Origin of the sequence: Paraburkholderia sp. BR13439, from assembly GCF_040948805.1 — a bacterium.
In the GTDB taxonomy this organism is placed as follows: Bacteria; Pseudomonadota; Gammaproteobacteria; order Burkholderiales; family Burkholderiaceae; genus Paraburkholderia; species Paraburkholderia youngii.
On sequence record NZ_JBFPKN010000001.1, the window covers coordinates 170,556 to 228,226 of the forward strand.

At 62.3% G+C, this 57,671-nt stretch carries 51 protein-coding genes (2 of these 51 cut by a window edge); 10 read left to right on the forward strand and 41 right to left on the reverse strand.

Translation table 11 applies throughout. From position 1 onward, the window contains the following. From AB3X96_RS00810 to hemE, 4 genes are all read right to left on the reverse strand, one after another. A protein-coding gene (locus AB3X96_RS00810; RefSeq protein WP_368588248.1) for a hypothetical protein crosses the window boundary here: on the reverse strand, positions 1–46 show its beginning. 128 nt of this gene lie to the left of the window's left edge; the window shows 46 of its 174 coding nt (coding positions 1–46); the start codon lies at positions 44–46; its stop codon lies off the left edge, out of view. A 68-nt stretch (positions 47–114) separates the two neighbouring features. Further along, a complete protein-coding gene (locus AB3X96_RS00815) occupies positions 115–1,545 on the reverse strand; it encodes a YeiH family protein (RefSeq protein ID WP_368588249.1) in 1,431 nt (476 codons plus the stop codon). A gap of 169 nt (positions 1,546–1,714) precedes the next feature. Continuing rightward, the gene (locus tag AB3X96_RS00820; RefSeq protein ID WP_368588250.1) at positions 1,715–3,961 is read right to left on the reverse strand and encodes a primosomal protein N'; all 2,247 of its coding nucleotides are present in this window, start codon (positions 3,959–3,961) and stop codon (positions 1,715–1,717) included. Between the two features lie 465 nt (positions 3,962–4,426). Further along, on the reverse strand, positions 4,427–5,527 hold the full coding sequence (gene hemE, locus AB3X96_RS00825; protein ID WP_368588251.1) for a uroporphyrinogen decarboxylase: 1,101 nt from the start codon (positions 5,525–5,527) through the stop codon (positions 4,427–4,429). Positions 5,528–5,820: 293 nt separating this feature from the next. Here hemE and AB3X96_RS00830 point away from each other — a divergent pair, with 293 nt between their 5' ends. Next, a complete protein-coding gene (locus AB3X96_RS00830) occupies positions 5,821–6,612 on the forward strand; it encodes a transporter substrate-binding domain-containing protein (protein WP_368588252.1) in 792 nt (263 codons plus the stop codon). An 818-nt stretch (positions 6,613–7,430) separates the two neighbouring features. On the opposite strand, the gene AB3X96_RS00835 is transcribed toward AB3X96_RS00830, so the two are convergent. The 26 genes from AB3X96_RS00835 to AB3X96_RS00960 form a co-directional block, all read right to left on the reverse strand. After that, on the reverse strand, positions 7,431–9,161 hold the full coding sequence (locus AB3X96_RS00835; RefSeq protein ID WP_368588253.1) for an AMP-binding protein: 1,731 nt from the start codon (positions 9,159–9,161) through the stop codon (positions 7,431–7,433). A gap of 221 nt (positions 9,162–9,382) precedes the next feature. Then, positions 9,383–9,808: a F0F1 ATP synthase subunit epsilon gene (locus AB3X96_RS00840; RefSeq protein ID WP_008917918.1), complete on the reverse strand. Its 426-nt coding sequence runs from the start codon at positions 9,806–9,808 to the stop codon at positions 9,383–9,385. Positions 9,809–9,966: 158 nt separating this feature from the next. Further along, positions 9,967–11,361 carry a F0F1 ATP synthase subunit beta gene (atpD, locus tag AB3X96_RS00845; protein WP_176109931.1) on the reverse strand — a complete coding sequence of 465 codons (1,395 nt, stop codon included), beginning with the start codon at positions 11,359–11,361 and terminating at the stop codon, positions 9,967–9,969. A gap of 101 nt (positions 11,362–11,462) precedes the next feature. Beyond that, positions 11,463–12,347, reverse strand: a complete 885-nt coding sequence (gene atpG, locus AB3X96_RS00850; RefSeq protein ID WP_368588254.1) for a F0F1 ATP synthase subunit gamma — start codon at positions 12,345–12,347, stop codon at positions 11,463–11,465. Positions 12,348–12,487: 140 nt separating this feature from the next. Continuing rightward, positions 12,488–14,029, reverse strand: a complete 1,542-nt coding sequence (gene atpA / locus AB3X96_RS00855) for a F0F1 ATP synthase subunit alpha (RefSeq protein WP_176109929.1) — start codon at positions 14,027–14,029, stop codon at positions 12,488–12,490. A 56-nt stretch (positions 14,030–14,085) separates the two neighbouring features. Continuing rightward, positions 14,086–14,625 (reverse strand): F0F1 ATP synthase subunit delta, encoded by a 540-nt coding sequence (locus tag AB3X96_RS00860; RefSeq protein WP_368588255.1) that lies wholly within the window; start codon positions 14,623–14,625, stop codon positions 14,086–14,088. Between the two features lie 2 nt (positions 14,626–14,627). Continuing rightward, positions 14,628–15,098: a F0F1 ATP synthase subunit B gene (locus tag AB3X96_RS00865; RefSeq protein ID WP_176109927.1), complete on the reverse strand. Its 471-nt coding sequence runs from the start codon at positions 15,096–15,098 to the stop codon at positions 14,628–14,630. A 136-nt stretch (positions 15,099–15,234) separates the two neighbouring features. Next, a complete protein-coding gene (gene atpE / locus AB3X96_RS00870) occupies positions 15,235–15,504 on the reverse strand; it encodes a F0F1 ATP synthase subunit C (protein WP_007180033.1) in 270 nt (89 codons plus the stop codon). A gap of 81 nt (positions 15,505–15,585) precedes the next feature. Beyond that, positions 15,586–16,437 (reverse strand): F0F1 ATP synthase subunit A, encoded by an 852-nt coding sequence (atpB, locus tag AB3X96_RS00875; RefSeq protein WP_013090956.1) that lies wholly within the window; start codon positions 16,435–16,437, stop codon positions 15,586–15,588. A 164-nt stretch (positions 16,438–16,601) separates the two neighbouring features. Further along, positions 16,602–17,147 carry an ATP synthase subunit I gene (locus AB3X96_RS00880; RefSeq protein WP_368588256.1) on the reverse strand — a complete coding sequence of 182 codons (546 nt, stop codon included), beginning with the start codon at positions 17,145–17,147 and terminating at the stop codon, positions 16,602–16,604. Positions 17,148–17,720: 573 nt separating this feature from the next. Continuing rightward, positions 17,721–18,608 (reverse strand): ParB/RepB/Spo0J family partition protein, encoded by an 888-nt coding sequence (locus tag AB3X96_RS00885; RefSeq protein ID WP_129956626.1) that lies wholly within the window; start codon positions 18,606–18,608, stop codon positions 17,721–17,723. Between the two features lie 18 nt (positions 18,609–18,626). Then, positions 18,627–19,418 (reverse strand): ParA family protein, encoded by a 792-nt coding sequence (locus AB3X96_RS00890; protein ID WP_368588257.1) that lies wholly within the window; start codon positions 19,416–19,418, stop codon positions 18,627–18,629. A gap of 70 nt (positions 19,419–19,488) precedes the next feature. After that, entirely contained in the window at positions 19,489–20,172 is a 684-nt protein-coding gene (gene rsmG / locus AB3X96_RS00895; protein WP_368588258.1) for a 16S rRNA (guanine(527)-N(7))-methyltransferase RsmG, read from the reverse strand. Then, a complete protein-coding gene (gene mnmG / locus AB3X96_RS00900) occupies positions 20,169–22,127 on the reverse strand; it encodes a tRNA uridine-5-carboxymethylaminomethyl(34) synthesis enzyme MnmG (protein ID WP_368588259.1) in 1,959 nt (652 codons plus the stop codon). The genes rsmG and mnmG overlap by 4 nt, the downstream gene beginning before the upstream one ends. A 176-nt stretch (positions 22,128–22,303) precedes the next feature. Next, positions 22,304–23,080, reverse strand: a complete 777-nt coding sequence (locus tag AB3X96_RS00905; protein ID WP_368588260.1) for an ABC transporter ATP-binding protein — start codon at positions 23,078–23,080, stop codon at positions 22,304–22,306. Beyond that, positions 23,080–24,864, reverse strand: a complete 1,785-nt coding sequence (locus tag AB3X96_RS00910) for an ATP-binding cassette domain-containing protein (RefSeq protein WP_368588261.1) — start codon at positions 24,862–24,864, stop codon at positions 23,080–23,082. Before AB3X96_RS00910 ends, AB3X96_RS00905 begins: the two co-directional genes overlap by 1 nt. Positions 24,865–24,868: 4 nt before the next feature. Continuing rightward, positions 24,869–25,924, reverse strand: coding sequence for a branched-chain amino acid ABC transporter permease (locus AB3X96_RS00915; protein ID WP_368588262.1), 1,056 nt, complete (start codon positions 25,922–25,924; stop codon positions 24,869–24,871). A 220-nt stretch (positions 25,925–26,144) separates the two neighbouring features. Next, positions 26,145–27,305, reverse strand: coding sequence for an ABC transporter substrate-binding protein (locus AB3X96_RS00920; RefSeq protein ID WP_176380012.1), 1,161 nt, complete (start codon positions 27,303–27,305; stop codon positions 26,145–26,147). A gap of 417 nt (positions 27,306–27,722) precedes the next feature. Then, complete coding sequence (locus AB3X96_RS00925; protein ID WP_368588263.1) at positions 27,723–28,889, reverse strand: ABC transporter substrate-binding protein; 1,167 nt, start codon at positions 28,887–28,889, stop codon at positions 27,723–27,725. Positions 28,890–29,449: 560 nt separating this feature from the next. Next, positions 29,450–30,421, reverse strand: coding sequence for a branched-chain amino acid ABC transporter permease (locus AB3X96_RS00930; protein WP_368588651.1), 972 nt, complete (start codon positions 30,419–30,421; stop codon positions 29,450–29,452). Continuing rightward, positions 30,421–31,305: a branched-chain amino acid ABC transporter permease gene (locus tag AB3X96_RS00935; protein WP_368588264.1), complete on the reverse strand. Its 885-nt coding sequence runs from the start codon at positions 31,303–31,305 to the stop codon at positions 30,421–30,423. The genes AB3X96_RS00930 and AB3X96_RS00935 overlap by 1 nt, the downstream gene beginning before the upstream one ends. Positions 31,306–31,495: 190 nt before the next feature. After that, positions 31,496–32,710, reverse strand: coding sequence for an ABC transporter substrate-binding protein (locus AB3X96_RS00940; RefSeq protein WP_368588265.1), 1,215 nt, complete (start codon positions 32,708–32,710; stop codon positions 31,496–31,498). A gap of 62 nt (positions 32,711–32,772) precedes the next feature. Beyond that, positions 32,773–33,531, reverse strand: a complete 759-nt coding sequence (locus tag AB3X96_RS00945) for an ABC transporter ATP-binding protein (RefSeq protein ID WP_176109915.1) — start codon at positions 33,529–33,531, stop codon at positions 32,773–32,775. Then, positions 33,528–34,307 (reverse strand): ABC transporter ATP-binding protein, encoded by a 780-nt coding sequence (locus tag AB3X96_RS00950; protein ID WP_018418872.1) that lies wholly within the window; start codon positions 34,305–34,307, stop codon positions 33,528–33,530. Before AB3X96_RS00950 ends, AB3X96_RS00945 begins: the two co-directional genes overlap by 4 nt. A 300-nt stretch (positions 34,308–34,607) precedes the next feature. Beyond that, a complete protein-coding gene (locus AB3X96_RS00955) occupies positions 34,608–36,323 on the reverse strand; it encodes a GMC family oxidoreductase (protein WP_368588266.1) in 1,716 nt (571 codons plus the stop codon). Between the two features lie 138 nt (positions 36,324–36,461). Further along, positions 36,462–38,015 (reverse strand): CoA-acylating methylmalonate-semialdehyde dehydrogenase, encoded by a 1,554-nt coding sequence (locus AB3X96_RS00960; RefSeq protein ID WP_368588267.1) that lies wholly within the window; start codon positions 38,013–38,015, stop codon positions 36,462–36,464. A gap of 147 nt (positions 38,016–38,162) precedes the next feature. On the opposite strand from AB3X96_RS00960, the gene AB3X96_RS00965 reads away from it, so the two are divergent. Further along, positions 38,163–39,062 (forward strand): LysR family transcriptional regulator, encoded by a 900-nt coding sequence (locus tag AB3X96_RS00965; RefSeq protein ID WP_176380007.1) that lies wholly within the window; start codon positions 38,163–38,165, stop codon positions 39,060–39,062. Positions 39,063–39,301: 239 nt separating this feature from the next. Further along, entirely contained in the window at positions 39,302–39,838 is a 537-nt protein-coding gene (locus AB3X96_RS00970; RefSeq protein ID WP_176380006.1) for a class IV adenylate cyclase, read from the forward strand. A gap of 88 nt (positions 39,839–39,926) precedes the next feature. Here AB3X96_RS00970 and AB3X96_RS00975 read toward each other — a convergent pair whose 3' ends face one another. Next, a complete protein-coding gene (locus AB3X96_RS00975) occupies positions 39,927–40,418 on the reverse strand; it encodes an Lrp/AsnC family transcriptional regulator (RefSeq protein ID WP_013090976.1) in 492 nt (163 codons plus the stop codon). A 146-nt stretch (positions 40,419–40,564) separates the two neighbouring features. Here AB3X96_RS00975 and phhA point away from each other — a divergent pair, with 146 nt between their 5' ends. Both phhA and AB3X96_RS00985 read left to right on the forward strand, forming a co-directional pair. Then, the gene (gene phhA, locus AB3X96_RS00980; protein WP_368588268.1) at positions 40,565–41,455 is read left to right on the forward strand and encodes a phenylalanine 4-monooxygenase; all 891 of its coding nucleotides are present in this window, start codon (positions 40,565–40,567) and stop codon (positions 41,453–41,455) included. Positions 41,456–41,547: 92 nt separating this feature from the next. Then, positions 41,548–41,862 carry a 4a-hydroxytetrahydrobiopterin dehydratase gene (locus AB3X96_RS00985; RefSeq protein WP_368588269.1) on the forward strand — a complete coding sequence of 105 codons (315 nt, stop codon included), beginning with the start codon at positions 41,548–41,550 and terminating at the stop codon, positions 41,860–41,862. Between the two features lie 104 nt (positions 41,863–41,966). Here AB3X96_RS00985 and AB3X96_RS00990 read toward each other — a convergent pair whose 3' ends face one another. Continuing rightward, positions 41,967–42,191, reverse strand: coding sequence for a DUF3717 domain-containing protein (locus tag AB3X96_RS00990; protein WP_176109909.1), 225 nt, complete (start codon positions 42,189–42,191; stop codon positions 41,967–41,969). A 149-nt stretch (positions 42,192–42,340) separates the two neighbouring features. Between AB3X96_RS00990 and AB3X96_RS00995 the strand changes: the two genes are divergently transcribed. Together AB3X96_RS00995 and AB3X96_RS01000 are read left to right on the forward strand one after the other, a co-directional pair. Then, positions 42,341–43,027, forward strand: a complete 687-nt coding sequence (locus AB3X96_RS00995) for a response regulator transcription factor (RefSeq protein ID WP_013090980.1) — start codon at positions 42,341–42,343, stop codon at positions 43,025–43,027. A 155-nt stretch (positions 43,028–43,182) separates the two neighbouring features. Then, positions 43,183–44,697, forward strand: coding sequence for a sensor histidine kinase (locus AB3X96_RS01000; protein ID WP_368588270.1), 1,515 nt, complete (start codon positions 43,183–43,185; stop codon positions 44,695–44,697). An 83-nt stretch (positions 44,698–44,780) separates the two neighbouring features. On the opposite strand, the gene AB3X96_RS01005 is transcribed toward AB3X96_RS01000, so the two are convergent. The 7 genes from AB3X96_RS01005 to mnmC form a co-directional block, all read right to left on the reverse strand. Next, on the reverse strand, positions 44,781–45,314 hold the full coding sequence (locus tag AB3X96_RS01005) for an SET domain-containing protein (protein ID WP_368588271.1): 534 nt from the start codon (positions 45,312–45,314) through the stop codon (positions 44,781–44,783). 212 nt (positions 45,315–45,526) lie between these two features. Then, entirely contained in the window at positions 45,527–46,639 is a 1,113-nt protein-coding gene (locus AB3X96_RS01010) for an NADH:flavin oxidoreductase/NADH oxidase (RefSeq protein ID WP_176368613.1), read from the reverse strand. A 109-nt stretch (positions 46,640–46,748) separates the two neighbouring features. Further along, positions 46,749–47,462 (reverse strand): glutamine amidotransferase, encoded by a 714-nt coding sequence (locus tag AB3X96_RS01015; RefSeq protein ID WP_368588272.1) that lies wholly within the window; start codon positions 47,460–47,462, stop codon positions 46,749–46,751. A 142-nt stretch (positions 47,463–47,604) separates the two neighbouring features. Beyond that, positions 47,605–48,243: a MarR family winged helix-turn-helix transcriptional regulator gene (locus AB3X96_RS01020; protein ID WP_176109905.1), complete on the reverse strand. Its 639-nt coding sequence runs from the start codon at positions 48,241–48,243 to the stop codon at positions 47,605–47,607. 570 nt (positions 48,244–48,813) lie between these two features. Beyond that, positions 48,814–49,929: a YbdK family carboxylate-amine ligase gene (locus AB3X96_RS01025; protein ID WP_368588273.1), complete on the reverse strand. Its 1,116-nt coding sequence runs from the start codon at positions 49,927–49,929 to the stop codon at positions 48,814–48,816. An 87-nt stretch (positions 49,930–50,016) separates the two neighbouring features. Next, a complete protein-coding gene (locus tag AB3X96_RS01030; protein ID WP_368588274.1) occupies positions 50,017–51,222 on the reverse strand; it encodes a cation:proton antiporter in 1,206 nt (401 codons plus the stop codon). Between the two features lie 975 nt (positions 51,223–52,197). Beyond that, positions 52,198–54,165 (reverse strand): bifunctional tRNA (5-methylaminomethyl-2-thiouridine)(34)-methyltransferase MnmD/FAD-dependent 5-carboxymethylaminomethyl-2-thiouridine(34) oxidoreductase MnmC, encoded by a 1,968-nt coding sequence (gene mnmC, locus AB3X96_RS01035; RefSeq protein WP_368588275.1) that lies wholly within the window; start codon positions 54,163–54,165, stop codon positions 52,198–52,200. Positions 54,166–54,395: 230 nt separating this feature from the next. Here mnmC and AB3X96_RS01040 point away from each other — a divergent pair, with 230 nt between their 5' ends. Next, positions 54,396–54,593, forward strand: coding sequence for a hypothetical protein (locus AB3X96_RS01040; protein WP_176109901.1), 198 nt, complete (start codon positions 54,396–54,398; stop codon positions 54,591–54,593). A gap of 18 nt (positions 54,594–54,611) precedes the next feature. Further along, a complete protein-coding gene (locus AB3X96_RS01045; protein WP_013090989.1) occupies positions 54,612–54,890 on the forward strand; it encodes an HU family DNA-binding protein in 279 nt (92 codons plus the stop codon). 100 nt (positions 54,891–54,990) lie between these two features. On the opposite strand, the gene AB3X96_RS01050 is transcribed toward AB3X96_RS01045, so the two are convergent. Both AB3X96_RS01050 and AB3X96_RS01055 read right to left on the reverse strand, forming a co-directional pair. After that, positions 54,991–56,352: a GTP-binding protein gene (locus tag AB3X96_RS01050; RefSeq protein WP_368588276.1), complete on the reverse strand. Its 1,362-nt coding sequence runs from the start codon at positions 56,350–56,352 to the stop codon at positions 54,991–54,993. A gap of 144 nt (positions 56,353–56,496) precedes the next feature. After that, the gene (locus AB3X96_RS01055) at positions 56,497–56,940 is read right to left on the reverse strand and encodes a lytic transglycosylase domain-containing protein (RefSeq protein WP_368588277.1); all 444 of its coding nucleotides are present in this window, start codon (positions 56,938–56,940) and stop codon (positions 56,497–56,499) included. A gap of 496 nt (positions 56,941–57,436) precedes the next feature. Between AB3X96_RS01055 and gspD the strand changes: the two genes are divergently transcribed. Further along, on the forward strand, positions 57,437–57,671 hold the beginning of the coding sequence (gspD, locus tag AB3X96_RS01060) for a type II secretion system secretin GspD (protein ID WP_368588278.1). Its footprint extends 2,195 nt past the window's final position; only the first 235 of its 2,430 coding nucleotides appear in the window; the start codon lies at positions 57,437–57,439; its stop codon lies off the right edge, out of view.

Here is a 57,671-nt window from a genome sequence, read left to right on the forward strand (position 1 = left end):
CGACAAGCCCTGGAATACGCTGCTCGAGCGCGTCCCGTTCACTCACGCGATGCCGGCATCCGGCGCAGCACGGCGTGTTTGCCGCGCCACGATCCTTGGAAACCTTCACGGGCATTATCCGAGGCTGTTCCAGTACGACGCGAACACGTGCGCGGACAGCGCATAGCCGATCGCGATATTGACCACCACGCCCGCCGTGAACGCGAGGAACGGCTTCAGACCGGTCGCCGCAAGCGAGCGGAAGCGCGTCGTCAGACCGATGCTCAGGAAGCAGAAGGTGAACGCCCACGTGCGCAGCACCGTGATCGGCGCGACGAACTCCGGCGTGACGACCTTGCGGTAGTCGGCGAGCGAATAATGGCTCGCGATCCACGTGACCAACGCCGACGCGATCACGAAACCGATCACGAACTTCGGGAAACGCGCCCAGATCTCACCGGCATTCGCGCGCGCGGTGACGCCGCTGCCCTGCGCTTCCCAGCGCGTCGTCGCGACGATTGCGAGCACGAACGCCCAAATGCCGATCCAGATGTCGCGGCCGACCACCTTCATCAGCGTGAACGCCTGCAACGACGCTTCCGGCGCGCCGGCGATCGCGCCGCCTGCGTGCCGCGCGAAATCGCCGTAGGCCTGAGCGGCGGCGATGCCCGCGGCGTCGGCGAATTCGGAGGTGCCGATCCAGGCGCCGGCGACGGCCGTCGACAGGCCGAGCGAGCGCGACACGAACGGCAGCACGAAGATCATCACGACCGCCCACAGGACGACCAGCGTGATCGCGACCGACGCCTGCTCGCGCTTCGCCCGTACCGCGCCGGCAATCGCGATCGCCGCCGAGACGCCGCACACTGCGCCACCGACACCGAGCACGGCGGCAAAGCGCCGATCGAGCCCGAACGCGCGCGCAACGAAGAAGATCACGAAGAACGTCACCAACGACACGATGCTCGCCTGCACGACCGCGACCGGCCCGGCCCACACGAGCAACGTGAACGGCAGCGTCGCGCCGAGCAGCACGATACCGACCTTGATGTAAAACTCGACGCGCAACCCCGCCCCGAGCCACTGCGGCTGCGTGAACAGGTTCGATACGAGCAGCCCGAGCGCGAGCGCAACCAGCGGCGGCTCGAGGTTGTACTTCGACGCGTCGACCCACGCGCCGAGCGTCAGGATCAGCGCGGAAGCGACGAATACGACGACGAACGCCGCGAGAAACGCGCCGACGCGCTGCCTGAGCAGAGCGACGCTCGCTCCGAACAGCACCGCGAATGTCGCGAATAGCGCGAGGTAGTTGGGTAGATGTTTGCCGATGTCCTGCGCGGCCTGCGCGACGCTCGACCATTTGGCCGGCGCGACCGCGAGCCACTTGATGCTGCTGCCCGACGCGAACAGCGCCCACGCAATCACGATCACGAGCAGGCCGACGCCAGCGGCGAGCCAGTCTTCGGTCAGCGAAAAGCCGCTGCCTCGTGCGGTTTGCGCGTCTTGTGTACCTTGCCGATGACCCGGTGCGGCGCCCGCCGGTGCGGGATGATGGGTGTCGCTCATTGCAGATGCCCCGAGAAAGTTGAGTGGCATCGGCGCGAAATTATTGTCGTTTAGCCGCAAAATGCGCCGATTTGGCGAATATAGGCGAGCGCTATCGCAAAGCGAAACGATCATTCGCTCTATGGATATGACTCAAAGAAGTAAGGCCGGCGTCACCTGGGCCGTGGCGTCAGATGTCGAGCGGATCGACTTCGAGATTCCAGCGCAGCACGCCCTTGAGCGCGCGCAACAGCGGCTGCCATGCGCGCAACGTGGCCTGCAGCGCGGCGCGCGACGCGCTTTCGATCAGCAGCTGCGCGCGATGAACGTGCATCACCTTGACGATCGTGAGCGGCACCGCGTCGTATACGGTGACACGCTCGGCGGCCGGAATCTGCGCAAGCTCGGCGGCGGCCTGCTGCAGGAACGCGAGCGCCGCTTCGAGCGTGCGGCCTTCGGCCCGCAGCAGCGCCTGATAGACGAACGGCGGCAGGTGCGCGTCGCGTCGCTCCGCGAGCGTCGAGTTGGCGAAACCGACGTAGTCGTGACGGCCCAGCGCGTGATACAGCGCGTGACGCGGATAGCGCGTCTGCACCAGCACTTCGCCCGGCAGACCGGCGCGGCCCGCGCGGCCGCTCACCTGCATCAGCTGTGCGAACAGCCGCTCGCTCGCGCGGAAATCATGTGAAAACAGCGCGGTATCGGCATTCAGCACGCCTACCAGCGACACGCGCTGGAAATCGTGTCCTTTCGCGATCATCTGTGTACCGACCAGAATATCGACCTCGCCCGCGTGCACGTCGGAGAACAACGCCTGCGCGCTGCCTTTGCGGCGAGTGCTATCGGCATCGATACGCAGCACGCGGGCGCCCGGAACCGCGCTGGCGAGCGTTTCCTCGACGCGCTGCGTGCCGCGCCCGAGCGGTGCGATGTCGACGTTGCCGCACTCCGGGCACGAACGCGGGATACGAGACTCCCAGCCGCAGTGATGGCAGCGCAGCGCGCGCTCGGGCTTGTGCAGCACGACGTAGGCGCTGCAGCGCGGACAACCGGCCACCCAGCCGCACGCGTCGCAGGCGAGTTGCGGCGCGTAGCCACGTCGGTTCAGGAACACGAGGCTCTGCTCGCCGCGTTCGAGCCGCGCCTTCATCGCGGCGATCAACGGACCCGACAAGCCTTCGATCGACGCCCGCCCGCGGCGGCGCTCGCCTTCGAGATCGATCAGGCGTACGGCCGGCAGCGCGGCGTCGGCGACGGCCCGGCGCGACAGCGTGAGCCGCTTGTAGCGGCCCTGATCGGCCTGCCACCAGCTCTCGAGCGATGGCGTCGCCGAGCCGAGCACGACCGGCACACCGAGCTGTTTCGCCCGATAAATCGCGAGATCGCGCGCCGAATAGCGCAAGCCCTCCTGCTGCTTGTAGGCCGGATCGTGCTCTTCGTCGACGACGATGATCGCCAGCCGCGGCAGCGACGCGAGTACCGCGAGCCGTGTGCCGAGCACGATGCGCGCACGGCCGGTGTGGGCGGCGAACCAGTTGCGGGCGCGCTCGCCTTCGGCGAGGCCGCTGTGCAGCGTGACGATCGCGCTGGCGTCGAGCGCGGCGAAGCGGGCACGGAACGCCGCCTCGAACTGCGGCGTCAGGTTGATTTCCGGCACCAGCACGAGCGCTTGCGCATCCGGCCTGGCGGCCAGAATCGCGGCGAGTGCGCGCAGGTACACCTCGGTTTTGCCGCTGCCCGTCACGCCGTGCAGCAGGAACGGCGCGAAGCCGTCGGCGGCGCGGATAGCTTCGACAGCGCTCGCCTGCTCGTCGGTGAGGGTCGGCAGGACCGGCGCGGGCGCGTCCGGCAGCGAAGCGGCGGCGGGCACCGCGGCGGCGTCGATCACGTCGAGCGCCACCCAGCCAGCGGCCTGCCAAGTGTCGAGTGTCGCCAGCGCTTTCGGATGCAGCGCGCGGGCGTCGACGGCGAGCAGGAAGTCGGCTTGCGCGAGTGCTTGCGCGAGCGCTCGAAGCGCCGTCGCGCGGGCCGGCAACGCGTCAGGCAATGCCGTGCGACCCTCGGGCGTCAACCGATAGCGCTCTTCCGGCGCGAACAGCCGCGACCAGCGCGACGCGTCGCGCAGCGCCTGCGGCAGCGCGGGCAGCGCCACTTCGCCGAGACCGCGTTGATAGTAGTCCGCGGCGAACGCGGCGAGCGCGAGCCAATGCGCCGACACCGGCGGACACGACGCGCAGACCTTATCCACATCCCGCAGGCGTTCGGCGGGCACCTCGCTGTGAGGGGCCACCTCGCAGATCAGCCCCACCACGTGCCGTTTGCCGAACGGAACGCTGACGAGCGCGCCCACGACAGCCGCCTCGGATGTGCCGCAGCGGTAGTCGAACAAGGTCGGCAGCGGATGATCGAGCGCGACGCGGACGAACACTTCGTTCACTCGGCGAGGCGCTGAGGACGAGCCGGCACGAGGCCAAATCGCGGCGCGCGGTGGCTCGCGCGGGAGGCGATACCGTCGAAGTTAAAGTAAAACCTTAATTTCACCGCTAACTTTTGGATTCGGCTGAACAATTCCGCTCGGCGCATGGCCCTGTGGATAACTTTGTTGAGAACTTCGCTTCGGCGGGCCGCAAATGCCGTAGCGACGGCCTTGTGTGGGATTCCGCACATTTCATCGCGCTCGCCGCAAAGCCTTGCCCGACAAGGCTCAGATCAAATGCGCCGGCTATGTGCAAGGGTCCGGCCACGATTAAAGCCTCTACTGCGCCGCAGCGTGCGAAGTGTGCATAAGTCAGCTCTTGACTTTCGTAAGACCACCATCTGACGGCCTCTTCGAGGAACTACGGTCCTTAGGCCCAGAGCCCAATTCGCTGCAACGCAACACGAAACGGTAACGATTACAGTCTCAGGAGGGCGTATGTGCACCACTACGAATCGCGCGGCTGTGACGATGCACTTCGTCGACCAGCTCGGCAACATGCTCTGGCGGCGTGAACTGCGAAATACCATGACCCAGGTTGAAAACGTGGCCGGGATGATTGCCGAAGCTGTCGAGCACCGCGCGCGCTTCCATGCGGATAGCGGCGGGCGGTGCAAACAGCACCGACGGATCGATGTTGCCCTGAAGCGCCACCTTGCCACCGACACGCTCGCGCGCCTTACCGAGGTTCACGGTCCAGTCGAGGCCCACCGCGTCGACACCGCTCGCGGCGATATCGGCGAGCCACAGGCCACCGCCCTTCGTGAAGGCGATCACGGGCACTTTTTCGCCGTCGTGCTCGCGCTTCAGCTGACTGACCACCTGCTCGATGTAGCTCAGCGAAAAGCGCTGATAGATGCCATCCGCGAGCGCTCCGCCCCATGTGTCGAAAATCATCACTGCTTGCGCGCCGGCTTCGATTTGCGCGTTCAGATATGGCGCGACCGAGCGCGCGTTGATCTCGAGAATCCGCTGCAGCAAATCGGGACGCGCGTACAGCATCGATTTGATCGTGCGGAAGTCCGCCGAGCCCCCGCCTTCTACCATGTAGCACGCGAGCGTCCACGGACTGCCCGAGAAGCCGATCAAAGGCACCCGCTGGCGGCCTTGCGCGTCCTTTAGCGCCGAGCGGATTTCACGCACGGCGTCGGTCACGTAGCGCAGTGTCGCGTCGATGTCCGGCACCGCGAGGCGCGCGACGTCGTCTTCGGTGCGCACCGGACGGGCAAATTTTGGCCCCTCGCCGTTGACGAAATCGAGGCCGAGGCCCATCGCGTCGGGCACGGTCAGGATGTCGGAGAACAGGATCGCGGCGTCGAGCGGATACCGATCGAGCGGCTGCAGCGTGACTTCCGTCGCGAAAGCCGGATTCTTCGCGAGACCGAGGAAACTGCCCGCGCGGCCGCGCGTGGCGTTGTATTCCGGCAAATAGCGGCCAGCTTGCCGCATCAGCCAGATCGGCGTGTAGTCGGTGGGCTGGCGCAGCAGCGCGCGCAGGAAAGTGTCGTTCAGGAGTTGATGGGCCACGTTGCGTGCGACTGTAGAGCTGAGGGCAAAAGAGCATTTTACCGGAGGCGGCCGCGGTCATCGCGCATCGCGGGGTAATCGACGTTGCGACGGCGCGTCGTGGGAAGCGGGCGAAGTGCAGCTCGGGCGCACCTCCGCCAGTTGCCGGCCGGCACTGCGTGTACGGCTTCGGGTCGCTGTCTTCTGCTGCCCCGGCCACCCTGGCTGAACGGCCGATGTTCAAGCCCGCGCTGCCAAGCTACTATCCGACAGCTTACCGATGAATTACACACTACACACCACCAGGAGACTCGATGAAGAAGGCAGCACTCGCAATGCTCGGCGCGCTCGCCGCCGTCCTGATGCATGTCGGCGTGGCCAACGCCCAAAGCGCCGCGGCCGCGCCGTCAAGGCTCGACGACATCATCAACCGCGGCACGATACGCGCCTGCACTACCGGCGACTACAAGCCGTACTCGTTCGACAAAGGCGATGGCCAGTTCGAGGGCATCGATATCGACATGGCTGAGTCGCTCGCGAAGTCGCTCGGCGTGAAGGTCGAGTTCGTCAAGACGTCGTGGTCGAACCTGATGAACGACTTCGTCGCGAAGTGCGACATCGGCATCGGCGGTGTGTCGCCGACGCTCGAGCGCCAGAAGCATGCGTTCTTCACTCAGGCTTACATGATCGACGGCAAGACGCCGATCGTCCGTTGCGACGACGTCAACAAATATCAGACGGTCGCGCAGATCGATCAACCGTCCACGCGAGTGATCGTCAACCCGGGTGGCACCAACGAGAAGTTCGCGAAGCAATACTTCACGCACGCGAACGTGACCGTTTATCCGGACAACGTGACGATCTTCAAACAGATTCTCGCGGGCAAGGCGGACGTGATGGTGACGGATGCGTCGGAGACCTTGCTACAGCAGAAGCTCAATCCCGGCCTATGCTCGGTGCATCCGGACAAGCCGTTCCAGTACGGCGAGAAGGCATGGCTGCTGCCGCGCGGCGACGTCGCGTTCCAGCAATACGTCGATCAGTGGCTGCACCTCGCCCGAGCGACCGGCGAGTATCAGACTATTTCGGACAAATGGTTGAAGTAAGCCGATCGTGTCCGTGCCGGGCCGTCAGCTGCTAAATAATTGCGGCAAGGGCGGTTTGCGCAGGCCTGAAGGCGTCGCGTCGGCGAGGATGTAACGAAGGGCGACGTCTTCGAGCTGTAATAATTGCCGGATCAGCTCTATAGGGAAGACATGCGCCCCTTTTTAACCCACAACGCACGCGGCTTCGTGTCGCTGCATTGCAGCGCAGATTTTCGCCAGTTTGCGAGTATTTGAAGGCATAGCCGCAGTGCTTGTTCCGCAGGAACTTCGTCGCTCAAAAGCTGCAAATGCAACCATTTCACGCTGATGAATGACCGAATTTATACTGCGATGTGCGTCATGACTGGCATCACTCATGCATCTTGAATTGCGTCGGAGGCATCGGTAAAAACTACGTTTGACGCGCTTTTATTTTGGCAATAAATCCCGCAACGCCTTATCTGGCGGGCGTTACAACCTGAAACACTTTGTTACCGCCTTCGTAGGTTAATTCGCCCACAATGCCCTCAACGGTTTCAACACGGATGTGGCTGTGTGCGTGGTGTGAGCGGATACGATGCACTTGCCGGTCGGCGATTGCCGAAGCCCTGTGAAGGGGCATCCCTGCTGGGGCCGTGATCGACGCAGGGTCGTCGGCATAACCGTCCCATCATTGGTCTCCTCGCGCTAACCCCGTAGCGTGTGGTTTTTAGCGGGCTCCAGGCCCGCTTTTTTTTCGTCTGCTCAAACGTTTGCGCGCGACGAATGTCCGCCGCGCAACTTCAGTTCTACTCCTCACCCATTGCTCATGTTTGGCTGCGGAGCCTGCCGCGGCAGCGTCATGCCGTCTTGTCCTCTCTGAGTTTCAATTCGCTGATCATGCTTTCGCGCATCACGAATTTTTGTACCTTGCCGGTCACGGTCATAGGTAGTTCGTCGACGAAGCGGATATATCGCGGCACCTTGTAGTGCGCAATCTGTCCGTGGCAGAACTGCTGGATCTCTTCTGCCGTTGCCTGTTCACCCGTCCGCAGCACGATCCACGCGCATACTTCTTCGCCGTACCTGGTATCGGGCACGCCGAAGACCTGCACGCTCTGGATCTTCGGATGGCGGAACAGAAACTCCTCGATCTCGCGCGGATAGATGTTTTCGCCGCCGCGAATCAGCATGTCCTTCAGCCGGCCGACGATGTTGCAATAGCCTTCGGCGTCGAGCGTCGCCAGGTCGCCCGTATGCATCCAGCCGTCGACGATGCTTTCGTGCGTCTTCGCTTCATCGCCCCAGTAACCGAGCATCACCGAGTAGCCACGCGTGCATAGCTCGCCGGTTTCGCCAACCGGGACGATATTGCCCAGTGGATCGACGATTTTCACTTCGAGATGCGGCTGGATGCGCCCGACAGTCGTCGTCCGCTTATCGAGCGGATCGGTCGTCGAGCTTTGAAACGAGACCGGGCTGGTTTCCGTCATGCCGTAGGCGATCGTGATCTCGCTCAGGTGCATCTTCGAGACGACCTTCTTCATCGTCTCGATCGGGCACGGCGAGCCAGCCATGATGCCGGTGCGCAGCCGCGAGAAGTCGTAAGACGCGAAGGTCGGATGGTCGAGTTCGGCGATGAACATCGTCGGCACGCCGTGCAGCGCGGTGCATTTTTCCTCGGCTGTCGCGGCGAGCGTCGCGGCGGGATCGAAGCCCTCGCCCGGGAACACCATGTTCGCCCCGACCGACACGCATGCGAGCACCGCCAGCACCATCCCGAAGCAGTGGTACAGCGGCACTGGAATGCACAGGCCGTCCTGCTCACTGAGCCGCATCGCCATCGCGATATAGCGCGCGTTGTTCACGACGTTGTGATGCGTCAGCGTCGCGCCCTTTGGATTGCCCGTTGTGCCGCTGGTGAACTGGATGTTGATTGGTTCACGGCACGACAGCGTCGCGCCGATCGCATCGAGCCGGGTGGCGTCGAACGACGCGCGCCCACGCTCGATCACATCGGAAAAGCTCAGCATGCCTGGCGTCTCCGTGTCGCACATGCGGATCACGTAGCGCAGCTCCGGCAGCCGCGCGGCATGCAGTTCGCCCGGCGGCTGCGTCGCGAGTTCGGGCGCAAGCTCCTGCAGCATCTCGAGGTACATCGACGTCTTGAAGCGCTCCGCGGTGATGATCGCCTTGCAACCGACCTTGTTCAGCGCATATTCGAGCTCCGCGAGCCGGTAGGCCGGATTGATATTGACGAGGATCGCGCCGATACGCGCGGTCGCGAACTGCGTCAGCAGCCACTCGACGCGGTTCGGCGACCAGATGCCTACGCGGTCGCCCTTGGCGATGCCGAGTGCAAGCAGCCCGGACGCAAGCACGTCCACTTCTTGCGCGAATTCGCTCCACGTCCAGCGAATGCGCTGCTCGCGAAACACCACGGCCGGTCGTTCGGGAAAGCGCGCCGCGGTGTCGCGCAGAAACTCGCCGACGGTCGCTTCGCTCAACGGATTTTCAGTCGACCCGCGCACGTACGACAGTCCATCTGCGGGTTCGATGAGCGCACCTTCGCCCGAGCTATGCGTTGCCATGGTGTTGTCTCCGTGAGCGCGAGCGCGCTCGATTGAAATGAATTTGAAATCCATTGTGCACCGGCGCGTACCGGGCCGGCATCAAGTCTTACCCGCACCGCATCGCGCCGACCGACGCCTATGTCTCCACCCTCATGGATTTTGCCGTCCTTTACGTAAACGTCAACCAGATATCAAAAAAAAGCAGCCGCGTGGGCTGCTTTCTTCTGCTACGTGCTGCTTTAGTGCTGGCCGCGCAACTTGCGCAAACGCTGGATTGCCGCGAGTTGTGCGGTCGCGTACGCGAGCTCCGCTTGTGCGGTCGCGTACTCGAGGTTCGAACCCGTGTTCTGCAGCGCCTCTTCCGCACGCTTGCGTGCGTCTTCGGCCTTGGCTTCGTCGAGATCCTTGCCACGAATCGCGGTGTCGGCGAGAACCGTCACTGCGCCCGGCTGGACTTCGAGGATGCCGCCGGCGACGAACACAAACTCTTCTTCGCCGTTTTCAACTTCGATGCGCACCGCACCCGGACGGATCCGTGTGATGAGCGGCGTGTGGCCCGGCAGAATGCCGAGTTCACCCGCTTCGCCTGGCAGCGCGACGAACTTCGCCTGGCCCGAGAAGATTTCCTCTTCCGCGCTGACCACGTCTACTTTAATGGTTGCCATATGTGTCGACTCCTGTCGACGAGAGTTAGCACTTTAGTGCTGACCCCCGTCCCATGCAAGGCGGGTTGAGCGTAATAAGAGACGCTGGCTTTGCTCAACACTACCGTTTTGGCAGTCGTGATGCGCGAGGCCCGCGCCCGCTTCGTTACACCCGACCTTTACTGGATCTTCTTGGCCTTTTCGAAGGCTTCGTCGATCGTGCCGACCATGTAGAACGCTTGCTCCGGCAGGTGATCGCACTCGCCTTCGACGATCATCTTGAAGCCACGGATCGTTTCCTTCAGCGGCACGTACTTGCCCGGCGAACCCGTGAACACTTCAGCGACGTGGAACGGCTGCGACAGGAAACGCTGGATCTTACGAGCACGCGCGACAGCGAGCTTGTCTTCCGGCGCGAGTTCGTCCATGCCCAGAATCGCGATGATGTCGCGCAGTTCCTTGTAGCGCTGCAGCGTTTGCTGCACGCCGCGCGTGATCGAGTAGTGCTCTTCGCCGATCACGTGCGGGTCGATCTGACGCGAGGTCGAATCGAGCGGATCCACCGCGGGGTAGATACCAAGCGAAGCGATGTCACGCGACAGCACGACGGTTGCGTCCAGGTGGCCGAAGGTCGTAGCCGGCGACGGGTCGGTCAGGTCGTCCGCAGGGACGTACACGGCCTGCACCGACGTAATCGAACCAGTCTTGGTCGACGTAATCCGCTCTTGCAGCTTACCCATTTCTTCAGCCAGCGTCGGCTGATAGCCCACTGCCGACGGCATACGGCCGAGCAGTGCCGACACTTCGGTACCGGCCAGCGTGAAACGGTAGATGTTGTCGACGAAGAACAGCACGTCGAGGCCTTCGTCACGGAAGTGCTCGGCCATCGTCAGACCGGTCAGCGCAACGCGCAGACGGTTGCCCGGCGGCTCGTTCATCTGGCCGTACACCAGCGCGACCTTGTCGAGAACGTTCGAGTCCTTCATTTCATGATAGAAGTCGTTCCCTTCGCGGGTACGCTCGCCCACACCGGCGAACACGGAATAGCCGCCGTGTTCCTTCGCGATGTTGTTGATCAGTTCCATCATGTTCACGGTCTTGCCCACACCGGCGCCACCGAACAGACCCACCTTACCGCCCTTTGCGAACGGGCAGATCAGGTCGATAACCTTGATGCCGGTTTCGAGCAGCTCGGTCGACGGCGACAGTTGGTCGAACGCCGGAGCCTTCTGGTGGATCGCACGCGTGGTTTCGCTCGAGATCGGGCCAGCTTCGTCGATCGGACGGCCCAGCACGTCCATGATACGGCCGAGGGTCGGCTTGCCGACCGGCACGCTGATCGGGTTGCCCGTGTTTTTCACGATCGTGCCACGGCGCAGACCGTCCGAAGCACCCAGACAGATGGTACGGACCACGCCGTCGCCCAGCTGCTGCTGGACTTCGAGCGTCAGCTCCGAACCTTCGAGAATGAGCGCGTCGTAGATCTTCGGCATGGATTCACGCGGAAATTCCACGTCGATCACCGCGCCGATGCACTGTACGATCTTGCCTTCTACCAAAGCAGTGGTACTCATCGCTTTTCCTTTAGATACTCAATTCTTCACTCGCGCAAAGGCGCAGTTTCTCCGATGGGTGCGCCGCTCGGGCGCACACGCAACGACCTGTCTGACCGAGGTCAGACGGCCGCCGCTCCACCGACGATTTCCGACAGTTCTTTTGTGATCGCGGCCTGACGGCTCTTGTTGTACACGAGCTGCAGATCGCTGATGACCGTCTTCGCGTTGTCCGAAGCGGCTTTCATTGCGACCATGCGGGCCGACTGCTCCGATGCCATGTTTTCCGCGACGGCCTGATAGACCAGCGCTTCGACATAACGCACCAGCAGTTCGTCCACCACTGCTTGCGCATCCGGCTCGTAGATGTAGTCCCACTGCGTGCTCGGCGTCGTACCGTCTTCTTCCGTGCGCTCGAACTGGTCCGCCGACAACGGCAGCAGTTGCTCGATCACCGGCTCCTGCTTCATCGTGTTGACGAAGCGCGTGTACGCGAGGTACACCGCCGAAATCTTGCCTTCAGAGAACAGGTCGAGTTGCACCTTCACGGCGCCGATCAGCTTTTCCAGATGCGGCGTATCGCCCAGTTGCACGACGTTCGACACGACCTTCGCCTGCAGACGGTTCAGGAAGCCCAGACCCTTGCTGCCGATCGCGGTTGCATCGATCGTCTTGCCCTGACCTTCAAGTTCCTTGAACCTCTGCAGCGACGCGCGCAGCACGTTGGTGTTCATCCCGCCGCAAAGACCTTTATCAGTCGTGACGAGGATGATACCGGCCGCCTTCGCGCCTTCGTTCGACACCATGAACGGGTGACGATACTCCGGGTTCGCACGGCTCATGTGCGCGGCGATGTCGCGGACCTTGTCGGCATACGGGCGAGCAGCGCGCATGCGCTCTTGAGCGCGGCGCATCTTTGATGCGGCCACCATCTCCATCGCTTTCGTGATCTTGCGCGTGTTTTGTACGCTCTTGATCTTGCCGCGAATTTCCTTCATTCCAGCCATTGCTTGCTCCTTTGTCGGCCCGGGTTAGCGCTTCAGCGCTTACCCGGGTCCCATGCAAAGCGGCCGAAGCAGCGCGGGAGCATTCGCATGCGGCCCGCGCCGCTTCAAGGTCCGTTTATGCCTTGCGGATCACTCGCGGATCAATAAGCGCCGGACTTCTTGAAGTCTTTGACGGCCGCGTGCAGCAGGCCTTCGTCGTCCTTCGAGAGTTCCTTGGTATCTTCGATACGCTTGACCAGGTCAGCATGGCTCGACTTCAGGTGATCGCGCAGGCCCTTCTCGAACGGCAGGACTTGGGCAACTTCGAGGTCGTCGAGATAGCCGTTGTTCGCTGCGAACAGCGACACAGCCAGTTCCCACACCTGCAGCGGCTGATACTGCGGCTGCTTCAGCAGTTCCGTCACGCGGCGGCCGCGCTCGAGCTGCTTGCGGGTCGCTTCGTCGAGGTCCGATGCGAACTGCGCGAACGCAGCGAGTTCACGGTACTGCGCGAGGTCGGTACGGATACCGCCCGACAGCTTCTTCACGACCTTCGTCTGAGCCGCACCACCCACACGCGACACCGACACGCCAGCGTTAATTGCCGGGCGGATACCTGCGTTGAAGAGGTCGGTTTCAAGGAAGATCTGGCCGTCGGTAATCGAGATCACGTTCGTCGGAACGAATGCGGTCACGTCGCCTGCCTGCGTTTCGATGACCGGCAGTGCCGTCAGCGAACCGCTCTTGCCCTTCACTTCACCGTTGGTGAACTTCTCGACGTACTCTTCCGAGACGCGAGCAGCACGCTCGAGCAGACGCGAGTGCAGATAGAACACGTCACCCGGGTAAGCTTCACGGCCCGGCGGGCGGCGCAGCAGCAGGGAGATCTGACGGTATGCCCAAGCCTGCTTGGTCAAGTCGTCATAAACGATCAGCGCGTCCTGGCCGCGATCGCGGAAGTATTCGCCCATCGTGCAACCGGCGTACGGCGCGAGGTATTGCATCGCGGCCGAATCCGAAGCCGAAGCGGCCACGACGATCGTGTATTCCAGCGCGCCCGATTCTTCGAGCTTACGCACTACGTTCATGATCGACGAAGCCTTCTGGCCAATCGCGACGTAAATACAAACGAGGTTCTTGCCCTTCTGGTTGATGATCGCGTCCACGGCGACTGCGGTCTTGCCGCACTGGCGGTCGCCGATGATCAGCTCACGCTGGCCACGGCCAATCGGCACCATCGAGTCGATTGACTTCAGACCGGTTTGGACCGGTTCCGAAACCGACTTACGCCAGATCACGCCCGGTGCAATCTTTTCGATTGCGTCGGTCATCTTCGCATTGAGCGGGCCCTTGCCATCGATCGGGTTGCCGAGCGCGTCGACCACACGGCCGAGCAGTTCCGGACCAACCGGCACTTCGAGAATGCGGCCCGTCGTCTTGACGATGTCGCCTTCCGAAATGTGTTCGTATTCACCCAGAATCACGGCGCCGACCGAGTCACGCTCGAGGTTCAGCGCCAGACCGAAGGTGTTGCCCGGGAATTCGAGCATTTCGCCCTGCATCACTTCCGACAGACCGTGGATACGCACGATACCGTCGGTCACGGAGATCACGGTGCCCTGGTTGCGAACGTCTGCGCTCGCTTCAAGGCCCTGGATCCGGCTCTTGATCAGCTCGCTGATCTCAGAGGGATTGAGTTGCATTATTCGCTCCTGATAGTCAATTCTGTTGCGTGCCAGCCGCTAAAGCGCGAAGCGCTTCAGGCCGTCAGGGCCGTTTGCATCCTGGCGAGCCGCGCGCGGACCGAGGTATCGAGCACTTCGTCGCCAACCGTCACGCGTACGCCGCCGATCAGCGACTGATCGATTTCGACCGTCGGCTTCAGCTTGCGCTTGAACTTGCGTTCGAGGCTTGCGACGAGTTCGTTCAACTGCGCACCTTCGAGCGGGAATGCGCTGACGACCAGCACATCTGCCGCGCCTTCGCGGGCGTTCTTCAACTCTTCGAACTGCGAGGCGATTTCAGGCAGCAGCTGCAGGCGATGGTTGTCCACCAGCATCTGCACCAGATTCTTCGCTTGCGCGTTGTCCTTGAGCGGCGACTTGACCGCAGCCAGCAGCAGATCGCTAACCTGGGCGCGGCTCACTTTCGGGCTCGAGGCGATCGACAGCACTTCGGGCAGACGCGCAACCTGTGCCAGCTCCTGCACGAGCGTGGACCAGGCGGCGATGTCACCAGCTTCGGCCACGCCAAACAGCGCTTCCGCGTACGGACGGGCGATGGTTGCAAGTTCGGCCATGATCAGAGCTCGGCTTTCAGTTGATTCAGCAGGTCAGCGTGAGCTGCCTGGTCGACTTCGCGCTTCAGGATCTGTTCAGCGCCCTTCACAGCGAGTGCAGCGACTTCGCCACGCAGCGCTTCGCGCGCCTTCACGACTTGCTGCTCCGCGTCGGCCTTCGCCTGCGCGATGATGCGGGCGGCTTCCGCCTGCGCCTGAGCCTTGATTTCGTCGGCGACTGCGACAGCGCGCTTTTCAGCGTCGGCGATGCGTTGCTGGCCATCGTTGCGAGCCTGAGCCAGTTCCTGGTCGACGCGCTTATGAGCGGCTTCGAGTTCCTGCTTGCCCTTTTCCGCGGCGGACAGACCGTCGGCGATCTTCTTCGCGCGCTCGTCGAGGGCGTTGATCAGCGGCGGCCACACGAATTTCATCGTGAACCACGCGAGGATCAGGAACACGACCATTTGCGCAAACAGGGTTGCGTTGAGATTCACGGTGTTTCCTTAAACGTTGCTTGTTCGGAAAGTGAAACGGCAAGGCGCTCATCGATTCTGCTCGATCAGCGCCCCAGTACCCGTTCCGCCCTGCGCCTTTACCTGTTATAGCTCAGGCGCAAACCTCCGAGGAACCTCAGCCTGCCAGCTTCGAGAGCAGCGGGTTCGCGAACGCAAACAGCATTGCCACACCAACGCCAATCAGGAACGCCGCATCGATCAGACCAGCCAGCAGGAACATCTTGGTTTGCAGCGGGTTCATCAGTTCCGGCTGACGGGCACATGCTTCGATGTACTTGCCGCCCATCAGACCGATACCGATACAGGCGCCGATAGCACCCAGGCCGATGATGATGCCGATACCGATGGCGGTCAGACCCTGGATGTTGGCGATGAAAGCTTGCATGATCACTCCTTTGTGAAAAGTCTTTTAGAACTGGTTGGAACTGGGATTTGAAAAACTACGATTCTTTGCCGACAACGCGGGTTAGTGCGCGTCGTGTGCCTGGCCGATGTACACCAGCGTCAGCATCATGAAAATGAACGCCTGCAGCAGAACGATCAGGATGTGGAAGATTGACCACACTGTGCCGGCGACCACGTGGCCGATGAAGCCAAGCACCGTCGTGTCCGCGCCGAAGCTCCAGATGCTGCCGAGCAGGGCAATCAGCAGGAACAACAGTTCGCCCGCGTACATGTTGCCGAATAGCCGCATGCCGAGCGAGACCGTCTTCGCGACGAACTCGATGATGTTCAGTGCCAGGTTCGGGATCCACAGCAGCGGATGCGCGCCGAACGGAGCGGACAGCAGTTCATGCACGAAGCCGCCAGCGCCCTTGATCTTGAAGTTGTAGTAAATCATCAGCACGAACACGCCGAGTGCGATGCCGATCGTGCCGTTCAGGTCGGCGGTGGGCACGAGGCGGTGGTGCGGAATGACTTCGGAGAGGCCCAGCCAGCCGATCAAGCGGCCCGGCAGGTCGACGGGGATAAAGTCGAGCGAGTTCATCAGCGCGACCCAGACGAACACCGTCAGCGCGAGCGGCGCGATGAAGGTGCGCGAGCCGTGAATCATGGCCTTCGATTGATCCTCGACCATTTCGACCAGCATTTCGATCGCGCATTGGAAGCGGCCCGGGACGCCGGACGTCGCCTTGCGGGCTGCCAGATGCAGCACGAGGATCGTGACGAGGCCGCACACGATCGACCAGAAAAGGGTGTCGAGATTCCACACATGGATGTCGAAAATCGACGTCTGGTGTGCGGTGGAAAAGTTCTGCAAGTGGTGCGCAATGTACTCGGACGGATCCATTGCGCGCGTGCCTTCGCTAGCTGCCATATCGTTAAAGCCACCCAAATTGTCGAAAATCGTTCTAGGCCGTTCCCACCGAAATACCGTATGCGGGAACGCGCCCGGTGCGGGCCCTGTCTCGTCCGCACACCCGTGCCGGCGCTCCGCGCCGGCCTTAAATTCTTTTTGCTGCTATTTTTTGTGCTGCTACCTTAGCGCCACGCCAAGGCGATCCAGTAAGTCTTCAGCGCGATGAGGTAGGTCACCAGCAGCGGAATCCAACGTACGTCGTGATACCAGAAGGCGATTGCGACAAACATCGCAATCGTTGTCCCCATCTTTAATGCTTCGCCGATCATCCAACTCATCACGGTCTCGGCGCCGCCCAGCTTTTCCAGTCGCGCCGCGAACAACGCACCCGGCACCCAGCAGATCGCCCCCCCCAGGAACGCTGACAGCGCAGCAGCGCCCGGCGGCTTGTAGAACAGCCACCACAACAGCGTTGCAACCAGGGACAAAACCATTTGCGCTGCGACGACCCTGAACGGCGTCACGCGCGATGGACGACCCACGCCGGGACCAAACAGCTTTTCCGCCTCGGCCCGCGTGAGCGGAACGATATTGTTATCTTCCTGCGCGTCATCCCACGCTTCGGCCGGATCGAACTGCCGACTGGCGGACGTCTCGGGTGCGGAGCGTTCAGCGCGGTGTCTGTCGTCACCATTTTCCGGCGACAGATTCGACGTTTTAACCGCCATCCCAATGTTCCGAAAGTCTCGTTCAGCCCGCGAGTTTACGCAGCGCTTACGGGGTTGCCGTGCAATTAAATCCGGGCGATTGTAAGCGATAGTTGCAGGCAATTCAAGACTTTAGGCCAACCTATAACGGCGTGAAACGTGCCTTCACGATGCGGTAAAACATATGCTAACGACGCGAATCACGTCGAATGTAAGGTGGACGGGGGGCGGCAAAATCCGTGGGGGTAGTCGCGTGGATCGAAGCTCTTTGGCAGGCCGTTTCGACGCTGCGACGGACGTCTCGAAAATGCAACAAACGCCGCTTTTTTAAGGGCTAAACGGGACGGATCTTCAATTAACCTGAGCCATAATCGCCGCGATTTTCATGATGATCGAGCCGCTTTGCGATAGCGGCTCGTAAGGATGATTACCGCGTCGATGTCGAAGGCTTGAAACTAGGATTCCTGATTATTTTTGCATCGTTTGTTTGGAATCCACGATAGTTGCTCGCACTGAGGTAAACCAACTCGCGGCAGTACTCATGCACAGGCCGCCAGCCGTTCACCCCCTTCCGTGCTAAGCGCCATTCTGCGCTCAGACGTTCGCGTTCCCGCGCAAGCGGACAAGAATGCCTTCCAACGCGTCGAGATCGCCAAAGTCCACCAGCACCTGGCCGCGACCGCGTCGACCGAGCTTGATTTTCACCGTCGCCGACAACAGGTCCGACAGTTCCTCTTCTAGCCGTCGCGTGTCGCGGCCGCCATCCGGGTTCGCGCGCGCCTTGACCGCCGGCGTCACTTTCGTGGTCATCGCGACCAGCTTTTCGGTCTCGCGCACAGACAGGCGCTTATTGACGACCTGGTTGGCCAGCGTGATCTGCGTCGCGGCATCGACCGCGAGTAGCGCGCGAGCGTGACCCATGTCGAGATCGCCGGCGAGCAACATCGTCTGTACCGGTGTCGCGAGATTCAGCAGCCGCAGGAGGTTCGACACCGCGCTGCGCGAACGGCCCACCGACTCTGCCGCCTGCTCATGCGTGAAATTGAATTCATCCAGCAGGCGCTGGATGCCCTGAGCCTCTTCGAGCGGATTCAGATCCTCGCGCTGGATGTTCTCAATCAGCGCCATCGCCGCGGCGGCCTGATCGGGCACGTCCTTCACGAGCACCGGCACCTCATCGAGGCCCGCCAGTCGCGCTGCGCGAAAACGCCGCTCGCCCGCGATGATCTCGTAGCGATCCGCCGCGATCGGACGCACGAGAATCGGCTGCATCAGCCCTTGCGCGCGGATGCTTGCCGCGAGTTCCTGCAGCGCACCTTCGTCCATGCGCGTACGCGGCTGGTATTTGCCAGCCTGCATCTTGCCGAGCGGCAGCACGTTCGGCGCACCGTCGATCACCGCTGCTTCGGTGATATCCGCGGTGCCGCCGAGCAATGCCTCCAGACCGCGGCCCAGTCCCTTCTTTCTTGCTACTGCGTTCATCGTGCTTCCTCGATCCGCTTAGGATGCCTGGGGCGCGTCATTCAGCGCGCGCACCCGCTCAATCATTTCGACGCCGAACTGCACGTACGCCTGCGCGCCTCGCGACGCCCTGTCGAACACAACACCGGGCAGCCCGTAGCTGGGTGCCTCGGCCAATCGCACGTTGCGTGGAATCACCGCGTCGAACACCTTGTCGCCGAAGTGCTCTTTCAATTGATCCGAGACTTGCTGTTGCAACGTGATGCGCGGATCGAACATCACGCGCAGCAGACCGATCACCTTGAGGTCGCGATTCAGGTTCGCGTGCACCTGCTTGATCGTATTGACGAGGTCGGACAACCCTTCGAGCGCGAAGTATTCGCACTGCATCGGAATGACGACGCCGTGCGCGGCGCATAGTCCGTTGAGCGTCAGCAGCGACAGAGCCGGCGGGCAATCGATCAGCACGAAATCGTACTCGCCCTCGACCGCAGCGAGCGCCGTCCTAAGTTGACGCTCGCGATTCTGCATGCTGACGAGCTCGACCTCGGCGCCCGCAAGCTCACGGTTCGCGGGCACCACGTCGTATCCGATCGCCTCGGGCCGCACGCGCGCATCGGCCACCGACACGCTGTCAACGAGCACCTCGTAGACCGTGTTCGTACATTCGGCTTTGTCGATACCGCTGCCCATCGTGGCGTTGCCTTGCGGGTCCAGATCGATGAGAAGGACTCGCTGTCCCTGCGCTGCCAGGCTCGCGGCCAGATTGACTGCGGTGGTCGTCTTGCCGACACCGCCCTTCTGGTTCGCAACGCAGAAGATTTTTGCCATCGTTGGTGTGTCCCTTTTGCTGCTTGGATGAAGTGAAAATCGTTGGGGGTGCCTAGAGGCCGCGTGGCCGTTAGCTTTCGCTGTCCACTCGCACCTCAATCAGGTGCCGTTCGGCGTCGAGCGACGGCACGTTCAGCCGGATGATCTGTTCCACGTGGGCACCCGCCGGTAGACGCGCGATTTCGGCATCCGGCCGCACACCCTTCATCGCCCAGATCGCGCCCTGCTCCGCGACCAGATGACGGGCCAGTGTAACGAAATCCGCGAGTTCTGCGAATGCGCGCGAGACGATTACGTCGAACTTTGCCGATACTTCGGCGCCAGGCTGCAGCGTCTCCACCCGGCCGGTCACGACCGACAGGTTCGCGAGACCCAGTTCGGCCTTCGCCTGCGATTGAAATGCCGTCTTCTTATGGACGATGTCGTTCGTCGTGACGGTCCACTCGGGCAGCACAATCGCGAGCACGATGCCCGGCATGCCACCGCCCGAGCCCACGTCGAGCACCGACGACGGTCCGCGCGGCGCCAAGTGCGGCACGATCGACAGCGAATCGAGGATGTGCTGAATCAGCATCTGCCGCGGATCGCGGATTGCCGTCAGGTTGTAGACGCTGTTCCACTTCGCGAGCAGCGCGACGTAATCGAGCAGCTTGCGCTGCTGCACGTCGCTGAGTTCCAGGCCAAGTTCACGGACGCCGTCCGCCAGCAATGATGCCAACGCCTGCTGGTCGCTTCCCCTTTGCACTGCCGTCATTGCACCACCGGCGAGCTGTCGGCGCCGGGCTCGGCAGGTTTCGACGGGCGACGCCCGAGGCCACGCTTCAGATGGACCATCAGCAGCGAGATCGCGGCAGGCGTGATGCCCGAAATACGCGACGCCTGGCCGATCGTTTCCGGCCGGAACTGCATCAGCTTCTGGCGGGCTTCGAACGACAGTCCACGCACCTCGGTGTAGTCCAGCCCTTCGGGCAGACGGGTATTCTCTTGCGCCTCGTTGCGTTCGATCTCACCGGCCTGGCGGTCGATATAGCCTTGATATTTGACGCCGATTTCGACCTGCTCCTTAATCTGCGCGAGCAGCACGGGGTCGTCCGCTAGCGCTTCAGGCGCGCCACAAGTGCCATCGCGCAGCGCGCAGACGCCGTCGTAGCTGACACCCGGACGACGCAGCAGGTCCGCGAGACTGTATTCGTGGTCGATCGGCTTGCCGAGCAATGCGGTGGCTTGTTCCGGGGATAAGGTCTTAGGATTGACCCACGTTGAACGCAAGCGCTGTGTTTCACGTGAAACAGCGTCACGCTTGCGACCGAAGGCGTCCCAGCGGACGTCATCGACCACACCGAGCTCGCGCCCGATCTCCGTCAACCGCATGTCGGCATTGTCCTCCCGCAAGCTCAGACGGTACTCCGCACGGCTCGTGAACATCCGGTACGGCTCGGACACCCCGCGCGTGACCAGATCGTCGACGAGGACGCCGAGATAAGCCTGGTCGCGCCGCGGGCACCATGCTTCCTTGCCTTGCACGAACAGGCCGGCGTTGATGCCGGCCAGAACGCCCTGCGCTGCCGCCTCTTCATAGCCAGTCGTACCGTTGATCTGGCCCGCGAAGAACAGCCCACCGATCACCTTGGTTTCCAGCGATGCCTTCAGCCCACGCGGATCGAAATAATCGTACTCGATCGCATAGCCGGGCCGCAGGATATGGGCATGCTCCAGACCGCGCATCGATCGCACCAGCTCGAGCTGCACGTCGAACGGCAGGCTCGTCGAGATACCGTTCGGATAGAACTCATTAGTGGTCAGACCTTCCGGCTCGAGATAGATCTGATGCGATTCCTTCGACGCAAACCGGTGAATCTTGTCCTCGATCGACGGGCAATAGCGTGGCCCCACCCCCTCGATCACGCCCGTGTACATCGGTGAACGGTCGAGACCGCCGCGAATGATGTCGTGTGTCCGTTGATTCGTATGCGTAACCCAGCACGGCACTTGGCGCGGGTGCTGCTCGACGCGCCCGAGGAACGAGAACACCGGCACCGGGTCCAGATCGCCCGGCTGCTCTTCGAGTTGCGAATAGTCGATCGTGCGACCGTCGATCCGCGGGGGTGTCCCTGTCTTCAGCCGGCCCTGCGGCAGCTTCAGCTCTTTCAGCCGCGCCGACAGCGAGACCGCGGCGGGGTCACCCGCGCGGCCGCCGGTGTAGTTGTTCAAGCCCACATGGATCTTGCCGTCGAGGAACGTGCCAGCCGTCAGCACCACCGCGCGAGACCGGAAACGAATACCCACTTGCGTGACGGCGCCTACCACGCGGTCGCCCTCGACCATTAGATCGTCGACGGCCTGCTGAAACAGCCATAGATTCGGCTGGTTCTCCAGACGATGGCGGATCGCCGCCTTGTACAGCACGCGGTCGGCCTGAGCGCGCGTCGCGCGGACCGCCGGTCCTTTCGACGAATTGAGGATGCGGAACTGGATGCCGCTTTCGTCGGTGGCAGCCGCCATGGCGCCGCCGAGCGCATCGACCTCCTTGACCAGATGGCCTTTGCCGATGCCGCCAATCGACGGATTGCAGCTCATCTGACCAAGGGTTTCGATGTTATGGGTCAAAAGCAGCGTTCTATTGCCCATGCGCGCCGACGCCAAAGCGGCTTCGGTGCCGGCATGACCGCCGCCGACGACGATTACGTCAAATTCTGTGGGAAAAAGCATCGCGGGATCTCACGCCAGATCGTCGCGTGAGCCTTCAAAGGAAAATGTATGGGCGAATTATAACGGGTTAAGTTTCGGCCCGAATTTCGTCGGAATGGTGAAACAATAAAAAAACGGTGTGTTTCACGTGAAACACACCGCCTTCAAACACAGCGATCGCCGAAAAAAGTGCCCGTTTATGCGACCTTTTTAGCCAGGCCGAGATAGGTTTCGATCACCCGAGGATTCTGCGCGAGGTCGGTCGCTGGTCCCTCCAGCGCCAGCTCACCGGTTTCCAGCACATAGCCGTAGTCCGAGATTTGCAATGCGGCGCGCGCATTCTGCTCGATCAGTAGCGTCGCGACGCCCGTCTGCCGCAACGCGCTGATGATGTGGAAGATTTCCTTCACGATCAGCGGCGCGAGACCGAGGCTCGGCTCGTCCAGCATTAGCAGATCGGGCTTGCCCATCAGCGCGCGGCCGACCGCGAGCATCTGCCGTTCGCCGCCCGAAAGCGTGCCTGCCGCCTGCTTGCGCCGCTCCTTCAGCCGTGGGAACAGTTCGAACACCGGCTCCAGCTGATCGAGAAAGTTGCGCTCTCCTGCCCGCTTGCGTCGGTAAGCTCCAAGCAGCAGATTGTCCTCGACGGTCATCGAAGCGAAAAGCTCGCGCTTCTCCGGCACCAGACACATACCCAGCGCGACCCGCTTTTCCACCGGCATCGAGCTGACGTCCTCTCCCTGATACGAAACCGCGCCTTTCGCATGACCAGACGGCGGCAACGCGCCCATGATCGCATTCAGCAGGGTCGACTTCCCCGCGCCGTTCGGACCGATCACGGAGACGATCTGCCCCGCCCGCACCTTGATCGCCGAATTGTGCAGCGCCTCGACCTTGCCGTACCGGACCGACAGATGGTCCACCTCGAGAATCGGTCCGGCGGCCGCCACGCCGGTCGTTGTCATGTTGTCCATCATTCCACCCCACCCAGATACGCTTCGAGCACCGCCGGATCCTGCTGCACTTCCTGCGGCAGACCTTCAGCGATTCGCGTGCCGAACTCCATCACCACGAGCCGGTCCGTCAGATTCATCACAAAATCCATGTCGTGCTCGACGAGCAGCACACTCATCCCTTCCGCCTTTAGCTTGCGCAGCAGATCGGCGAGCTGCAGCTTTTCCTGATAGCGCAGACCAGCTGCCGGTTCGTCGAGCAATAGCAGAGTCGGATCGCAGCATAACGCGCGCGCAATTTCGAGAATCCGCTGTTGACCGAGCGCCAGGCTGCCCGCTTCGTCATACATATGCTGTTCGAGGCCGACGCGGCGAATCTGCCGAGCGGCTTCGGCCATCAGCCGCGCCTCTTCCGAGCTGTTCAGCCGCACGACACTGCGCCACACACCTGCATGGCCTCGCAGATGCGCGCCGATCGCGACGTTCTCGAGCACGGTCATGCCCGGTAGCAGCTTTACGTGCTGGAAGGTCCGGCCGATGCCACGCTTGACGATTTCCCGTGAACTCAGGGCATCGATGCGCTCGCCGCGGAACGTGATCTCGCCGCTCGTCGCCTGCAGCACGCCGGTCACCAGATTAAACGTGGTCGACTTACCCGCGCCATTGGGTCCGATTAGCCCGATGATCTGCCCCGCTTTGACTTCGAAGCTGACATCGTTCACGGCGACGAGACCGCCGAACTGCTTGCGCGCCTTGTTCACCGTCAGCAGGTCTTCGCCGGCCTGCGGCTTGTTGCGCTGCGGCAGAGGGACCGCGTGGTCTGCGAGATGCGCCCGCGGGCCACGCGGAAAAAAGCGTGCGACGAACGGCCACACGCCCTGCCGCGCATACTGCAGCAGCAGCACCATGATGATGCCGAACACAATCACTTCGAAGTTGCCGTTCTCGCCGAGCAGTTTCGGCAGCAGCGTCTGTAGATAATCCTGCAGCACCGTGAGGATTGCCGCGCCAAGCACCGCACCCCAGACGTGCGAGACACCGCCCACCACTGCCATGAACAGAAACTCGATGCCGTGATTCAGCCCGAACGGCGTCGGATTCACCGCGCGCTGCAAGTGCGCGTACAGAAAGCCCGATACCGACGCAAGCACCGCCGCATAGACGAAGATCACGACGCGCATCCAGCCGGTATTGACACCCATTGCCTCGGCCATCAGACCACCGCCGCGCAGCGCGCGAATTGCGCGACCCGGACGACTATTAAGCAGATTCTGAACAGAAACGACCGAACCGAGCACGACCACCCAGATCAGGTAATAGATATGGCGGCCGGACTCGAGGTTGATCCCAAAAACATTCAGCACCGGGATGCCGTTGATGCCGTCGTACTTGCCGAGCATCTCCAGATTGCCGAACAGGTAGAACAGCGCGAGCCCCCACGCTATCGTGCCGAGCGGCAGGAAGTGGCCGGACAGGCGCATCGTCACGAGACCGAGCATCAGCGCGACCAGCGCAGTCACGATCACGCCCGCGATCAGTGCAAGCCACGGCGACACACCGAAGTTAGTCGTCAGGTACGCAGTTGCATAAGCGCCGATGCCCACGAACGCGGCCTGCCCGAAGCTCGTCATGCCGCCGATACCGGTCAGCAGCACGAGGCCGATCGCAACGATCGAATAGAGACCGATGTAGTTCAGCAGCGTGATCCAGTACTCCGGTACATGAATCGGTTGCGGCAGAACCGGCAAAGCGAACAGCACCACGAGGAACAACCAGAAGAACTTCTTTTGCATGGTCCGTTTCATCGTGTCACTCCTCTTGCTCTTCGGCATGCGGGCTCGCAAGACTGCGCCACAGCAGCACCGGGATGATTAGCGTGAACACGATCACTTCCTTATAAGCACTGGCCCAAAACGACGAATACGACTCCAGCAGACCGACGAGAATCGAGCCGGCCGCCGCGAGCGGATAGCTGACCAGACCGCCGATGATCGCGCCCACGAAGCCCTTCAAACCGATCAGGAAGCCCGAGTCGTAGTAGATCGTCGTGAGCGGCGCGACGAGGATGCCGCACAGTGCGCCGAGTCCTGCCGCCAGCGTGAACGCGAGGCGTCCCGCCTGCGTCGTGCCGATACCGACGAGCCGTGCGCCGAGCCGGTTCACCGACGTCGCGCGCAACGCCTTGCCCGAGATCGAGCGATCGAAATACAGATACAGCGCACCGATCAGCACGACCGCGGTGCCGATCACCCACAGGCTCTGCCCGGAGATCGACAACGTGCCCACGTTGAACGTCGCATCGGAAAACGCGTTGGTGCGCGAGCCTTCGGCGCCGAACATCACGAGGCCGAGACCGACCATCGCGAAATGCACGGCCACCGCGACGATCAACAGCAGCAGCGTGGCCGCCTCCGCGATCGGCTCATAGGCAAGGCGATAAACGAACGGACCCATCGGGATCACGATCAGCAGCGTCAGCGCGATCTGCACGATCATCGGCAGCGGCTGCAGGAAGATGCCGCGCGTGAGCGCGTAGACCGCGATCGGAAACAGCAGGTACTTCCCTGCCAGCACAGGCAGCGTGCGCGCCGCATGACGACGCCGCTCAGCATGCCGCAATACGGCCACCGTCTCGACGACGAAGCATGCTGCGCCCATCGCCATCAACAGCCAGCAGGTGGCAGGAAACTTCTGCGTTTGCAGTGCGGCGAGCGTCAACGCGCCGTACGAAACGAACTCCCCTTGCGGGATGAAGATCACCCGCGTGACGGAGAACACCAGCACCAGCGCAAGCGCGAGCAGCGCGTAGATCGCGCCGGTCGTGATGCCGTCTTGCGCGAGGATCGCCGCAATTGATAGATCCATACTTCCTCGTCCTGAAGCGTCGAAATCGAAAAACCGGGAAACAGTCGTTACGGCGCGGCGCGTAGCCGGCCATCCATCTGCAATGTCTGAAAAGACAACCGCCGCGCCGGGTCACGGCGCGGCGGTCGATACCATTGTCATCGAACACAATGGCAATGCGGCGTCATGCACCGCAGATTGCGCGAGAGGCGCGTACCGCTAGTTGTTTTTGTAAATCGTCTCAGTCGTTCTGCAGCTTCCACTTGCCGTCGACGATCTGCACGATCACGCGCGCGCGCTGGTCGAGGCCGTTGTGGTCGTTCGCGGTGGTGTTCATGATGCCGTGCGACACCGGCAGCTCCTTGATGTTTTCGAGCGCGTTGCGCAGCGCCACGCGGAACTCGGGCGTACCCGGCTGTGCGGTCTTCAGCGCGACCGGAATCGCGGCCTGCAACATCTGGCCGGCATCCCATGCGTGACCGCCGAAGGTCGCGACCGAACCCACGCCATAAGCCTTCTCATAGGCGTTCTTATAGGCTTCCGACGACTTCTTCACCGGGTTCGAATCCGGCAATTGATCGACGACCAGAATCGGACCAGCCGGCAGCAGTTCGCCTTCGCAATCCTTGCCGCATACACGCAGGAAGTCGTTGTTCGCGACACCGTGCGTCTGATAGATCTTGCCCTTGTAGCCACGCTCCTTCAGCGTCTTGGCAGGCAGCGCCGACGGCGTACCCGAGCCCGCGATCAGCACCGCGTCGGGATTCGCGCCCATCGTCTTCAGCACCTGGCCCGTCACCGAAGCGTCAGTGCGGTTAAAGCGCTCGTTCGACACGATCTTCAGGTTGTGCGCTTTCGCGACGGCCTCGAACGTCGAGTTCCAGCTGTCGCCATAGGCGTCCGAGAAACCGATGAAGCCGACCGTCTTCACGCCGTGGTGCTGCATGTAATCGGCGATTGCGTCGGCCATCAGGCTGTCGTTCTGAGGCGGCTTGAACGCCCATGCACGCTTCGCATCCATCGGCTGAATGATCGCTGCCGACGCCGCGAGCGAGATCACTGGCGTCTTGCCCTCAGCGGCCGGATCGAGCATCGCGAGCGAATTCGGCGTGACGGTCGAGCCGATGATCGCGTCGACGTGGTCTTCGTCGATCAGCTTGCGCGTGTTCTGCACGGCCTTGCTGGTGTCCGACCCGTCGTCGAGGATGATGTATTGCACGCTCTTGCCGCCGATCTCCTTCGGCAACAACGCGATCGTGTTCTTCTCAGGAATTCCGAGCGACGCGGCCGGCCCCGTCGTCGACAACGTGACGCCGATCTTCACCTGCGCGAATGCCGCCCCCGCGCCGCACATCAGCGCCATCGCGATGCCGGTGCGTACCCAATGCCTTGTCTTTTTCATTGCGAGTCTCCAAACGCCTTCAAAAGCGCCTATCTATAAGCCGGCTTGCTGGGCCGGGTGTCTGAATCTAGTGAGCGAGTTCAGGTGTGCCAAGCATGGTTTTCCCTGCTCGGCGCGCATACCTTCCCCGCTTTGTCGGGTACCGCTCCTCTCACGTCGCGCGAGTGCGCATTCGCGTCATACGCCGCGTTTCTTTGCCACGGCTCCATTCCAACCAGACTTTCATAAACCACTAATATGTTAGTAGCTTGCGTTCTGCATTATCGACGGTCAAGAGAGCGTGCGCTAAATGCGGGTTTGTCCTGAAGCACCGAAACCACACTTTTAAGCGCTGCAGACACCTGCCCCGGGTAATAAAAAAGACGCGTCAACTGCACGCGTCTTTTTCGATGAGGTCCCGTGGCGCAGAGCCTTCGCTCAGTCGCCGGCCAGCTTCCACTTGCCGTCGACGATCTGCACCATCACGCGCGCCCGCTGGTCGAGTCCGGCGTGGTCGTTCGCGCTCATGTTGAAGATGCCGTGTGACGCGGGTACATCTTTCGTGCCTTCGGCTGCGGCACGCAGCGCGTCGCGGAATGCCGGCGTACCCGGTTGTCCCTTCTTCAACGCGAGCGGAATCGCACGCTGCAGCAGCAGACCCGCGTCCCACGCATGACCACCGAACGTCGACACCGAACCCGCGCCGTACGCCGTTTCATACGCATGCTTGTACGCGAGCGCGCTTTTCTTCACCGGATTCGCCTCGGGCAATTGCTCGGCGACCAGCAGCGGGCCGGCGGGCAGCCACGTGCCTTCGCAATCCTTGCCGCACACGCGCAGGAAGTCGTTGTTCGCGACGCCGTGCGTCTGATAGTACTTGCCCTTGTAGCCGCGCTCCTTCAGCGTTTTCTGCGGCAGTGCGGCCGGCGTGCCCGCGCCGGCGATCAGCACCGCGTCCGGATTCTGCGACATCATCTTCAGCACCTGGCCCGTGACCGACGCGTCGTTGCGCGCGAAGCGCTCGTTCGCGACGATCCTGATCTTCGCGAGGTCAGCGGCTTTACTGAATTCCTTGAACCAGCTCTCGCCGTACGCGTCGGAAAAGCCGATGAACGCGACCGTTTTCACGCCGTGATTGGCCATGTGCTGCGCAATCGCCGTGGCCATCAGAATGTCGTTTTGCGGCGTCTTGAAGACCCATGCGCGTTTCGCGTCCATCGGTTCGACGATGCCCGCGGCCGCGGCCAGCGAGATCATCGGCGTGGAGGTTTCGGCGGCAATGTCGATCATGGCGAGCGAATTTGGCACGACGGTCGAGCCGATCAATGCATCGACGTGGTCTTCGCTCGTGAGCTTGCGGGCGTTCTTGACCGCCTGGGTGGAATCGGTTGCGTCGTCGAGGACGATGTAGTCGATCTTCTGGCCCGCTACTTCTTTCGGCAGCAGCGCAATGGTGTTTTTTTCCGGAATACCGAGCGATGCGGCCGGCCCTGTTGCCGACACGGTGACGCCGATTTTCACGTCCGCGAATGCATGGCCGCTCCATGCAGCCGAAGCCCCGGTGGCGACCAATGCCGCGCTGATCCAACGCAATGCCGACTTCATCCTGCTCCTCAATTAAATCCGTTATTCAATTGCAATTAAATCCACGGATTTAATTGCCAACCCAGTGGTCGGTGAATAGCGAGTTTAGCGGACGCAAGTGCCGTGCTGCAAGCGTTTCGAAGGCTTGTGATGTTTAGCTGCAGCGGCTGCCTAAGAATAAAAAATGGCGCGCGAAATAAGCGGGAGATCGCATCAAGTAATTCGAAAAACACAAATGAAAAAGCGCTGTTGGATATCAATCCAACAGCGCTTTCTTCAGGGCACTTAGTGCCTCAATTGTCTCCTCGTTCTCCACCTGCAAATTCGTGGTGCATCAGAACTGGATGAAGATTAAACGACGACCCCAGCAGTCACAACTAGCAATTACCCTAGTGGTGCACTGCGGCACCGGATTGGGGCGCGTTATGCCCATTTCATCACAAGGTTCGCCACAGGTTCGCCCACACCCCTGATCCGGCGGACCTTCAGCACAAGCCGCAATTAGATCGGAGATCGAAGCAATCGCGTATCGCACTGCATCAAGCACGTGCCCTCCCGAGCGGGACCAGGCAGCCACAATGTCAGGCCCGCAACGGTCGCACCCGCGCAACGATCTCACCGACGATGCCGCGCCGGAACGCCAGCACACACGCGATGAAAATCAGCCCCGTGACGATCGTCACCGATTCGCCGAGCGAGCGAAACCACTCGATGCCGGTCATCGACGCGAGCGCCGAGCCGATATCGCCGAGCCGGTCTTCGAGCGACACGATCAGCGCGGCGCCGAGCAGCGGCCCGAACAGCGTGCCCATGCCGCCCACCAGCGTCATCAGGATCACGAGGCCGGACATCGTCCAATAGGCATCGCTCAGCGTTTCGAAGCCTTGCACGAGCACCTTCAGCGAACCCGCGAGACCCGCGATACCGGCCGACAGAATGAAGGCGAGCAGCTTGAATCGGTCGGTGTCGTAGCCGAGCGACACCGCACGCGGCTCGTTTTCCTTGATCGCGACGAGCACCTGCCCGAACGGCGAATGCACGATCCGCACGATCAGCAGGAACGCCAGGACGATCACCGCGAGCACGACGAAATACAGCGCGACATCGGACGAAAGACTCAACAGGCCGAACAGGTTTCCGCGCGGCACGCCTTGCAGACCGTCTTCGCCGTGCGTGAATGGCGCTTGCAGGAACACGAAGTAGACCATCTGCGCGAGCGCGAGCGTCACCATCGCGAAGTAGATGCCTTGACGGCGAATCGCGAAGAAGCCAACGACGAGGCCAAGTAGCGTGGCCGCCGCGGTGCCGCTCAGCACGCCCACCTCAGGCGAAAAGCCGAGCGTCTGCATCGCATAGCCGGTCACATAACCGGCCGACGCGAGAAACATCGCATGGCCGAAGGACAGCAAGCCCGTGTAGCCGATCAGCAGATTGAAGGCGGCCGCGAACAGCGCGAAGCACAGCACCTTCATCACGAAGAGCGGATAGATGCCGAGCACCGGCACCGCGAGCAGCACGATCAGCAGCAGACCGTAGAGCACTTTTCTCTGCATCATTTTTCCCTGCCGAAAAGACCCGCCGGACGCACGAGCAACACGAGCGCCATGATCACGAAGACGACGGTCGCCGATGCCTCGGGGTAGTACACACGCGTCAGTCCTTCGACTACGCCGAGCATCAGGCCGGTCAGAATGGAGCCCATGATCGAACCCATGCCGCCGATCACGACCACCGCGAACACCGTGATGATCATCGGCTGGCCCATCAGCGGCGAGACCTGAATCACCGGCGCGGCGAGCACGCCGGCAAACGCCGCGAGCGCGACGCCGAAGCCGTAGGTCAGCGTGATCATCAGCGGCACGTTGACGCCGAATGCCTCGACGAGCTTGGGGTTTTCGGTGCCCGCTCGCAGATACGCGCCAAGCCGTGTCTTCTCGATCACGAACCATGTCACGAAGCACACGATCAACGACGCGACGACCACCCACCCGCGATAGTTCGGCAGATACATGAAGCCGAGATTGGTCGCACCCGACAGCGCCGACGGCACGTCGTACGGCTGGCCCGACGAGCCGTAGATCGAATGGAACACGCCTTCGATCACGAGCGTGATGCCGAACGTCAGCAACAGGCCATACAGATGATCGAGCTTGTAAAGCCAGCGCAGCATCGAGCGCTCGATCGCGACGCCGACGAGTCCGACTATCAGCGGCGCGAGCACGAGCATCACCCAGTACGGCAGATTGAAATACGACAGCCCCATCCACGCGAGCATCGCGCCGAGCATGAACAGTGCGCCATGCGCGAAGTTGATCACGTTGAGCAGGCCGAAAATCACAGCCAGCCCGAGGCTCAGAATCGCGTAGAACGAGCCGTTCACGAGTCCGAGCAGAAGCTGGCTCAGCATCGCCGGCAGCGGAACGCCAAAGATGTCCATTGAAGCCCTTAGCCCTTCAAGCCATCGTCAAGGTGAGATCGGTAACGCACGATCCGGCCGGCACGCGACGTGCGGCGACGCTGCCCATCGCGTGCGGCTCTGAAACGGTTACCCGCCAGCGCGTACCGCTGCAGCGCCGGCGGTTCTCTCAGGTCTGCGCGGTCCTGGACCGCATCCTGCCCTCCCGTGCTTACTTCCACAGCGCGCAGCGAGTCTGCGCCTTGGTCGTGAAGGCCTGATCGCCCGGAATCGTCGCCATGATCTTGTAGTAGTCCCACGGCTCCTTCGATTCGGCCGGCGTCTTCACCTGCATCAGGTACATGTCGTGGATCATGCTGCCGTCCTGACGGATGTAGCCCTTCGCGTAGAAGTCGTCGATCTTCGTCTTGCGCAACTGCGCCATCACCTTGTCCGGATCGGTCGAGCCCACCGCCTGCACCGCCTTCAGATAGTTCATCGCCGCCGAGTAGTCGGCAGCCTGCAGGCTCGACGGCGTCTTCTTCATCTTGTCGAAGTAGCGCTGCGACCACTTGCGCGTGTCGGCGTCCTTGTTCCAGTACCAGCTGTCGGTCAACACGAGACCCTGCGTCGTTTCGAGACCGAGGCTGTGCACGTCGTTGATGAACATCAGCAGCGCGGCGAGCTTCATCGTCTTCGTGATGCCGAATTCCTTCGCGGCCTTGATCGAGTTGATCGTGTCCCCGCCCGCATTCGCGAGGCCGAGGATCTGCGCCTTCGACGCCTGCGCCTGCAACAGGAACGACGAGAAGTCCGACGCCGACAGCGGATGACGCACCGAGCCGAGCACCTGACCGCCATTCGCCTTCACGACGTCCGAGGTCGCTTTTTCGAGCGCCTTCCCGAACGCGTAGTCGGCGGTCAGGAAGTACCACGTCTTGCCACCCTGCTTCGTAACCGCCGAGCCCGTGCCGTTTGCGAGCGCGGTGGTGTCGTATGCGTAGTGGATCGTGTACGGCGTGCATTGCTCGTTGGTCAGCGTATCGGCGCCCGCGCCGACGTTGATGTAGACCTTGTGCTTCTCGCCCGCGACGGTGTTCGTCGACAGAGCGGTCGCCGAGTTGGTGCCGCCGATCACCACGTCCACGCCATCGCGGTCGAACCATTCGCGAGCGCGCGACGCCGCGATGTCCGCCTTGTTCTGGTGATCCGCGTACAGCACCGTGATCGGCTTGCCGTTGACCTTGCCGCCGAAGTCGGCGACCGCCATCCGGATCGCTTCAAGACCGCCCTGCCCGTCGATATCCGCGTACAGTCCCGACAGATCCGTGATAAAGCCGATCTTCACGGCATCGTCGGCCGCTTGCGCGCTGCCCAGCGTCAGTGCGGCGCCGGCGGCGACCGCGAAGCAGAGTGAGGCAATTCGCGCGAGTGGGTTCTTTTTCATGCATGTCTCCTGGTTCTTCGCTTGTGGTTATCAGAGGCAGTCGGGCGCGTGCGTGTCCGTGTCTATACGCCCAGCAAATCGTGCAGCACCGGCATCTTGCCTTCGAGCTCGCTAGCCCCGAAATGCTCGACGATCATGCCGTGCTCCATCACATAGAAACGATCCGCGAGCGGCGCCGCGAAGCGGAAGTTCTGCTCGACCATCACGATCGTGTAGCCGCGCGCCTTCAACGTGATGATCATCCGTGCAAGCGCCTGCACGATCACGGGCGCGAGCCCCTCCGAGATTTCGTCGAGCAGCAGCAGATTCGCGCCGGTGCGCAGAATCCGCGCGACCGCGAGCATCTGCTGTTCGCCGCCCGAGAGCCGCGTGCCCTGGCTCATGCGCCGCTCGTGCAGATTCGGGAACATCGCATAGATTTCCTCGAGCGACATCATGTGCGCCTTGTCGCCGACGGGCGGCGGCAGCAGCAGATTTTCCTCGCACGACAGACTCGAAAAAATACCGCGCTCTTCGGGGCAATAGCCGATGCCGCAATGCGCGATGCGATGCGTGGGCAGGCCAATCGTTTCGCGTCCATCGATCCGGATCGAGCCGGTACGGCGGCCCGTGAGACCCATGATCGCGCGCAGCGTCGTGGTGCGGCCCGCGCCATTGCGCCCGAGCAGCGTCACGACCTCGCCACGGCCAACGGACAGATCGACGCCGTGCAGAATATGGGATTCCCCGTACCAGGCTTGCAGTCCCGCGATGTCCAGCGCGGGCGCGCCGCTTTTCGTTTCGTTCGCTTCGAGGCCTTCGCGCTCGACCGTCGTATTCATGCGTGGGCTCCGGCGAGCGCCGCGTCGGCGCTGCCCATGTAGGCTTGCATCACGAGCGGATTCTTCGACACTTCCGCGTAGCTGCCCTCGGCGAGCACTTCACCCCGTTGCAGCACGGTGATCGTGTCGGAGATACCGGCGATCACATTCATGTTGTGTTCGACCATCAGGATCGTGCGGCCCGCCGATACTTTCTTGATCAACGCAGTCACGCGGTCGACGTCCTCATGACCCATGCCTTGCGTCGGCTCGTCGAGCAGCATCAGTTCGGGCTCCATCGCGAGCGTGGTCGCGATTTCGAGCGCGCGCTTGCGGCCGTAGGCGAGCTCCACCGTCAACACATCGGCGAAATCGGTCAGGCCGACCTGAGTCAGCAGATCCATCGCGCGATCGTTCAGACGCCGCAACGTACGCTCGCTCTTCCAGAAGTGAAACGCGGTGCCGAGCGAGCGCTGCAACCCGATGCGCACATTCTGCAATGCCGTCAGATGCGGAAATACCGCGGAAATCTGGAACGACCGGATGATGCCGCGCCGCGCGATCTGCGCCGGACGTTCGCCGGTGATATCGACACCGTTGAAAACGATCTGGCCCGCGGTGGGTTCGAGAAATTTGGTGAGCAGATTGAAGCAGGTGGTCTTGCCCGCTCCATTGGGCCCGATCAGGGCATGGATCGAGCCACGGCGCACGCGCAGATTCACGCCGTTCACGGCGACAAAGCCTTTGAACTCGCGGGTGAGGCCGCGCGTTTCGAGAATCGTATCGCCGAGAATCATGTTCCCTTCCATACGGAGTAAAGGCGAAGCACTACGATCTTTCCGCGCGAAGTTCTGCGCGACTTGTTATGTTGGCGGCACCCCTTGCCGCTCGTTGGCGTGCTGCACCAATACGGACGGTGATCATGACGCGGCACGCAGCATGGCTGCCATTGTCGCCCCAATGATGCAGCGCATTCATTGGGATTTGCACTAAGTGAACGAGGCCCGCGCCGCGCGCTCGTGGCATGCGGTTAGCACGCTTCACGTACGCGGCGGAAAACATGACCGATCCGCTCAGTTTCCATCGCACGTTGCATGTCACACAGACGACATCGACGCAGCCACACCCATTTGCGCTGCGATGTTGCCGCTCACGCGCGCGCGACGATCCTCGCGGATCATGTCGCTCGCGCGTTCGGCGATCATCAGCGTCGGCGAATTGGTGTTGCCCGACGTGATGTTGGGCATGACCGATGCATCGACGACACGCAAGCCCTCGACTCCGATAACCCGTAGCCGGTTGTCGACGACCGCGGCGGGATCGTCGGTCGTGCCCATGCGGCAGGTGCCGACGGGATGGAAGATCGTCGTGCCGACCGCGCCCGCGGCCTGCTGCAATTCTTCTTCACTTTGATACTGCAGGCCCGGCAGAATCTCCCGCGGCAGATAGCGCGCGAGCGCGGGCGCCGCGACGATGCGGCGCGTCAGACGTAGCGCGTTTGCTGCGACGTGGCGGTCGTACCCGGTCGACAGATAATTGGGAGCGATCAATGGTGGTGCGGACGCATCGGCCGACGCAATATGAATGCTGCCACGCGACGTGGGGCGCAGCTGACACACCGACGCCGTGAACGCATTGAAGCGATGCAGCGGTTCGCCGAAGCGGTCGAGCGACAAAGGCTGCACGTGATACTCGAGATCGGGTCGGGTCAGCGAGCGATCGTCGGCATCGGACTTCGCGAACGCGCCGAGTTGCGACGGCGACATCGACATCGGTCCGCTCTGAAACAACGCGTACTGCATGCCGATCATCAGCTTGCCCCACCAGTGCGCGGACATCGTATTCAACGTGCGCACGCCCTCCACCTGAAACGCCATGCGCAGTTGCAGATGGTCCTGCAGATTCTCGCCGACGCCGCGCAGATCCTGAACGATCTCGATGCCGAGATTCTGCAGACGTGCACCATTGCCGACGCCGGACAATTCGAGCAGTTGCGGCGAGTTGACCGCGCCGGCGGAAAGGATCACTTCACAACGCGCTTTGGCGACATAGTCGACATCGGCGCCACGATATTCGACTCCGGTGCAGCGGCGGCCGTCGAACACGACACGCTGCGTGTGGGCACCGGTAATAACTGTGAGGTTCTCCCGCTTCAACGCGGGCCGCAAAAACGCCTTCGACGCATTCCAGCGAATGCCGCGCTTCTGGTTGACGTCGAAGTAGCCGACGCCGGTGTTGTCGCCACGATTGAAATCGTCGGTGGCGGGAATGCCGGTTTGCTGCGCGGCTTGCGCGAACTCTTCCAGAATCTTCCATTTGAGGCGCTGCTTCTCGACGCGCCAAGGTCCGCCCGCGCCGTGCGCTTCGTTGGCGCCGCCGTGGTGATCCTCGCTGCGCCTGAACACCGGCAGCACCGCGTTCCATGACCACGTGCTGTCGTTGGTCACACGCGCCCACTCGTCGTAGTCTTCACGCTGACCGCGCATATAGATCATGCCGTTGATCGACGAACTGCCGCCGAGCACACGCCCGCGTGGATACGACAGCGTGCGGCCGTTCAGACCCGGCTCTGCCTGAGTCTTGTACAGCCAGTCCGTGCGCGGATTGCCGATGCAATACAGATAGCCGACCGGCACATGAATCCAGTGATAGTCGTCTTTCCCGCCGGCTTCTAGCAGCAGCACGCGGATCTCGGGATCTTCGGTGAGCCGGTTCGCCAGCACGCAGCCCGCAGTGCCCGCGCCGACAATGATGTAGTCGAACTCGCCTTCGAGCCGCCGTGCGGCGCGAGGCGTACTGTCGGTATGACCCATCGTTCAGTCTCCTAAGCATTTTTGCAGCGCAGGCGTGGAAGCTCGATCGCTTCCACGCTGATGCCGCGACGCGCTTTTATTCGCTTTTACTCTTTTGCTCGCGCGTTCGCCGACTTGATGCGGCGCAAAGCCGCCAGCTTATTTGGCGACCGGCATCGTGAACTCTGCGCCCTTCGCAATGCTGTCGGGCCAGCGCTGCATGATGCTCTTGTAGCGCGTATAGAACCGCACGCCTTCCTCGCCGTACGCGTGATGATCGCCGAACAGCGACTTCTTCCAGCCGCCGAACGAATGCCAGGCCATCGGCACCGGAATCGGCACGTTGATGCCGACCATGCCGATCTCGATCTGCCGGGAAAACGTGCGCGCAATGCCGCCGTCCGACGTAAATAGCGACACGCCGTTCGCAAACTGATTCGCATTGATCAGCTCGACCGCCGAGGCAAAGTCGGGCACGCGCACGACGCACAGCACCGGTCCGAAGATTTCTTCGCGGTAGATCTTCATGTCGGGCGACACTTCGTCGAACAGCGTCCCGCCGAGGAAAAAGCCCTTCTCGTGCCCCACGACCTGATGAGCGCGTCCATCGACGACGAGCTTGGCGCCCGCGGCGACGCCGGCGTCGATATAGCCGACCACCTTGTCGCGGTGCGCGCCGGTGACGAGCGGCCCCATCTCGGCCGCCGCTTCCATGCCGTTGAGGATCTTCAGGCTCTTCACGCGCGGCGTCAGACGCTCGATCAGTTCATCGGCGATATGCCCCACCGCGACCGCCACCGAAATCGCCATGCAGCGCTCGCCGGCCGAACCGTAGGCGGCGCCGATCAGGGCGTCGACGGCCTGGTCGAGATCGGCGTCGGGCATCACGACGAGATGATTCTTGGCCCCGCCCAACGCCTGCACCCGCTTGCCGTGCTTCGTGCCTTCCGTGTAGATGTATTCGGCGATCGGCGTCGAGCCGACGAACGACAGCGCGCTCACTTCGGGATGTGCGAGCAGCGCATCCACCGCGACCTTGTCGCCGTGCACGACGTTGAACACGCCGTCCGGCAGGCCCGCTTCCTTCAGCAGTTCGGCGAGCCGGATCGATGCGGACGGATCGCGTTCGGACGGCTTCAACACGAAGGTGTTGCCGCACGCGAGCGCGACCGGGAACATCCAGCACGGCACCATCATCGGGAAATTGAACGGCGTGATGCCGGCGACCACGCCGAGCGGCTGCCGCAGATTCCAGTTGTCGATGCCGCCGCCGATCTGATCGGTGAAATCGGTCTTCAGCAGGTTCGGGATGCCGCACGCGAATTCGACGATTTCGATGCCGCGCATCACTTCGCCCTTGGCGTCGGAAAACACCTTGCCGTGCTCGCGCGTGATCAGCTCCGCGAGTTCGTCGTGATGGCGGTCAAGCAGTTCCTTGAACTTGAACAGCACCCGCGCGCGTTTGATCGGCGCGGTTTCGCTCCACGCGGGAAACGCGGCGTTGGCCGCGGCAACAGCAGCGTCCACCTCGGCGACGCTCGCGAGCGGCACGCGAGCGCTGACGCTGCCGAGCGCCGGATTGAAGACGTCGCCGAAGCGCCCGCTCGTGCCTTCGACGGTCTTGCCGTTGATGAAATGGCTCAGCGCGCGTGCGCTCGCCGCGCTGCGTGCGGCGTCGTGCTGCGCGGTTGCGTCGGAATATGTCTCGCTCATCTCGTTCCTCTTTTGCTGTGAAATCTCCCGCTTCGCGCTCGATACCGCGCGCCGAAGCATTGCTCAACGCTCAGCGTACGGCGTCTACGAGCGACAAATCCAATGAGTAATGCTCAACTGCGCTATAAGCCGCGCTAATATCAGGATATGGATCTGACTCTGCTTAGGGCTTTCGTCACCGTCGCACGCGAGGGCAACCTCACGCGCGCCGCGGTGCAGCTACATCTGACCCAACCCGCCGTCAGCCTGCAAATCAAGCACTTGCAGGAAACGCTCGGCGTGACGCTGTTCACGCGGACTTCGCACGGGCTCGCGCTGACGCGCGACGGCCAGGCGCTGCTGCCGCACGCCGAACGCGCGCTCGGCGCGGCAGCCGACGTACAGCGCGCCGCGCAGACGCTCCGCCAGGAAGTGCGCGGGCGCCTGCGCATCGGCACCATTCTCGACCCCGAGTTTTTGCGCCTGGGCGGCTTCCTGAAGCAACTCGTCGAGACCTGGCCGCAGATCGAAACCGCGCTGCGCCACGGCATGTCGGGCTGGGTACGCGAGCAGATTCGGGCGGGCGAGCTCGACGTCGGCTATTACATCGGCCTGCCCTCCGACGACGACACCCGCGACGGCGCCACGTTTCACGCGGTCACGCTCACGCATTTCCAGTATCGCGTGCTCGCGCCGGCGGGCTGGAAAGATCGCGTGAAGGGTGCGCGGGACTGGCGCTCGCTCGCGGCGCTGCCGTGGATCTGGACGCCGCCGGCGTCCGCGCACAACCGGCTGCTGTCGCGCTGTTTCGGCGAGGCGGGTGTGAAACCGGTCAAGGTGGCCGAGGTGGACCAGGAGCCGTCGATGCTCGATCTGGTCAAGTCGGGAGTCGGTCTCACTCTTGCGCGTGACGCGACCGCAATCGCCGAGGCGCATGCGCACGCGCTGACGATCGTCGATGGCATCACCGTGCCGACGCAGTTGAGCTTCATCACGCTCGACGAGCGCAAAGACGAGCCGGCGATCGCGGCGGCCTTGAAGCTGATCGATCAGCAGTGGGCGATCTGAGCGAGGACCGTCTGACGCGCTGCGATATGAGTCTCGCTAATGCCCGCACTCGTCCCACCTGCCGCCCGGGCTGAAAGCATTCCGTCACGAAGTTTTTGCTAGATTGTCGGTTTGCGCTCGCGCAGCGCCCTCGTAGCGCTTTCCGTTCCGCCCGACCTCGTCCTTCCAGGCGGCTTCTCCCCGGCACCACCAGCGGCCCCGGAAGCCGTCGATCACTCCGCCCATCCACAGGAGCCCACATGGCACGCAACATCGAAATCAAAGCCCGCGCCCAGCATTTCGACCAACTGCGCGAGCGCGCCGCGCAGCTCGCGACGGACGCGCCGCTGATCTTTCGCCAGCAGGACTTTTTCTACGACGTGCCGCGCGGCCGCCTGAAGCTGCGCCAGTTCGACGACGGCACGCCGGCCGAACTGATCTTCTACCAGCGCGACGACCGCGACGGCCCGAAGGCGTCGTACTACACGCGCAGTCCGGTCACGAATCCCGAAGCGATGCATGCGCTGCTCGCGACCGCGCTGACCACGCGCGGCATCGTCTCGAAAGAGCGGCACGTGTATCTGAGCGGGCGCACGCGGATTCATCTGGATCGCGTCGACGGTCTCGGCGATTTCGTCGAACTCGAAGTGGTGCTCGCGCAGGACGACGACGAAGAAGGCGGCCACGCCGAAGCGGAAGCGCTGTTCAAGAGCCTCGGCGTATCCGAAGCGGATCTGGTGCCGGTCGCGTATGTCGATCTGCTGAATGCGGACGACGAGCCGAAGCGAGCGGCATAAGGATCGCGTCACTGCAGGGGCCGCGGCGGCACGCGCGCGGCTCCCTCTGCCGGCTTGTCGACACCCGCCGGCAACCGGCCTAAAACCTTCAAACCGGCGCAGCCCCCGGCGCAAGATGCCCGAGCGGCAACGGCCCATTGCGCTTGAACGTGGTCAGCACGATATTCGAGCGCACGCTATCGACACCCGGCACGCGCATCAGCTTCTTCATCACGAAGGTCGACAGATAATTCAGATCCGGCGCGACGATGCGCAGCAGATAGTCGGCATCGCCGACGACCGCGTGACACTCCAGTACTTCGGGCAGCACGTCGATCTGCTGCTGAAACTGCTCGATGATCGAATCGCCGTGATGCTTCAGCTTAAGGCTCGTGAAAGCGGTGACGCCGAGGCCGAGCTTTTCCGGCCGCAACACGACCCGATAGCCATCCACAACGCCGACCTGTTCCAGCCGCTGCAGCCGTCGCCCAATCTGCGACGGCGACAGCGGCACCTGCTCGGCCAGCTGCTGATGCGTAGCGCGGCCAAAGCGCTGCAGCACGTCGAGCAGCGCGAGATCGAAGTGGTCGAGTTCAAGCATGTTGACATCCCGCATAAATTGGCCAGTTAATGCACGATTATCGCATAACTCTTGATTTTCACGCCTAACTTGCGCCCCTTCCGCATGTACTCCGCTCTACACTCGCATGTACCGATTTCCTGCGATTTCCCCGTTAAAGCTTTGCCATGTCCGCCGCCAGCACCGCCAAACTCAAAGAACAGTTCGACGCCGGTCTCGAGACCCGAGCCGACTTTACGATCGACCAGCCGCTCGAACGCTACGGCACGGTTGACCATGCGGTCTGGCAACAGCTGTACGCGCGCCAAACCGCCTTGCTGGAAGGCCGTGCGTGCGATGAATTCCTCGCGGGCGTCGAGCGTATCGGCCTGCCGTCCGAGCGCGTGCCGTCTTTCGACGACGTCAACGCGAAGCTGACGCCCTCAACCGGCTGGCGCATCGTCGCCGTGCCTGGCCTCGTGCCGGATCAGGTGTTCTTCGAGCATCTGGCGAATCGCCGCTTTCCGGTTACGTGGTGGATGCGCCGACCCGACCAGCTCGACTACCTGCAGGAGCCCGACTGCTTTCACGATCTGTTCGGCCATGTGCCGCTATTGATCAACCCGGTGTTTGCCGACTACATGCACGCGTACGGCCGCGCCGCGCTCGCCGCCAATGAAGCGCGCGCGCTGCCGCTGCTCGCGCGGCTCTATTGGTACACAGTGGAGTTCGGGCTGATCCGCGATGCCGCGAGTCCGAACGGCGTGAAGATCTACGGCGCCGGCATCGTCTCGAGCAAGGCCGAGACGGTATACAGCCAGCAAAGCGCTGCGCCGAACCGGCTCGGTTTCGCGCTGGAACGTGTGATGCGCACGCGTTACCGCATCGATACGTTCCAGCAAACCTACTTCGTCATCGATGACTTCGCGCAACTGTTCCGCGTCGCACAAACGGACTTCGCGCCGCTGCTGGCGAAGCTCGCCAATGCACCGGCCTACGCAGCGGGCGACGTGCTCGACGGCGACCGCGTGATCTCGCGCGGAACCCGAGAGGGATGGCAAACCAGCGGCGACGTTTAAACGCCAAGCCGCCTTAGACCCACCCGGCCCGGCGCACGGCGAGCGTTGCGCAATCGTGAAAAAATACCGGTTTCGCCCGCCTGCCGGCGAGCGTGTTCGACCAACGAGGTAACTCCATGATTCAGAAACTGACTTCCGACGAGCGCACCCAGCAACTGGCCAAACTGGATCGCTGGGAAAGCGTGGCGGAGCGTGACGCGATTCGCCGCAGCTTCGAATTCGCCGACTTCAACGAGGCGTTCGGCTTCATGACGCGCGTGGCGATCAAGGCGCAGGAAATGGATCATCATCCGGAGTGGTTCAACGTGTACAACAAGGTCGATATCACGCTGTCCACCCATGAAGCGAACGGCGTGACCGAACGCGACATCGCGCTTGCGACATTCATCGACAGTGTTACTACCTAATACAAATAATTACGGGCCCTTATGCGTGTTTATATACAACTTGCCGCGTAATCGGTCCACAATGAAAGGACAATGCAGGCAATACCCTGGGCAAACCTTCAGTTCTACAGGCTATCCTTAAGTTGAACGTAAGCTTCCCAGGCCTGCCTTGCAATCGGGTCAAAACGATCGAGTGATAGCGACTTCTGACGCTGTACAATCAGCAGCGCATACGGCTTGGATAGTGCGCTTGCCTCCTTGCACAGAACGTGTTCGTCGCCGCTCGAAGGTGAGCGGGCGCGCCAGAAGTTGATCGCGGCTTCCAGTTCGTGAATGCTGATCTCGGACATGACTTCGTGATGACTGGCACGGCGCTTCGAGTCGGCTCGACAGCTGCTTCGTGGGGCCTCTGCCGCCGCGTCGCACGCTGGCTGTGTTGCAGGCGCCCCGGCGAACCGCTTGCCAAAACGCCTAAACCCATTGTACTTGAGCGAAATCCATGCGACTCCTTCTGATCGAAGATGACCGCCCCATCGCACGCGGCATCCAAAGCAGTCTCGAACAAGCCGGCTTCACCGTCGACATGGTCCATGACGGCATCTTTGCCGAACAGGCCCTCACCCAAAACCGCCACGAACTCGTGATCCTCGATCTGGGTCTGCCGGGTATCGACGGCATGACGCTGCTGTCGCGTTTCCGCCAGAGCAACCGTCACACGCCGGTGATCATCCTGACCGCGCGCGACGAATTGAACGACCGCGTGCAAGGCCTGAACTCCGGCGCGGACGACTACATGCTGAAGCCGTTCGAGCCGGCCGAGCTGGAAGCGCGCATTCGCGCGGTGATGCGCCGCAGCGGTCCGCACGGTGACATGCCGCGTCCGGAAGTGTCACTGGGTGGCGTGCGGCTGTCGGGCGTCGACCGCCGCATCTTCAACGACGACAAACCGCTCGAACTGTCGCCGCGCGAATTCGCAGTGCTCGAAATGCTGCTGCTGCGTCACGGCCGCGTCGTCAGCAAGGCGCAATTGCAGGATCACCTGACGCACTTCGGCGGCGATCTCGGCGATACCGCGATCGAAGTCTACGTGCACCGTGTGCGCAAGAAGCTCGAGAACTGCCGTGTCGAAATCGTCACTGTGCGTGGCTTTGGCTATCTGTTGCAGGAAATCCGCCAGGCCGCATGATCGTCGTGAAGGCCGCGCATTGCGTCGCGGCCTGACGGCGCCGGACCGGCGCCGCGCATCGGCTGTGCCCGCTGCGCGTCGTGCCGGACACCGGACTGCCTCAAGGCGCTTCGCGCCGTTGCTACCGCAGTCACAACTTTCCCGCGCCTAAGATCATGCACCAGCCGGCCGCCAATAGTCTGCGCCGCACGCTGCTGCGGCGCCTCGCTGCTCCCCTGTCGCTGCTCGCGCTAATGAGCGGCCTGATTGCCTACTGGCTCGCCTGGCAGTACACGCAGCACGTGGTCGACCGTTCGCTCGCGGACCTCGCGACCGCTATTTCCAAACAGATCCAGATTTCCGGACCGGAAGCGCCGATCACGGTGCCGCCGCTCGCGCAAGCGATGTTCTCCGACCCGGTCGAACATCTGGTCTACCGGATCAGCACCGGCGACAGCGAAATCGCCGGCGACCATAATCTGCCGCTGCAAGGCACCAACGTGCGCCGCATGCATTACGCGTACGTATTCGAGACGCAGCACGAAGGCGTGACCGTGCGGGTCGCTCAGGTGCGCGTCGATCAGCCGGGCGGCAATCCGATCGTCGTCGAAGTCGGGCAGCCCGTGCATCACCGCTACCGCATCGCCGCGGAGTTCCTGATCGCGATCATGATGCCGTTGCTGCTGCTGCTGCTCGCCGGCTGGGTGATCGTGTGGCGCGTCGTCAATCAGCAGCTCAATCCGCTGACCGCGCTCGCCGATTCGCTGAACCGGCAAACGCACACGTCGCTCGAGCCGGTCGACGAAACCTATGTGCCGGTCGAGATCCGTCCGCTGACGGGCGCGCTGAACGCGCTGCTCGATCGTCTGAAAGCCGCCCTCGATGCGCAACGTAAATTCATCGCCGATGCCGCGCATCAGCTGCGCACGCCGCTCACCGCGGTGAAGCTGCATGCGGAGCAGGCGGTCGTCGCGCGCGATCCGCAGCAGACGCTCGCCGCCGTGCGCGAACTGCGCGCCGCGGCCGATCGGGCCGTGCGGTTGTCGAATCAATTGCTGTCGCTCGCGCGCGCCGAGCCGGGCGAACAGGCGGCCCGCTTCGTCAATGTCGATATGGCCGCGCTCGCCTTCGACACGGGCGCCGAATGGGTGCCGCGCGCGCTAGCGGTACACGTGGACCTCGGCTTCCAGCGCCTCGACGATCCGTCGAACGACGACCCGTTGATGGCGCGCGGCAACCCGGTACTGCTGCACGAAGTGATCGCGAATCTGCTCGATAACGCGCTGAAGTATGTGCCGCCTTCGCGGGCCGACGGCGGACGCATCACGGTGACGGTTTCGCAGACCCTGATCGACGATCTGCGCATGGCCGAGATCGTCGTCGAAGACAACGGGCCGGGCGTGCCGCGTTCGCAGCAGGCGGATCTGTTCAAGCGGTTCTTCCGCGGCGACGGGCAGACCGAGGCGGGCGTCGACAGCGGCGCGGGTCTCGGCCTTGCGATCGTCCACGACATCATGGTGCTGCATCACGGCAGCGTGCATTACGAGGACGCGCCGGAGGGTGGCGCACGCTTTATCGTGAGGATTCCGTTGCTGCCGCCCAGTGCGTCGGCAGACGCTGCCACCGCCAGCGATGCCAACGAGCGACGCGCCACGAAAAAACCGGCGCACTCGGCGCCGGTCGATTTGTAGAAGGTTTGCCGGGCTGCCCCGGGGGCATCCGCCTTGGCGCCTCGATCAGCGCAGACAGCTAACGCCGCCCGCCGGCCCGTGGCTCATTTCTTCTTCGATTTCTTCGCCGATTTGCTGGACTTCTGGTCCTTGTCGGCACCTTTACCCGACTTGCCGCCGCCCTTGCCCTTTTGCGGCGGCGCCAGCATCGTGCCGCGGCACTTGCGTGCGCCGCAACGGCATTCGTATTCCTTTTTCAGCTTCTTCGTCTGCCGCGCGTCGATCACGAGGCCGTAGTCGTAAAAGATTTCCTCGCCCTCCGCGATATCGCGCAGCGCATGCACGTACACGTGTCCGTCGATTTCCTCGGCCTCGCAGTTCGGCGCGCATGAATGATTGATCCAGCGCGCGCTATTGCCATTCACCTTGCCGTCGATAACCTTGCCGTTGTCCAGCGCGAAATAAAACGTGTGATTCGGTTCAGCCGGATTATGCGGATGACGGCGCAACGCTTCTTTCCAGGTAATCCGCTCGCCCTTGTATTCGATCAGTCGTTCGCCCGCCGCGATCGGTTCGAGAGCAAACACGCCTTTGCCGTGCACACCCGAACGGCGCACGGCGATCCTGCGTGAATTCATTGAATGAATCCTTGTGAAGAACTGGGGGATCAAGTCTGGCAATCGTCAGGCGCGTCTCGCGCGCGGCTTTTTCTGACGCGAATAGCAAACGCGGCGCCCTGCGAGCGCCGCGTCGACTTGCGACGCGCATCGCGCCACAACCGGCATCCTACACGCTGTCGACGGCTTCCTTCAACCGTCAGCCGATGCGTGTGTTCAACGTGCGACGAGCGTCACCGTTGACCGAACGTAATGTCGCCGAACAGCGCTTTCTGGTCGCGCGGTTGTGAACGCCAGTACTGCGGCGGCGCTTCGACGGTCGCGCCGAGGTTGGCGGCCGCATGCCACGGCCAGCGCGGGTTATAGAGCAGCGCACGAGCCAGCGCGATCAGGTCGGCATCGCCCGCTTCGATCAGCTGCTCGGCGTGCAGCGGATCGGTGATGAGCCCGACGCCGATCGTCGCCAGACCCGTTGCGTGCTTGACCGCCTTCGCGAATGGAATCTGATAGCCCGGCTCGAGCGGAATTTTCTGCAGCGGCGACACGCCGCCCGACGACACGTCGATCCAGTCGCAGCCGCGCCTTTCCAGCTCGTGTGCAAACGCAATCGTGTCTTCCAGCGTCCAGCCGCCCTCGACCCAGTCGGTCGCCGACACGCGCACGCCGACCGGTTTGTCGGCAGGGAATGCGGCCCGCACGATGTCGAAGATTTCGAGCGGGAAACGCATGCGATTTTCCAGCGAGCCGCCATAGTCGTCGGTGCGCTGATTCGCGATCGGTGACAGGAACTGATGCAGCAGATAGCCATGCGCGGCATGCACTTCGAGCGCATCGATGCCAAGACGCGCGGCGCGGCGCGCGGACGCGGCGAACGCCTCGCGAATCCGGTGCAGGCCGGCGACATCGAGCGCAAGCGGCGGCTCCTCGCCCGGCTTGTGCGGCAGCGCCGACGGCGCATGCGGCAGCCACCCGCCTTGCGACACCGGAATCAGCTGGCCGCCTTCCCACGGCACATGGCTCGATGCCTTGCGGCCCGCGTGCGCCAGTTGCATCGTCACGTTGATGTGCGAATGCTTGCGGATCGCGGCCAGCACCGGCACGAGCGCCTCTTCGGTCGAGTCGTCCCACAAACCGAGATCGCCGGGAGTGATGCGGCCATCCGGTTCGACGGCGGTCGCTTCGATGCACAGCATCCCCGCGCCGGACAGCGCGAGCCCGCCGAGGTGAATCATGTGCCATGCGGTCGCTTCGCCGCGCTCGGCGGAGTACTGGCACATCGGGGAGACGACGATACGGTTGGGAAGCGTCACGCTACGCAGCGTGAGCGGAGAAAAAAGCGCGCTCATGGATTACGTCCAGTGAAAGCCCGAGAGCGATCGAGCATAGCACCGCACGCGGTTTGCTGCAGAAAGGGGGCACTTCGCTGGCCACTTACGTCGCCATTCGGCCAGCCATTCAGACCTTCGTCTCGACCTGGTCGAGCCATTCGCCGAACATACGGCACCCGGCGGCTTCGAGCGCGGGACCGTATCGAGCGGTGTCGGCGCGCAACTGACGCGCGTCGATGCCGTGACCCGACAGTTCATTGGCATTGCCAATCAGCCAGGGTTCGAACCGATCGGTGCGGATCTCGGGATGACACTGCAAGCCCAGCACGTGATCGCCCCATGCGAAGGCCTGATTCTCGCAGGCCGGAGTCGATGCTAGACGGGTCGCGTTGGTGGGCAGATCGAAGGTGTCGCCGTGCCAATGCAGCATCGACGTATGAGCGCCATCGAGATGACGCAGTGGCGAGGCGCGGCCCGCATCGGTCAGCGTAAGCGGCGTCCAGCCGAGTTCGGCCTGAGCCACGGGGTAGACGCGCGCACCGAGCGCCCGGGCGATCAGTTGTGCGCCAAGGCAGATTCCAAGTGTCGGCAACCCGGCCGCGATGCGCTTTTCGATCAACGACAGCAGCGGCGCTAGCGTGGGGTACAGCGCATCGTCGGTGGCACTGATGGGGCCGCCCAGCACGACCATCAGCGACGCGGCAATCGGATTGGGCGCCTCGATACGGGCGACGCCCACGTCGAGATAGCGGACCGGACGCCCGCGCTCGCCGAGCACGAGCTCGAGACTGCCCAGATCCTCGAAGTGCACATGGCGGATGGCGAGTACTTCCCGATTCATCGGCCTGCCCTATCTTCAGGTTGACTAACGACTTGCCGCCAACGACTTTATCCTTGCACGGCACCAGCCGGCAAGCAGGCGGCGTATACCGCCCGCCGTAGCCGGCCAGGTCATGTTAGCGGATTGTTCCGGAAGACGCCGGTTATTGCGCGAAGATCTTCCAGGTCTTCTTCTGGGTGGCTACGTCCGCCGTTTCGTGCACGGAGCAGTCGAGACGCACATCGGTATCCGACATGTTCAGGTCGAGCAGCGCGCAATGATGCGGCGTCTTCTTCGGATTCTTGCTTGCCTGGAAATGCGTGCAGCTCAGGCACATGCGATGCGACGGAATCGTATTTTGCGCTTCGAGCTGATAGATGGTCTTGAGCAGCGTGCGATAGAACACGGACTGTTCGTCCTCGCGCAGCGTGCCGACCGCCTTGGACAGGAAGTCCGGCCATTGCGCGGCGCGTTTGGCAGCGGTGCGGCCACGCGAGGTCAGGCGTACCGCGAGCGCGCGACCATCGTCGAGTGCGCGACGCTTTTCGACGAGACCCTTGGTCTCGAGCGTGCTGACCGCATCGCTGGTGGTCGCGGCGGTCAACGCCGTTTCGCGCGCGATCTCGCCGAGACGCATCGGCCCCTTGCGTTGCATCAACAGCACGAGGATCTCACCCTGGGTCGGCGTCAGGCCCGCGCCTTCCGCCCATTCCCAAGCCTGGCTTCGCATCGCCGTGCTCAATCGCAAGAGGCTGTGGGTCACTCGCCCGTTTGCCTGTTCTCCGTATACGCCTTCGCTCATAATCTTCGATTCGTTTATTTACCGCTTTGGTGCGATGCCGGCGGTTGCCTGCCGGGGTACGCCCGTCGCTTGTGTGGGTAGCTTCGTCCAACCGCGGATGAAGCCGTTTGTACTATCTCAAAAATACACCGCCTTGGAAGCCGAAGGCGGCGAAAAACGACATTCTATGCGAGACCTGCAAATCGTACAGCTAACTTATCCAACGCGAGCTGTGGATAAGCAGGGGAAAACGTTTGGACAGCCTGTGTACCGTTTTGCAACAAGCACTTGCAGCGTGTCGAGCGTTTCCTCGGTTGCGCTTGCCAGGCGTGGCCGGAGCGTCTCTCGTCAGCCTGGTTATCAATTCCCCAGAGCATTGACTTTTCAGGTATTTATTCAGTTGTCCACACCCTTTGGCAACGCCTGCTCACTGCCCCTACGCTGGTATACGTAAACTTTCGACAAACCTGAAGGGTTATGCGCACGAAAAGGCGTAAAAATTTTTTTACGAAAAAAAAACCCGCACGGGGCGGGTTTCGTCGGAACGTCGCGTAACTGCCGCACGCAAACGGTTTCATGAGGCATTCGCGGCTAGGCTCGCCACTGCAAACACTGCTGCCGAACCGCTTCATGCAAGGACTTCTCCTGCGCAAACATGCTGCGCAACCACGTCGCGTCGTTGACCTGGCCACGCGCGATCGCGCCGACTTCGGCCAGCGCATTGACCGAGCCGAGCGCTTCCGCATGCGATCCGATCTGTTCGAGCGTTTCGAGGATATCTTCGGAAATCGTCTTTCGTTCACCGGTTTGCGGATTGATGCAGGTGCCGCCGAGTCCGAAACGGCAGGCTTCGAAACGGTTGAACGTGTAGACCAGATAGTCGTCTTCCTGCGGCGCGATCGGCTTGTCGAGCAGCAAATGACGCGCGAGCGTCTGGATGTAGCAGGCGATCGCCGCGGCGCGATCCACCGAAAACGGCGTATCCATCACCCGAACCTCGATCGTGCCGAACCCCGGTTTCGGACGGATATCCCAGTAGAAATCCTTCATGCTGTTGACCACGCCCGTGTGGACCATCTTCGAGAAATACTCCTCGAAGCTGTCCCACGTCAGCACGAACGGCGCGCGGCCCGACAACGGAAACGCGAACACGGAATTCAGTCGTGCCGAATGAAATCCGGTATCGACACCCTGTACGAAAGGCGACGACGCGGACAGCGCAATGAAATGCGGGATGAAGCGCGACATCGAATGCAGCAGATACAGCGCGCTGTTCGGATTCGGGCAACCGATGTGCACGTGCTGGCCGAACACCGTGAACTGCTTCGCGAGATAGCCGTACAGCTCGGAAAGATACTGAAAACGTGGCGTATCGACGATCTGCCGCTCGCTCCATTGCTGGAAGGGATGCGTTCCGCCGCCGCACAGACCGACGTTCAGATGGTCGGCCGCGGAGACCAGCGTGTCACGAATCTTGCGCAGATCGGCGACCGCCTGTTCGTGCGACGTGCAGATGCCGGTCGACAGCTCGATCATGCTTTCGGTGATTTCCGGCGTGATGTTGCCGGGGATTTTTTCGTCCTTGATGAGGCGCAGCAGATCGGTGCCGGCTTTGGTCAGATCATAGTCGTGCGTATTGACGATCTGCATTTCGAGTTCGATACCGAACGTGAACGGTTTCGAATCGATGAAGGGTTCGAGTGACATGGCGTCCCCTGAGTCAGGTCGTTTGAGGCGAAGGAATTGAAAAGACGGGTTCGTGAAACGCGCATGGCACCCACGCGCGTTTCCCGCTCACCCCTCGCGCCGCTCGGCGACGAGCGCGAGGCTGCGATAGACGAGCCACGGCCCGAGAATCTGCAGCACGAAAATCGAACACATGACGATCGCGCGCAGTTGCGGATCGAAGCTCGGATACAGGTTGTACGTGTCGTCGACGAGCAGATACGCGAGCGCCGACATCGGTGACAACGACAGGCCGAGTGCGATGCCCTGCTTCAGGTTCAGGCCGCTCGGCTTCGCGAAAGCCAGCACGCCGACCAGCTTCGCGACGAGGCGAGCAACGATCAGGCCCAGCGCCGCGACTCCGCCCAACGCGATGTGCCTCCATTCGAACGACGTCAGCGTCAGCACGAACAGGATCACCGTCAGCAGCCAGCCCGCGGTGCCGAAATGCTGCGGCCACAACTGCGGACGCGCTTCGTGATTCTTCACGATGATGCCCGCGGCGAGCAGCGCGAGAATCGTCGATAGCTTGAACAGATGCGCGATTGCGATCGCAAGCAGCACCAGACCGAACAGCGCGACGAACGAATGCTCGTCGTGCATGTTCAGGCGCCGATAGAAGAACGTGCAGGTGCGCGCGAGCAGATATGCGAGCACGAGCGAGCCGACCAGCAGGTACAACGGCTGCAGGATCGTCGCGAACACGTTGCCGTAAACCTCCTGATGCAGCCAGCTCGACACGAGCTTTTCGATCACGACCGCGTACATGCTGTTCAGCGCGGTCAAGGTCAGAAGACGCTGCGTGACCTGGCCTTCGGCGCGCAGTTCGGTTTTGAGCTGGATCACCATCGCGGGAGATGTCGCCATCGCGATCGCGGCCAGTACGGTCGCGACCATCAGCGGCACGTGCAGGAATAGGAGCACCGGCAGCACCAGCACGAAAGTCAGCGTGGCTTCGGCCACGCTCGACAGAATCAGCCACGGATTACGGCGGATCCAGCGCAGATCGAGCCGGCTGCCCAGTTCGAACAGCAACAGGCCGAGCGCGACGTCGAGCAGCGGCCGCGCGGCGCTCGCGGAATCCGCATCGATCACGCCAAAGCCCGCCCCGCCGGCTATGAGGCCGATCACCGCATAGCCGGAAATGCGCGGTAAACGCCACGCGCGAAAGCAAAGCTCGCCGCACAGACCAGCGACAAGCAATGCGAGACCTGCCCAGAAAATGGCGTCGGGTGAAAGCGGCCACGCAGGCAGAAACGAAAACGCCGAATTCATCGTAATGGGTTCTCCTTGGCAGCAACGGCAGACGACACGAACCGGCGCACACGCACGCCGTGGCACGAGCGAACCGAGAGCGCTCGTTGTCGCAAGCGCTTCGCGAAGTCAGCGTTGCGAGGTTTCAATGATCGGATGATCGGAATGCGCCGCGGCCGCAAAAAACCGCACTGAGTCGGGCACATTCACGGGATGCGGCAGTAGCAACAGGCACGGTGAAGGAACGCCGTCGACCTTGAATCAGATTCTGTTTGACCGGCACCGTTCCGTTGCTGCGCGTGCCGTCAGATGCGGTGGCACGACGCGGAAAAGAACCGGGATTGTGCCATAGCTTGTTCCGCGTTGACCGAAAAGACGTTAACTCGCTGGCAAAACGGTAAAAAAGTACGTTATTTTCATACCGAACGGAAAAAGCGACCTTTTTTCGAGGTATCCCGTCAATTTCAACGACATCGCGAACGGTGAATCCGCTCCCTGGCGTTACGTCCGCGTGTGTTTACCTTGATGCGCGGTTTGGTCTGATTTTCTTTCGCGCTCTTCCTAGGTTAACGGCGCGCATCGAGTAATCCGTTTACGTGAGCTCGAACGAAATTCATCCAGCCCGATAGGCGGGGCGCTAGCCCCCGTCTTTGCTGTTTACTGGTTTACCGTATGTATACGTAGTAACAGTTAACAAGCTGCCTCGGTTTCTGTGGATAACCTATGTATACCGAAATAAATCATCAGGTTGTCGGCCGCATAACCGGATGGACAGCATGTGCGGCCGCGGCCGGTATACGCGAGCAACTTTTCGCACTTTTTCGCGATGTTCCAGTTACCCCGTTTACGTCCACAACGGCTCCACACCACTTGCGCCGGTTAACTGCGCGGTTATCCACAGGTTGCGGTGGATAAGCGGAGGTGTCGGTTAACGTGGTTTACAGCGCAGGCGGAGTTAACGTGCCGGGCGTTAAGTCCGCAATGGTCGAAGCCGGGTTAACCGATCGTCCCCTGTCGCAACGAACGCAGCAGAAAACGCGCGGGGTCGATGTCCTCGGCGAGATCGCGTTCCAGCGGCCACGGCTCGCCTTCGATCTGTGATGCGATCAGTTCAGCGCCGAGCGCTGCCCATACCAGCCCGCGAGAACCATAAGCGAATGCGCCGTATAGACCGTCGACGCGCGGCAGATCGAGCGGCCATGCGCCGCGCAGGCGAGCAGCATCGCGTGCGGCGGCGGCTTCGTCGGCGAGCTGGCCGATCATCGGCATGCGGTCCGAGGTGACGCAGCGAAACGCAACGCGTCCGCTGAGCGAGGTCAGCGACGCGTCATCGAGTGCGCTTGCGAACGACGGCAGCATCTGCGCGACGCGCTCGAGATTTTCGCGGTGACCGTCCGCGCGCAGCGACGTGTCGGGGTCGTCGAGCTCATAGGTCGCGCCTGTCAGCGTGACGCCGTTCGCGAGCGGCACGGCATAGCCCTCGCCGATCACCGGCAGCGCGAGCGGCGCGACGGTCCCCGCCGGCAGCAAGCTCAACTGACCGCGAATGCTGCGAGTCGGCGCATGACGCAAGCCAGCGATGCGCGCAGCTTCATGCGCACCGGCGACGATCACGACCGGCGCTCGCGCGACCATCTTTCCCGCGATATCGAAGACGGTCCACTGGTCGCCGCAACGTTCGAGCCGCGCGACTTCGACGCCGAAGCGTCGTTCAAGCAAGCCGCCTGCCGATGCCAATTGCGCCGCGCAAAGAGAGGCGGGATCGATCCAGCCGCCGCGCGGAAAAAACCAGCCGCCACGCGCGAGCGGCATGCCGGCGAGTCGCGCTGCATCGGCCGCGGAGACCGGCGTCACGTAGTCGGACGGATAGCGAAACGTGGCGATGGCCGCGCCGATCGCGCGCGATTCGTCGTCGTCCGCGGCGATCTGCAGCAGGCCGCGATCTCCGCGGGCCAGTCGATGCCCTGCGTTTTCGAGTACGGTCCAACGATTGAGCGCGTACAGAAAACCCGCCCGGGTGACGCGCGACGCGACACTGTCGTCGCGCGAAATCATTGGGTGGAATACGCCGGCCGGATTGCCCGACGCATCCTGCGCAACCGACCCATGCCGCTCGAGCGAAGTCACGCGCCAGCCGCGTGCCGCAAGCCGCTCGATCACTGCGCAGCCGGCCAGCCCCGCTCCGATCACGACCGCATGTCGTTCATCGTGGCCGAACGGCGCGGGCGGTTCATAACGGCGCACACGCCAGCGCGGCGCGAAGCGTCCGACCAGCATCGCGCGTTTCCAGCCGAAGCCGTCGACCTTGCGATACTCGAAGCCGCATTGCGTCAACGCGCGTTTCACGTCGCCCGCGCTGCTATAGGTGGAGAAGGTCGCGTCGTCGCCGGCGACACGCGCGAGCGCCTTGAAGATCGCCGGGTCCCACAGATCGGGATTTTTCGCGGGTGCGAAACCATCGAGATAAAAAGCATCGGCACGCAGCCGCAATGCGGGCAGGCTGTCGAGCGCATCGGCGAAGATCAACGTCAGCACGACGCGGCCGCCTTCGAATTCGAGCCGGTGCGTACCGGGCACGAGCATCGGCCATGCGTTCGCGAGCGTGTCCGCGAGTTGGGCGATCAGCGGATCGGAGATCGTCGATGCGTGGACGCGGCGCAGATCGGCGGCGCTAAACGGATGCTTCTCTGTCGACACGAAATGCAGCCGCTCGCAGCGTGCGGGATCGGCGCGCCACGCGGCCCACGTGACGAGAAAGTTGATGCCGATGCCAAAGCCGGTTTCGAGCACGGTGAAGGTTCGACGGCTCTGCCATCTTTCGGGCAATTCGTTGCCGCGCAGAAAGACGTAGCGAGCCTGCTCGAGCGCGCCGACGGCGCTGTGATAGATGTCGTCGTAGTGCGGTGAAAAGGGGCTGCCGTTGTCGCGGAAAGCGAGGACGGCGGGGATCAGCGGATCGGTCATGCGCGACGGGAAAACACGCTCAAAAGATCGCTCGAAAGAGCGGGTTCGATGGTCGGAGTCGGCGCGCGCCGCGCGCGAGTCGCCGCAAAAGACCCATCAGGACGCTTTCAGACGCTTTGCTGCGTTGGCAAAAACCAACGCTAACCCCCGCCAGGACTGGGTTTCAGCCCTCGTTTAGGGGGTGCTGAAGGGCAAAATTTCGATTTACTTGCAAGAACGGCCCGAAAACCGTGCAATTCCTCGAAACCCTTATCCTGATTGGGTTTGCGCTGCGCTATCATAGCAAGCGCCGCGAAGGGAGCGGCAGCACGGCCGCCGAACAGTATCCTGTCCGGCGTGGGAGATCTTCAGGATCGGGGCCGCAGCTGCTCGACGGCGCGGTGCGCGCACGTATAATCGGCGCGGTCGCGCTGTTCGTATCAACCTAAACTCAGAAAGGAACCTTAATGAACAAACAGGAACTGATCGACGCTGTCGCAGGACAGACGGGCGCCAGCAAGGCTCAAACCGGTGAAACGCTGGACACGTTGCTTGAAGTGATCAAGAAGTCTGTGTCGAAGGGTGAGGCGGTCCAGTTGATCGGCTTCGGTAGCTTTGGTTCGGGCAAGCGCGCAGCGCGTACGGGGCGTAATCCGAAGACCGGCGAAACCATCAAGATCCCGGCTGCCAAGACTGTCAAGTTCACGGCAGGCAAGGCGTTCAAGGACGCAGTCAACAAGCGCTAAGCAGACTACTGCCGGGCAGTTGACACCCGCGAGAAAAAACCCGCCAGTGGCGGGTTTTTTTTCGTCCGTGCATGAGGTTCGAATGCGCGGCGTGCTTCGTTCAGTCATGACGATGCGCGTTCTTGCCGTGGTCATGTCCACAATGCTCGCAGTCGTCGCCGTGCCCGTGATGATGACGGTGATGCTGGTCGTGATCGTGGTCATGATCGTGGTCGTCGAACTCCCATGCCGGGAACGGATCGGGGAACTGCTGCCAGGCTTGCGGCCCGAGCGCGTATTCGTCGTCGGTGAGCAGACAGGCATCGAACTTCGCGCGCCAGAGGGCGGGGTCGATATCGACGCCGATCAGCGCGAACTCCTGACGACGATCGCCGATGCTCATATCGTCCGGCTCGCCGTACCAGTCGGCGGCGATTTCGGCGGCCAGGTCGTCGTCGCCTTCCGGCCATTCGCTGCGATCCTGCGCGGCCCACCACATGCCCGCGGGGCCGTGCCGGCAAGCACCACCGGCCTGCGAGAGCGAACCGCCGATATCGTTGCGTGTCGCGAGCCAGAAGAATCCCTTGCTGCGCAGTACGCCCTTCCACTCCTGGTGCAGCAGCTCCCATAGCCGCTGCGGATGAAACGGCCGGCGTGCGCGATAGACGAAATTGCCGACGCCATATTCGTCGGCTTCGCTGTGATGCATGCGGCCATCTTTACCGCTGTGCTCATTCTCGTGCTTGTGCTCGAGCGCCGCGAGCCAGCCCTGCGCATTCGACGCTTCGTCGAAATCGAAGCGCCCGGTGTTCAGCACCTGATCGAGCGGCACGTCGGCAAAGCGGCTCACGAACTGCACCGCGCGCGGGTTCAGGCGCGCGAGGATGCGCTGCAAACGCGCGAGCTCGTCCGCGCTGACGAGATCAATCTTGTTCACGACGAGCACGTCACAAAACTCGATCTGCTCGATCAGCAACTCCACGGTCATGCGGTCGTCGCCTTCGTCGACCGTGACGCCGCGTTCGGAGAGCGCATCGGCAGACGCGTAATCGCGCAGGAAGTTGAACGCATCGACGACCGTGACCATCGTATCGAGCCGGGCGGCTTCGCCGGGCGATGGGGCTTCGTCGCCATCGTATATGATGGTTTCGGCAATCGACATGGGCTCGGCGATGCCACTCGATTCGATCACCAGCACGTCGAAGCGCTTTTCGCCGGCGAGGCGACGGATTTCGCTTTGCAGATCGTCGCGCGCTGTGCAGCAAATGCAGCCGTTCCTGAGTTCAACGATCCGCTCGTCGACGCCCGGCAGCTCGTCCGCATCACGCACGAGCGTCGGCTCGATATTGACGTCGGCCAGATCGTCGACGATCGCGGCGACGCGCAAACCGGCGCGATTCGCGAGGATGTGGTTCAGGAGCGTGGTCTTGCCAGCGCCCAGAAAACCGGAGAGCACGGTGATGGGCAATAGCGGCTGGTTCATCGCGGTACGAAATACGGGAAGATTGGAAGGCGTGTGGGGCGTGGGGCCAAATCGTCGGCGTCGCTGCGACGGCGCGAAAAAGCACGAAGTCGCATTGTGCATTAAAATGCGTGCGGCTCGTGCGAGCGGCAGCGTTGGAATGGCTTACTGCGCGGGCATCAACTTCCAGTTGCGCAGAATCGCAGCGATCTGTTGCGCGTATTTGTCCCGCAACGTCGGCGTCTCCGAGTGGTATGCTCCGACCGCTTGCCAGGTATTGCCGTACTTGTTCATCTGGCGGCGCAGATGCCACGCCGCGATGTAAACGTTCTTGCATGGCTCCATCAGCGTGCCCTGCGAGATTCCGTACTGGGCGAGCACCGGCAGATGCACCGAATTGATTTGCATCACACCGTAGTCGGTCGAGCCGTTCGCGTTCTTGTGCTGCGCATCCGGCCGGTTGTGCGACTCCTGCCACGCGATAGCCCGTAAGATCAGCGGATTGACCTTCTGATACTTCGCCGCTTCATCGAAGCAGTCGGCGCGCGCGGAACCGGCTGCGGCGAGCAGCGCGAGCGTGGCGGCAACGGTGACGAGCGGACGTTTCATCGGTCAATAGGACTAAGCAAACCCGAGGTAAGAATCGGTAAGGCAGTTCGCCGACCGCGTCTCGGCCGCAACGGCAAGCTGGCCGGGCGTTTGTCGAGCATCGGGGAAAACCCGCGTCAGCAAACACATAACAGTGGGTCGAACGGCTCGTATCATACCGGCAGTCCGACCTTCGTCAAGTTGGCTAACCGACATAAGACCGTACAAAGCCGGGTGATGGCGTGAGTGTACGGTGATGGTTAGCTTTCAATTTAATAACAGCTCTGCGATCTTCATGGATTCGCATGAGGCCCCTTGTTTTGTTTCAATTCCGACATGAAAAGCTGTTACTGTTCGATTTTTTCGGACGTCGGGACGCTGGAGCTCGAAGCGAAACTCGCTTTTAGGGCCGGCTCACAAACCGACCAGGCGGTAGCTTGCCGCCGGGTCCGCATCGCATGACCGTCGGTGGCAGAGGCTGCCGGCATCGATATCACATCCCATGAGAAGAAATTGTATGGCTTTGCGTCGGGCGGCAACGGCGCTGCTGGTGGCTGGACTGATCACCGCGCAAACTGCACAGGCGCAGGTGACACTCAACTTCGTCAACGCCGACATCGACCAGGTCGCCAAGGCGATCGGCGCGGCGACCGGCAAGACGATCATCGTCGATCCGCGGGTGAAGGGGCAACTGAACCTCGTGTCCGAAAATTCTGTGCCTCAGGATCAGGCGCTCAAAACCCTGCAGTCCG

Coding starts and splice junctions, on each gene's coding strand:
- atpG (WP_368588254.1), bottom strand. CDS start 12,347: ATGGCTGGAATGAAGGAAATTCGCGGCAAGATCAAGAGCGTACAAAAC.
- AB3X96_RS00960 (WP_368588267.1), bottom strand. CDS start 38,015: ATGAGCGAGACATATTCCGACGCAACCGCGCAGCACGACGCCGCACGC.
- AB3X96_RS00890 (WP_368588257.1), bottom strand. CDS start 19,418: ATGGCAAAAATCTTCTGCGTTGCGAACCAGAAGGGCGGTGTCGGCAAG.
- atpB (WP_013090956.1), bottom strand. CDS start 16,437: ATGGCAGCTAGCGAAGGCACGCGCGCAATGGATCCGTCCGAGTACATT.
- atpA (WP_176109929.1), bottom strand. CDS start 14,029: ATGCAACTCAATCCCTCTGAGATCAGCGAGCTGATCAAGAGCCGGATC.
- AB3X96_RS01020 (WP_176109905.1), bottom strand. CDS start 48,243: ATGAGCGAAGGCGTATACGGAGAACAGGCAAACGGGCGAGTGACCCAC.
- AB3X96_RS00995 (WP_013090980.1), top strand. CDS start 42,341: ATGCGACTCCTTCTGATCGAAGATGACCGCCCCATCGCACGCGGCATC.
- rsmG (WP_368588258.1), bottom strand. CDS start 20,172: ATGACGGCAGTGCAAAGGGGAAGCGACCAGCAGGCGTTGGCATCATTG.
- atpD (WP_176109931.1), bottom strand. CDS start 11,361: ATGAGTACCACTGCTTTGGTAGAAGGCAAGATCGTACAGTGCATCGGC.
- AB3X96_RS00955 (WP_368588266.1), bottom strand. CDS start 36,323: ATGGGTCATACCGACAGTACGCCTCGCGCCGCACGGCGGCTCGAAGGC.
- mnmG (WP_368588259.1), bottom strand. CDS start 22,127: ATGCTTTTTCCCACAGAATTTGACGTAATCGTCGTCGGCGGCGGTCAT.
- AB3X96_RS00885 (WP_129956626.1), bottom strand. CDS start 18,608: ATGAACGCAGTAGCAAGAAAGAAGGGACTGGGCCGCGGTCTGGAGGCA.
- AB3X96_RS00965 (WP_176380007.1), top strand. CDS start 38,163: ATGGATCTGACTCTGCTTAGGGCTTTCGTCACCGTCGCACGCGAGGGC.
- AB3X96_RS00905 (WP_368588260.1), bottom strand. CDS start 23,080: ATGGACAACATGACAACGACCGGCGTGGCGGCCGCCGGACCGATTCTC.
- AB3X96_RS01055 (WP_368588277.1), bottom strand. CDS start 56,940: ATGAAACGTCCGCTCGTCACCGTTGCCGCCACGCTCGCGCTGCTCGCC.
- AB3X96_RS00880 (WP_368588256.1), bottom strand. CDS start 17,147: ATGGCGGTTAAAACGTCGAATCTGTCGCCGGAAAATGGTGACGACAGA.
- AB3X96_RS01005 (WP_368588271.1), bottom strand. CDS start 45,314: ATGAATTCACGCAGGATCGCCGTGCGCCGTTCGGGTGTGCACGGCAAA.
- AB3X96_RS01045 (WP_013090989.1), top strand. CDS start 54,612: ATGAACAAACAGGAACTGATCGACGCTGTCGCAGGACAGACGGGCGCC.
- AB3X96_RS00945 (WP_176109915.1), bottom strand. CDS start 33,531: ATGAATACGACGGTCGAGCGCGAAGGCCTCGAAGCGAACGAAACGAAA.
- AB3X96_RS00815 (WP_368588249.1), bottom strand. CDS start 1,545: ATGAGCGACACCCATCATCCCGCACCGGCGGGCGCCGCACCGGGTCAT.
- AB3X96_RS00970 (WP_176380006.1), top strand. CDS start 39,302: ATGGCACGCAACATCGAAATCAAAGCCCGCGCCCAGCATTTCGACCAA.
- AB3X96_RS00930 (WP_368588651.1), bottom strand. CDS start 30,421: ATGCAGAGAAAAGTGCTCTACGGTCTGCTGCTGATCGTGCTGCTCGCG.
- atpE (WP_007180033.1), bottom strand. CDS start 15,504: ATGCAAGCTTTCATCGCCAACATCCAGGGTCTGACCGCCATCGGTATC.
- AB3X96_RS01000 (WP_368588270.1), top strand. CDS start 43,183: ATGCACCAGCCGGCCGCCAATAGTCTGCGCCGCACGCTGCTGCGGCGC.
- AB3X96_RS01015 (WP_368588272.1), bottom strand. CDS start 47,462: ATGAATCGGGAAGTACTCGCCATCCGCCATGTGCACTTCGAGGATCTG.
- AB3X96_RS00830 (WP_368588252.1), top strand. CDS start 5,821: ATGAAGAAGGCAGCACTCGCAATGCTCGGCGCGCTCGCCGCCGTCCTG.
- AB3X96_RS00925 (WP_368588263.1), bottom strand. CDS start 28,889: ATGAAGTCGGCATTGCGTTGGATCAGCGCGGCATTGGTCGCCACCGGG.
- AB3X96_RS00975 (WP_013090976.1), bottom strand. CDS start 40,418: ATGCTTGAACTCGACCACTTCGATCTCGCGCTGCTCGACGTGCTGCAG.
- AB3X96_RS00950 (WP_018418872.1), bottom strand. CDS start 34,307: ATGATTCTCGGCGATACGATTCTCGAAACGCGCGGCCTCACCCGCGAG.
- mnmC (WP_368588275.1), bottom strand. CDS start 54,165: ATGACCGATCCGCTGATCCCCGCCGTCCTCGCTTTCCGCGACAACGGC.
- AB3X96_RS01030 (WP_368588274.1), bottom strand. CDS start 51,222: ATGAATTCGGCGTTTTCGTTTCTGCCTGCGTGGCCGCTTTCACCCGAC.
- phhA (WP_368588268.1), top strand. CDS start 40,565: ATGTCCGCCGCCAGCACCGCCAAACTCAAAGAACAGTTCGACGCCGGT.
- AB3X96_RS01025 (WP_368588273.1), bottom strand. CDS start 49,929: ATGTCACTCGAACCCTTCATCGATTCGAAACCGTTCACGTTCGGTATC.
- AB3X96_RS00935 (WP_368588264.1), bottom strand. CDS start 31,305: ATGGACATCTTTGGCGTTCCGCTGCCGGCGATGCTGAGCCAGCTTCTG.
- AB3X96_RS00920 (WP_176380012.1), bottom strand. CDS start 27,305: ATGAAAAAGACAAGGCATTGGGTACGCACCGGCATCGCGATGGCGCTG.
- AB3X96_RS00835 (WP_368588253.1), bottom strand. CDS start 9,161: ATGGCAACGCATAGCTCGGGCGAAGGTGCGCTCATCGAACCCGCAGAT.
- AB3X96_RS00915 (WP_368588262.1), bottom strand. CDS start 25,924: ATGGATCTATCAATTGCGGCGATCCTCGCGCAAGACGGCATCACGACC.
- AB3X96_RS00840 (WP_008917918.1), bottom strand. CDS start 9,808: ATGGCAACCATTAAAGTAGACGTGGTCAGCGCGGAAGAGGAAATCTTC.
- AB3X96_RS00860 (WP_368588255.1), bottom strand. CDS start 14,625: ATGGCCGAACTTGCAACCATCGCCCGTCCGTACGCGGAAGCGCTGTTT.
- AB3X96_RS00990 (WP_176109909.1), bottom strand. CDS start 42,191: ATGTCCGAGATCAGCATTCACGAACTGGAAGCCGCGATCAACTTCTGG.
- AB3X96_RS00910 (WP_368588261.1), bottom strand. CDS start 24,864: ATGAAACGGACCATGCAAAAGAAGTTCTTCTGGTTGTTCCTCGTGGTG.
- AB3X96_RS00940 (WP_368588265.1), bottom strand. CDS start 32,710: ATGAAAAAGAACCCACTCGCGCGAATTGCCTCACTCTGCTTCGCGGTC.
- AB3X96_RS01050 (WP_368588276.1), bottom strand. CDS start 56,352: ATGAACCAGCCGCTATTGCCCATCACCGTGCTCTCCGGTTTTCTGGGC.
- AB3X96_RS01010 (WP_176368613.1), bottom strand. CDS start 46,639: ATGAGCGCGCTTTTTTCTCCGCTCACGCTGCGTAGCGTGACGCTTCCC.